This is a genomic window from Pseudomonas monteilii NBRC 103158 = DSM 14164 (assembly GCF_000730605.1).
Classification (GTDB): Bacteria; Pseudomonadota; Gammaproteobacteria; order Pseudomonadales; family Pseudomonadaceae; genus Aquipseudomonas; species Aquipseudomonas monteilii.
Genome location: NZ_BBIS01000061.1, coordinates 1 through 45,849 on the forward strand (window position 1 = coordinate 1; position 45,849 = coordinate 45,849).

Sequence of the window (45,849 nt, forward strand, 5' to 3'; positions counted from 1 at the left end):
AGAAATTATAAAGGGGCTTGCTGAAAAAAATGAACTCGAATTTTATGACTATTTTTCACGCCTGAATGATCAGGCTTTCACTTACCATGCTCGCTTGCTACTGAAGCTCGGCAATACTTCTTTCTCGAATCAAGAGGATGCTTTGGTCTATAGGGATATTTTTGTTAAAACCTTTGCGGCTCTAAAAAGGCTTTCAGAAACAACGGCTCTAAATAAGCTGCGAATGAGTAAGTTTATTTCTTATGAGCAATTATATCTCAGAGAGTTGAAGCGAATTCAGAAGGAGAAAGAGGAGGCCGCTGAAGCCGCTGCAGCCCCAAAGTCAGAATGATAAGGTCTAACTTTGCTTGGTTGGAGTATTCAAAGATTTAGAGATTTTATTCTCTGCCTCCACAAATGCAGGTGTCTTACCGGCATCTGCATAAACCTCTTCACCTTCCTCAATCCTGATGACCTGTGAACCTTTCACATAGGGAATGGCTTGCTCCGCTTCCTTTATAGCCGCTTGCAAAAGGCCCTCAGTGATGGTGGCTTCATCGAGTTCATACGCCTCTGCGAAAGCCTTAATTTTGATCAAGTCATGCTTTCTGAGGGTCAGGGTGTACTCCACTCGATCAGCGGTTTCCTGCGATTTGCTTTCCCACTGACTGAGCATTTCCTTGAAGGTGTTCATGGCCTACCTCTATATATGCTGTGATTCCAAATCTGACCGAAACAGCGGGGGCAGTTGGGGCTGGATTCAATCAACGCCCCGGAATACTTGGCCTAGACTGACTTTCGTGTTTTTCCTATCGTGTGCTCGCTTTCTTCGTACAGCGGGTCGCCTTCTTCATCGGTGGCGATGACCTGACGGCCCTGCACATAGGGGAAGCTGGCCTCCACCTCTTCAAGGGCGGCGGCTACCAGTTCGCCGAGCAATTCCTCGGCGGTACGTTTGGGGTACATGTCGATCAGCGCGGCCAGACGCGCCTCTGACTCCAGGTCAAGGTGCAGGACATGGCCCGTGCGGCTGAGGGTGCCGGCGGCATTCTGTTCCCAGTGCTGGGCGAGTTCACGGATTTTCATGATGACCTCTGGTTACGCCTGCTAAGGCTGCATGGCATGGGAGTGTTATGCCTTCACTTTAGTTTGCTTTAGCCGATCACGGCTTGCCATTGCCTCCAGCCTGGGGGCACTCTTCGGGAGAGCTGTGTACAGGAGTGCGCCAGAGCCGCGCCAAAGAGAGGGCCAATGACCGATATCGATGTGCGTTTGCGTGAAGATGTCCATGTGTTGGGTGAGCTGCTCGGCGAAACCATTCGCCAGCAGCATGGCGATGCGTTCCTGCAGAAGATCGAGGACATCCGCTACAGTGCCAAGGCCGACCGGCGCGGCCCCGGCGAGCAACTGAGCTCGACCCTGGCAGACCTGGCCGAAGAAGACCTGCTGCCCGTGGCCAGGGCCTTCAACCAGTTCCTCAACCTGGCCAATATGGCCGAGCAGTACCAGTTGATCCGCCGTCGCGACGCCGACCAGCCCGAACCCTTCGAGGCCCGTGTGCTGCCCGAGTTGCTGGCGCGCCTGAAGCAGGCCGGGCTTGGTAACGATGCTCTGGCTCGGCAACTGGCCAAGCTCGACATCCAGCTGGTACTTACCGCACACCCCACCGAAGTGGCCCGCCGCACCCTGATTCAGAAGTACGACGCCATCGCCGGCCAGCTGGCTGCCCAGGACCACCGCGACCTGACCCCGGCCGAACGCCAGCAGGTACGCGAACGCCTGCGCCGGCTGATTGCCGAGGCCTGGCACACCGAAGAAATCCGCCGCACCCGCCCGACGCCGGTAGACGAAGCCAAGTGGGGCTTTGCAGTGATTGAGCATTCGCTCTGGCACGCCATCCCCAGCCACCTGCGCAAGGTCGACAAGGCGCTGCTGGAGGCCACCGGCCTGCGTCTGCCGCTTGAAGCCGCGCCAATCCGCTTTGCCTCGTGGATGGGCGGTGACCGTGACGGCAACCCCAACGTGACTGCCGCCGTCACCCGCGAAGTGTTGCTGCTGGCCCGCTGGATGGCCGCCGACCTGTTCCTGCGTGACATCGATGCACTGGCTGCGGAGCTGTCCATGCAGCAGGCCAATGAGGCCCTGCGCGAACGGGTTGGCGACACTGTCGAGCCCTACCGGGCCGTGCTCAAGCAGTTGCGCGACCGGCTACGGGCGACGCGTGCCTGGGCGCATTCGGCATTGACCAGCAGCCAAGCGGCCAGCGCCGACGTGCTGGTGGATAACCGCGACCTGATCGCACCGCTGGAGCTGTGCTACCAGTCGCTGCACGAATGCGGCATGGGCGTGATCGCCGAAGGCCCGCTGCTGGACTGCCTGCGCCGCGCCGTCACCTTTGGCCTGTTCCTGGGCCGCCTGGATGTGCGCCAGGACGCTGCCCGCCACCGCGACGCACTGACCGAGATTACCGTCTACCTGGGCCTGGGGCGCTATGCCGACTGGGATGAAGAGCAGCGCATCGAATTCCTCCAGGCCGAGCTGAAGAACCGTCGGCCCCTGCTACCTGCGCATTTCAAGCCGCAAGCGGATACCGCCGAAGTGCTGGCCACCTGTCGCGAAGTGGCCGCCGCGCCGGCTGCCTCCCTGGGCTCCTACGTCATTTCCATGGCCGGTGCCGCTTCCGATGTGCTGGCGGTGCAACTGCTGCTCAAGGAAGCCGGCCTTACCCGCCCCATGCGCGTGGTACCGCTGTTCGAAACCCTGGCCGACTTGGACAACGCTGGCCCCGTGATGCAGCGACTGCTCGGCCTGCCAGGCTACCGCGCCGGGCTGCGAGGCCCGCAGGAAGTGATGATTGGCTACTCCGACTCAGCCAAGGATGCTGGCACTACGGCGGCGGCCTGGGCGCAGTACCGGGCCCAGGAAAACCTGGTGCGCATTTGTGCCGAACATCAGGTCGAACTGCTGCTGTTCCACGGCCGTGGCGGCACGGTAGGGCGCGGCGGTGGCCCCGCCCACGCGGCGATCCTGTCGCAACCGCCGGGATCGGTGGCGGGACGTTTCCGCACAACCGAACAGGGCGAGATGATCCGCTTCAAGTTCGGTTTGCCGGGCATTGCCGAGCAAAACCTCAACCTGTACCTGGCTGCCGTGCTCGAAGCCACGCTGTTGCCACCACCGCCCCCGCAGCCGGCCTGGCGTGAGGTGATGGACCAGCTGGCTGCCGATGGCGTCAAGGCCTACCGCAGCGTGGTGCGGGACAACCCCGATTTTGTCGAATACTTCCGTCAGTCGACACCGGAACAGGAGTTGGGGCGCCTGCCACTGGGCAGCCGCCCGGCCAAGCGCCGCGCTGGAGGCATCGAAAGCCTGCGGGCCATCCCGTGGATTTTCGGCTGGACCCAGACGCGCCTGATGCTGCCGGCCTGGCTGGGCTGGGAAACGGCCCTGAGCAACGCATTGGCCCGTGGCCAGGGCGAGCTGCTGGCGCAGATGCGCGAACAGTGGCCGTTCTTCCGCACCCGTATCGACATGCTGGAGATGGTGCTGGCCAAGGCCGATGCGCAAATTGCCGAGGCCTACGACGAACGTCTAGTGCAACCGCACTTGCTTCCTTTAGGTGCACACCTGCGCGACCTATTGTCGCAGTCTTGCCAGGTGGTACTGGGCCTGACCGGGCAGCCGGTGCTACTGGCGCACAGCCCCGAAACGCTGGAATTCATCAGCCTGCGCAACACCTACCTAGACCCGCTGCACCGCCTGCAGGCCGAGTTGCTGGCCCGCTCGCGCAGCCGCGAAGCCGCTCTGGACAGCCCGTTGGAGCAGGCCTTGCTGGTGACCGTGGCGGGTATTGCCGCCGGGCTGCGCAACACCGGCTGAGGGCGCGTGCAGGCTGCCCTGAATGTGTGCCGTGCAGACCCTGCATGGGTAAGGGGAGGGTGGTTGCGCCGGGCGCAACCACCTGCCAGGTCAGCCGCAAGTGGCGCATTCCTGCAACTTTGGGACGCTTGTCTGGCTGCCGGGCGCTGTGTATCTTGAGCAGCCTTCTGACCGATTTTGGGTCATACCCGATTTTCCGGACTTGGCCCTGGTTGCCGAATCCATTGAATTTCATAAAAAAATTTGAGGAGCACAAGATGCGCGTAATTCTGCTGGGAGCTCCCGGGGCCGGTAAAGGTACTCAGGCAAAGTTCATCACCGAAAAGTTCGGTATTCCACAGATCTCCACCGGCGACATGCTGCGTGCTGCTGTCAAGGCCGGCACCCCGCTGGGCCTGGAGCTGAAGAAAGTCATGGATGCCGGCCAGCTGGTCTCCGACGAGCTGATCATCAGCCTGGTCAAGGAGCGCATCGCTCAGCCTGATTGCGCCAACGGCTGCCTGTTCGACGGCTTCCCACGCACCATCCCGCAAGCCGAAGCCATGGTCGCTGCCGGTGTCGACATCGACGCCGTGGTCGAAATTGCCGTGGATGACGAAGAAATCGTAGGCCGTATGGCGGGCCGCCGCGTACACCTGGCCTCGGGCCGCACCTACCACATTCAGTACAACCCGCCGAAAGTGGAAGGCAAGGACGACGAGACTGGCGAAGACCTGATCCAGCGCGACGACGACAAGGAAGAAACCGTTCGCCATCGCCTGTCGGTCTACCACAGCCAGACCAAGCCGCTGGTGGACTTCTACCAGAAGCTGTCGGCCGCCAACGCCGGCAAGCCGAAGTATAGCCACATCGAAGGCGTCGGCTCGGTTGAAGCCATCACCGCCAAGGTCCTGGCAGCCCTGAGCTGATCCAGCGCCTGACGCCCATCGACAACGGCCCGCTAGCGGGCCGTTGTCGTTTATACTGCCGCTCTTTTCCCTGCTCCTGGATACCTGTTCGATGACCACCCTGCTGGCCCTGGATACCGCCACCGAAGCCTGTTCCGTTGCGCTGCTGCATGACGGCAAGGTAACCAGCCATTACGAGGTGATCCCACGTCAGCACGCGCAGAAGCTGCTGCCGATGATCAAGCAGCTGCTGGCCGAGTCGGGCGTTGCGCTGAATCAACTGGATGCCATCGCCTTTGGCCGCGGCCCGGGCGCCTTCACCGGCGTGCGCATTGCCATTGGTGTGGTCCAGGGCCTGGCCTTCGCGCTGGAGCGCCCAGTGCTGCCGGTGTCCAACCTGGCTGCGCTGGCCCAGGGTGCATTGCGCGAGCAGGGCGTGCAACAGGTGGCGGCTGCCATCGATGCGCGCATGGATGAAGTGTACTGGGGCTGCTATCAGGCCACGGCGGGCGAAATGCGCCTGGTTGGCCGCGAAGCGGTGTTGCCGCCCGAGCAGGTAGCGCTGCCGGCAGACAGCGAAGGCGAGTGGTTCGGGGCCGGCACCGGTTGGGGCTATGCCGAGCGCCTGGCGGTGCAGGTGGCTGCCAGCAATGCCAGTGCCTTGCCTAACGCTCTGGACGTGCTCAGCCTGGCCAGCTTCGCCTGGGCCCGTGGCGAAGCGATCGGCGCCGAGCAGGCGCAACCGGTTTACCTGCGCGATAATGTCGCTACGCCAAAGAAGCACTGAATGCTGTTCGTCGGTTATCGACGGTAACCCCCAAACCTTCTGCGCGATCTGTGGTCCAGTTATCACTTAAGCATTAGCGACGGGACACTGATGCTGCTAAATTGCCATCATTGGTCCTGAGTATTCATGCCATGCGTATCGACGGTTTCTCATCGCAGTCCTACCCGATCAAGCGCGCGCCGCGCAAGGCAGCGGTGCGTGACGAGGCCATCGATGACGCCGAGGTGATCGAAGAGAACACCGCGGCGCCTCAGGAAACCACCGCCCGTCGCCGCAGCGGTGGCTTGCCTGCCCGCCCGCAGGACATGATCTTCCCCCGCGCCCGTGACCGACGCACAGCCACCGCATTGGCCAGTTACCTGAATACTGCCGGTTTCACCGATTGGGACATGGAAGTACTGGGGCTCGACCTGTACATTTGATGGATGAGTCCATCACCACTGCCTTATTTTCTCGGTTGCCCGTCGTGGAGTGAAAACGCCTGGCGTGACTACCTGTACCCCGCCGACGCCAACAGCAATGAGATGCTTGGCCTCTACAGCCAGGTGTTCAACGCTGTCGAGGGCAACACCACCTTCTACGCACGCCCCGCCCCCGGCACCCTTGCCCGCTGGGCGCAGGTGATGCCTGAGCACTTTCGTTTCACTGCCAAGTTTCCCCGTGACATCAGCCACGAGGGTGACCTGCGTGATCAGCTTGAGCCTGCTTTCGATTTCACACGCCTGATGGCCCCGCTGGGGCAGCGCGTGTCGCCGTACTGGTTGCAGTTGCCGGCGCTGTTCGGCCCGGCACGGCTGGGCGAGCTTTGCCACTTCCTTGATGAAATCGGCGTGCCGGTGGCGGTGGAGGTGCGCAACCAGGCCTTTTTTGCCAAGGGTGACGAAGAGCGCCTGCTCAACCGCCTGCTGCACGAGCGCGGGGTGGAGCGCATCTGCCTCGACCCGCGTGCGTTGTTCAGTTGCACTTCACGCGATGCTGCCGTGCTGCACGCGCAGTCCAAGAAGCCCAAGGTGCCACCACGCCCTGCAGCCTTCAGCCAGCACCCGCAGGTGCGCTTCATTGGCCACCCGGAGCTGGAGGCTAATGAGGCCTTCCTTACCCCCTGGGTAGAAAAGGTCGCCGCCTGGATCGAAGAGGGCCGCAGCCCCTACATCTTCCTGCACACCTCGGACAATCGTCTGGCCGCAGCCCTGGCCCAGCGGTTCCATCAACGCCTGATGGCACGCCTGCCGGGCCTTGCTTCTTTGCCTGAATTGCCGCGCGCTCCCGAGGTCGAACAACTGGGGCTACTCTGACCTTTCCCTCACTGCCGGAGGTTGATTCATGGATGTGCAAACCCTGCGAGCCGAAGCCTTCAAGGCACTGCATGAACGTAATGGCGCGTTCGTCATCCCCAACCCGTGGGATGCCGGCTCCGCCAAGTTGTTGGCCAGCCTGGGCTTCGAGGCGCTGGCCACGACCAGTGCCGGCCTGGCCTTCAGCCTGGGCCGTCCGGATGCCGAAGGTGCCTTGAACCTGGAGGACACCCTGGACAATGCCGGGGAGATTGTCGATGCGACCCCCTTGCCAGTGGCTGCCGACCTGGAAAACGGCTTTGGCGACCTGCCCGAGGATTGCGCCAATACCATCTTGCGTGCCGCTGAAGCGGGCTTGGTGGGCGGCTCCATCGAGGATGCCAGTGGCCGCAGCGAATTGCCCATCTATGACGTGGGGCTTGCGGTGGAGCGCGTTCGCGCCGCCGTGCAGGCTGCCCGTAGCCTGCCGTTCCCGTTCACCCTGTGCGCCCGGGCAGAAAACCTGCTGCACGGGCGCATGGACCTGGACGACACCATCAAGCGCTTGCAGGCTTACGCCGAAGCCGGCGCCGATGTGCTTTACGCCCCGGGCCTGCGTACCGTCGAGGAAATTCGTGCTGTGGTGCAGGCTGTGGCGCCGCGCCCGGTGAACGTGTTGATGGGCATGGCGGGTGTGTCACTGAGCGTGAATCAGTTGCAGGACCTGGGTGTGCGCCGCATCAGTGTCGGCTCGTCGCTGGCTCGCGCCGCCTTGGGGGCGTTTCACCGGGCTGCGCTGGAAATTCGCGATGAGGGTACATTCGGCTATGGGGAGCAGGCACTGCCGTTCGCTCAGCTGAACGACCTGTTCCGACGCTGATGAAGCCTGTGCTGGCGCTGCTGGCCGGCCTGCTGTTGTTGGCTGGCCTGGCCTGGCATTACGGCTGGCGCCTGCCTGGCGCATGGAACCCCTGGGCGCCGCTGGATGTGCGTCAGCCGCCCAACCTGCTGACCCCTTACAAGCTGGCACGCCTGCGCGATGACCCGGCGCTGTGCCGCCAGGCGCTGGGAACCAGCCAGTTGCGTTACCGGGCGCAAGCCGACAGCCCGACTTCGGCCAACTGCCCGTTGCAGAATGCCTGGCGAATCGAAGGCGGCCAGGCGCGGCTCAGCAGCAGCTTCCTGGCCAGTTGCCCGCTGGCAGTGGCCTACGCGCTGTTCGAAGCACATGGCTTGCAGCCGGTGGCGCAGCGGGTGCTGGGGCAACCGGTGACGCAGGTCGACCACCTGGGCAGTTTCGCCTGCCGCAATGTCTACCACCGTAAACAGGGCCGCCTGAGCCAGCACGCAACGGCCAATGCACTGGATATCAGCGGTTTTCGCCTTCAGGACGGCCAGCGCATCGTGTTGGCGCGTGACTGGCAGGCAGGTGGGCAGAAGGCGGAATTCTTGCGCCAAGTGCAGCAGGCGGCCTGCGAGAGCTTCAGCACGGTACTGGGGCCGGGCTACAACGCCGCGCACCATAACCACTTTCATCTGGACATGGGGCGCTGGCAGGTCTGCCGTTAGCCTCAGGCGTGAACGCGCACGTTGTTCAGCACCACTGGACGCGCCCAGTGGATGTCGAACTCCAGGTCGTTCTGCTGCTTGGCCAAGGTTGCGTCATCAAACGGTTCGGGCGCCGGGTCCAGCAGGTCGGTTTCGAATTCGGCGATGGGCAGGAACAATGAGCGCGGGGTAGGGCCTGGGCCGGGTTCAGCAATCGGCTGGCCCTGGCTCATCACCACCGGGCGCATCCAGCTGTTGCTGATATCGAGCTGACGCTGCTGCTCGATCAGTTCCAGGGCACTGAATGGCTCGGGGGCAGGGGGCAGCAGCTTGGCTTCAAGCTCTGCCTTGGGCAGGAACAGCGGCTCGGGTGGTGCTACCTCGATGTCTTGCACCGGGCACGCGCGCTGGGCGTCGATCAGCGCCAGTGCGCGGGCGCCGCCGATGGGTTCGCCGCTGTCCTGGTCATACTGCACGAACGACTGGCTGACGCTGTCTACGGGCTCTTCCTGCTGCTCGGCCATGGCCCGGGCAAAGAAATCCTGCCACAGGTGGCTGACGCCCCCGAGTGCCTGGGTGTTGTGCTGACTGTAGTTGCCGACAGGCGACAAGTAGGTCAAGCCGATGGGAAGAGTATCTGACATGGCAGTCGCGCGCGTTGTGCTCTGGCAGAATAGCGGGATATTGCCTGTATCGGCCGTGGCTGCCGATTCATTAAGGCTTGGTTTGACTTTTTAGGTGTGGACGATGGAAGAGCAAGGCACGGGTATCAGGGTCGAGGCGATGTCGGCTGAGTATGCGGAGCAGGCCACGGTATGGGCCGAGCGCCTGGGTTTGCCGCTGCAGGACGATGCCGCTGGCTTCTCCGTGCAGGTCGGTGCCGAGGGTTTGCAGATTCAGCAACTGGGCCCGCAGGCACCGGGGCCGGTGCGGGTGGACTTTGTCGAAGGCCAGGCGGCGCACCGGCGCCAGTTTGGCGGTGGCAACGGGCAGATGATCGCCAAGGCCGTGGGCATTGCCCAAGGCGTGCGGCCGCAGGTGCTGGATGCCACGGCAGGTCTTGGCAAGGATGCGTTCGTTCTGGCCAGCCTGGGTTGCCAGATGACCCTGATCGAACGCCAGCCGCTGATTGCCGCGTTGCTGGAGGATGGCCTGGCGCGGGCGCGCTCGGATGACAAGGTGGGCCCGATTGTCGGGCGCATGCGCCTTTTGACCGGCAACGCCATCGAGCGCATGCGCAGTTGGGAAGGGGAGGCGCCGCAGGTGATCTACCTCGACCCGATGTTCCCGCACCGCGACAAGAGCGCCCTGGTGAAAAAGGAAATGCGCGTTTTCCGGCCCTTGGTGGGGGATGACCTGGACGCGCCGGCCCTGCTCGAAGCTGCCTTGGCGCTGGCCAGCCACCGGGTGGTGGTGAAGCGACCGCGCAAGGCGCCGATCATTGATGGGCCGAAGCCCAGCCATAGCCTGGAGGGCAAGTCGAGCCGGTACGACATTTATCCGAAGAAGGCTTTGAAACCGTGATTGAGTTAGTCCAAACCTAAATTTAAGGCCGTAGTAGCTGAATCATCCCGTAATAACATGAATCTGGCCAGTAGGCTGTCGAGTTTTTCCTCTATCAGTCTGGACTCTAGCGATTCACGCCGACTCTGGGTCTGTGTGTCGGGGGCTTGGTTTGAGGAAGGAATAATAATGTCTGGTGAGCTTTGTACTGCTCTAAGATTTTCTTCCGTGTAGGTGTAACGGTCAGTAAGGGGGTTTTTTGTTAGCTGTAGATATTCTGTATACTCATCGTTGAACTTGCTACGGTTTTCTAAGACACCTCTTCCCCATGCGGATAAATTGGACACTTTGGTTTCAGCCAGCTTTCCTATACGGTTGTTTCGTTTTATAAGCGACTTGCCCAGCGCCTTATATTCGTTGGCTGAAAATGATGGGTCTGCAAGTTTCAATCGCGGAGCCAGCGCATCATATGAATATTGGCGCGTTATCCATTTTTTGAACGATCTGCCGCTTGGGTCGGTACGGTTAATGGGGTCATTACCGCAATAGGCATAGGCATTGAGCCCCCCTTTGCCAAACGGCGACAAACGGTCCGCACTGTGAAAACGCATCAATCCCTCATTGTACAGGCGATGGCCATTACCCAGCAGGTAACCGACGGCTGAAGGTAGCCGGGTTTGCCCGGTAAAGCGGGACAGTATCGGGTGAGCGGCGGGTAAGTTGTCATTGCCATAAGGACTGTAGGCAATGGTCCTTTGGCTTTCTGCATGGGTGGTCACTGTTGACGCTTGGGCATCGCTGGCCAAAAGCTGTGCTTGCGTGGTTTGGCTGGTCGTTTCGCACAGGTTCTGTTGTTTGGCGCTGACGACTGTGAAATGAGCACTGCCTGAGTGCACTGTCGAGAGTGTTCCGCCCTTGTAAAAGAGCTGGAGTGTTTGCGTGGACATGGTGGTGCGCTCATGTGGGTGGGGTACATGAGAGCCTGTCAGGAAAGTGCCTGGTCGGATACTGGTAAAAATGTCAGGTAGTACGCCGGTGGGGATGCGGTTACTGGCAGACGCGCTCCTGGAAAGTGACCGCGTATGCCAGAAGATGCTTTCAGGGTTGGTACGCTCGCAAGAACACCCCCACTACCTCGCGCACATGCGCTTCGGCCTCTTCCCCCTCCAACGGCCCCGCACAGCCCAGCAGCAAGCGATAATCCGGCGCGCCTTTCACCAGGCAGAAGAAGTGCTCTGCCGCTCGCAGCGGGTCGTCAATGCGCAGCAGCCCGCGTTCATCCGCCCCGCGCAGCAGCGCTTCCATCCCTGCTAGCACACGCTTGGGCCCGGCCTCGTAGAAATACTCGCCAAAACTCGGGTCCAGGCTGCCCTGAGCCATGATCAGGCGGCTGAGCTTGACCGCTTCGTCACTGCTGATCAGCGCCTGGAAACCACGGGCAATGGTCAGCAGTACCTCTTCTACCGGTACACCTTCGGGGTACTCGAACAGCAAGTCAGGCAGCTGGATCTGGCAGGTAGCCATGACCGCCGAGCAGAACAAGGTCTGCTTGTCGGTGAAGTGGCTGTACACGGTGAGCTTTGAAACACCTGCCGCCGCAGCGACCGCATCCATGCTGGTGTTGGCATAGCCAAGGCTAAGGAACAGCGCCTTGGCCGCTTCGAGAATCGCTTCGCGCTTGGCCAGGTCCTTTGGCCGACCTGGGCCGATGGGTGCGTCGTTGGACATTGTGGTCTGCATCTGGTTGAAGAGTCGTTCATCTTAACGGGTCAGGCGTCATCCGGCTAAAACCAACCCGCAAAACCTGCTGTTCGCCAGTAGACAGTTGATCGACACTGGTGTCGTCACGCAGCCAACGGACATGTTGATTTTTTATAAGGTACTGATTTATAACGATTAATTTGTTGGCATGAATCGTGTTGATAGAGCCGGAAGGGCACCTTGCAAGGGTGCCGAGCCTATCGAACAGGAGTGCCATTTTGCCGCCGGCCATGCCGAATGCGTGTTCGTCGCCGCGCCGCCGAGGCCGGGCGCGAGCCGCGCAAGGTGCTGATCTTCAATATGCAGACGGCGATCGTCGACGAAACCGACGCCAGGGCCCAGTCCAAATGGCAAAGCTACGCCAGCTACGAAGGTGCCCTGGCGCTGATTTCCGGCTGGACCGGCATCGACTTCAGGGCCCACGAATCCTTCCGCGACGTGGTCGGACTGCTGGTTCCCGAGCTGCAGCAACGCGGCGCCTACAAGACCGAATAGCGCCCCGGCACTCTGCGCGAGAAGCTGTTCGGCGACGGCCCACGGCTACCGGCCAGCCACCCGGCAGCCGGATATAGCCGTCTCTTAGCGTTGCTTGGCCCCCCCACCAATCTGCCACACATACGGCGGTTCAGTACCGTTCACATGCCAGTCGCCGACGATCCGCTCCTTGTAGATCACCGGGTTGTGCGAAGCCGCGGTGCGGGCGTTGCGCCAGTGGCGGTCGAGCTGGCGGCTGGTGCTGGTGGTGGAGGCACCCAAGGCATTGAACAGGTCGCTGGTGGCGCGCAGTACCAGGTCGATGGCTGCCACCTGGGCCTGGGCCGACTCCAGTTCGGCAAGCACATTGGCCTGCTGTTCTGCGGCCGGGTCATGGGCAAAACGTGCCAGGTAAGCCTGTTGGCTGGCCTCGGCGGCGCGCAGGGTCGCGGCTTCGGCGGCATACACCTGGCCCGAGGCCTTGCCGATCACTTGCAATACCTGTGGGTCCTCACTGACTGCCGCGCCGTTGCCGTGGCTGAACACCCGGGTGCGCTTGCGGGTCTCGTGGCTGAAATCCCGCACGGCGGCACGCCCGGAACCGGTGATCACCGCCAGCAGCACCAGCTGGTAGAACGCGGTCTGGTATTTGAAGCGGGTGGCGAAGTCGATGATGTTCTCTTCCTCGACCACGGCATTTTCGAACACCGAGGTACCGCTGCCGGTGGTGCGCTGGCCGAAGCCATCCCAATCGTCGCTCTGGCGGATGCCGGGTTGTTGGGTGCGGATGGCTGCGATCACGTCGGCCCCGGTGTCGTCGCGGCGGGCGAACAGGTCGATCCAGTCGGAGAACAGGCTGCCGGTGCTGTAGTACTTGGTGCCGTTGACCACCCACTGTTCACCCTGACGTGAGACGCGGGTGATGACATCGCCAATTTTCACCGCGCCGATCTCGGTCCAGGCGCAGCCCACCAGGTCACCTGCAACGAAGCGCTTGAACCACACATTTTGTGGCGCGCTGGCATGGGCGTTGAGGCGGTCTTCGACGAAGGCGAAATGGCCGCGCAGGGCCTGAGGCACGTTGGAGTCGGCTTCGGCCAGTTCGATCAACAACTGGAACAGCTGCGGCAACGAAGCGCCGCCACCGCCGTGCTCGACCGGTACGCGCACGGCACCAAAGCCGGCCTCCTTCAGCCAGCGGATCGGTTCGTGGGGCAGGGCGCGGTTGCGTTCGCGTTCCACGCTACTTTCGGCAATGCGCGTGAAGATGGGCCTGAAGCGGGCGGCCAGCGTGGCGTAGTCGGCGCCGTTGGCGGGGACGGTCAGGTGTTGTTCGAGGGCAGTCATCGGAATACTCCAGGTACATGAAAGAGGGGGTGTACCGTTGATTGCACAGGTCGTGCCGGTTGGTGGAACGCCCGTGATACGGGGTTTGCGGCGTATATGAGGGATTTCTGGCTGTGGCGGGGTGGGGCAACTTGTTGATTGGCTGTGGGCTGTGCAACAGCTGACGGCCGTTGAAAAACCGTCTGGATTTCTTTGTAACGCCAGCTTCCCGGCACCGATTGCCTGATTTAATATACTTGCCAGTATAAATATTCGATGTGCACCTCTGCGAAAGGATTCATCATGTTGCGCCATGCCTTGTCCATCGCTCTGCCCGCCGCTGCCGTGCTGTTACTGGCGGCGTGCGGTCAGGAAGCCACACCACCTGCAGCGCCGCGCCCGGCGCTGGTGGTGCAGCCGCAGCCGGCTGAAGCCGCTGCCGACAGTTACCCCGGTGAAGTGCGTGCGCGCTTCGAGCCGGAGCTGGCTTTCCGCATTGGCGGCAAGGTCAGCAAACGCCTGGTCGAGGAGGGGCAGCGGGTCAAGGCCGACCAGCCGCTGGCTGAACTGGACCCACAGGACGTGCGCCTGCAACTGGAAGCCAACCGCGCCCAACTGGCAGCCGCCGAGGCCAACCTGGCACTGGTGCGCGCCGAGCGCGACCGCTACCAGAAACTGCTGGACCGGCAGATGGTCAGCCATTCCCAGTTCGATAACGCTGAAAACCTCTACCGTGCCGGCCTCGCCCGCTTGAAGCAGGCCAAGGCCGAATTCGATGTGGCCGGCAACCAGGCCGAATATGCCGTGCTGCGTGCTCCACAGGCCGGGGTGATCGCCAAGCGCCAGGTTGAAGTGGGCCAGGTGGTCGCCGCCGGGCAGACCGTGTTCACCCTGGCCGCCGATGGTGAACGGGAAGTGGCTATCGGCCTGCCAGAGCAGCAGTTCGCCCGCTTCGCCGTGGGCGAGCCGGTGAGCGTGGAGCTGTGGTCGTACCCAAGGGAGCGCTTCCAGGGCCGTATCCGCGAGTTGTCGCCGGCCGCCGACCCGCGTTCGCGCACCTTCGCGGCGCGCATTGCCTTTACTTCGGCCGCCGCACCGGCCGAGCTGGGTCAGAGCGCCCGGGTGTTCATTGCCCATGAGGGGCTGATCCCGCTGTCGGTGCCGCTGTCGGCGGTTACCGCAGAAAACGGTCAGGCATACGTATGGCGGGTCAACAAGGACAGCCATCTGGAGCGGGCAGTGGTGCGTCTGGGGGCGTATGGCAGCGACAGTGTGCCAGTGCTCGAAGGCCTTGCCCCAGGCGACTGGGTGGTCGCCGCCGGCGGTCATGTGCTGCGCGAGGGCCAGGAGGTTCGCCCTGTGGACCGCAGCAACCGTGTAGTGAACCTGACGGCCAAGGAGTAAGTCCCGATGGGTTTCAACCTTTCTGCCTGGGCGCTGCGCAATCGCCAGATCGTCCTGTTCCTGATGATCCTGCTGGCGGCCATTGGCGCCATGTCCTACACCAAGCTGGGCCAGAGCGAAGACCCGCCGTTCACCTTCAAGGCCATGGTCATCCGTACCTTGTGGCCCGGTGCCAGCGCCGAGGAAGTGTCGCGCCAGGTTACCGAGCGCATCGAGAAGAAGCTGATGGAAACCGGCGAGTACGAGAGGATCGTCTCGTTCTCACGCCCCGGCGAATCGCAGGTCACCTTCATGGCCCGTGACTCGCTGCATTCCAAGGACATCCCCGAGCTGTGGTACCAGATCCGCAAGAAGGTCGCGGACATCCGTCACACCTTGCCACCGGAAATCCAGGGCCCGTTCTTCAACGACGAGTTCGGCACCACCTTCGGTAATATCTATGCGCTGACCGGTGAGGGCTTCGACTACGCGTTGCTCAAGGATTACGCCGATCGCATCCAGATCCAGCTGCAGCGGGTCAAGGATGTGGGCAAGGTCGAGCTGGTCGGCCTGCAGGACGAGAAAATCTGGATCGAGCTCTCCAACCTCAAGCTGGCCACCCTTGGCGTGCCACTGCAGGCGGTGCAACAGGCCCTGCAGGAGCAGAACGCGGTGAGCACCGCCGGCTTCTTCGAAACACCCAGCGAGCGCCTGCAACTGCGGGTGAGCGGGCGCTTCGACAGCGTCGAACAGATTCGCCAGTTCCCCATCCGCGTGGGTGACCGTACCTTCCGCATCGGCGATGTCGCCGAGGTGCACCGTGGCTTCAACGACCCGCCCGCGCCGCGCATGCGCTTCATGGGTGAGGATGCCATTGGCCTGGCCGTGTCGATGAAGGACGGTGGCGACATTCTGGTGCTGGGCAAGGCCTTGGAAGGCGAATTCGAGCGCTTGGCGCGCAGCCTGCCGGCCGGCATGGAGCTGCGCAAGGTGTCGGACCAGCCAGCAGCGGTCAAGGCCGGCGTGGGTGAGTTCGTGCAGGTGCTGGTCGAGGCCCTGGTCATCGTGCTGCTGGTGAGCTTCTTCTCGCTGGGCCTGCGCACCGGCCTGGTGGTAGCGCTGGCCATCCCGCTGGTGCTGGCCATGACCTTCGCCGCCATGCATTACTTCGGCATCGGCCTGCACAAGATCTCCCTCGGCGCTTTGGTGCTGGCGCTGGGCTTGCTGGTGGACGACGCGATCATTGCGGTAGAGATGATGGCGATCAAGATGGAGCAGGGCTACGACCGCCTCAAGGCGGCCAGCTATGCCTGGAGCAGTACTGCCTTCCCGATGCTCACCGGCACCCTGATTACCGCAGCGGGCTTCCTGCCCATCGCTACGGCTGCCTCCAGCACCGGCGAATACACCCGCTCGATCTTCCAGGTGGTGACCATTGCGTTGCTGACTTCATGGGTGGCGGCGGTGGTGTTCGTGCCTTACCTGGGCGAGCGCCTGCTGCCAGATCTGGCCAAGTTGCATGCCGCACGCCACGGCAAGGACGGCCACGCGCCAGACCCTTACGCCACGCCGTTCTACCAGCGTGTACGGCGAGTGGTGGAGTGGTGTGTGCGGCGGCGCAAGACCGTGATTCTGCTGACCATCGCCGCTTTTGTCGGCAGCATCCTGCTGTTCCGTTTCGTGCCCCAGCAGTTCTTCCCGGCCTCCGGGCGCCCGGAGCTGATGGTTGACCTGAAGCTGGCTGAAGGTGCTTCGCTGGCCAATACCGCCGAGCGGGTCAAACAGTTGGAGGCGCTGCTCAAGCAGCAGGACGGTATCGACAACTACGTGGCCTATGTGGGCACTGGCTCGCCACGCTTCTACCTGCCGCTGGACCAGCAGCTGCCGGCCGCCAGCTTTGCCCAGTTCGTGGTGCTGGCCAAGTCGATGGAAGACCGCGAGCGCCTGCGTAGCTGGCTGATCAGCATCGTGGACCAGCAATTCCCCGACCTGCGCGCCCGCGTTACGCGCCTGGAAAACGGCCCGCCTGTGGGCTACCCGGTGCAGTTCCGGGTGACCGGCGAACACATCGAGAAGGCCCGCGCGCTGGCGCGTGAAGTGGCTGACAAGGTGCGGGAGAACCCGCATGTGGTCAACGTGCACCTGGACTGGGAAGAACCGAGCAAGGCGGTGTTCCTGGAAATTGACCAGGACCGCGCGCGTGCCCTGGGCGTGAGCACCTCGCACTTGTCCAGCTTCCTGCAAAGCTCGCTAACCGGTACTACGGTCAGCCAGTACCGCGAAGACAACGAGCTGATCGAGATTCTGCTGCGCGGCACCCAACAGGAACGCGGTGAACTGGGCAACCTCGGCAGCCTGGCATTGCCCACCGATAACGGCCAGAGCGTAGCGCTGTCGCAGGTAGCCACCCTGGAATACGGCTTCGAGGAGGGCATTATCTGGCACCGTAACCGCTTGCCGACCGTGACCGTGCGTGCCGATATCTACGACAAGGAGCAACCGGCCACGCTGGTGAAGCAGATCGAGCCTACCCTGCGTGACATCCGCGCCAAGCTGCCGGATGGCTACCTGCTGGAGGTCGGCGGCACGGTCGAGGACTCCGAGCGTGGTCAGAAGTCGGTCAACGCTGGCATGCCGCTGTTCGTGGTGGTGGTGCTGAGTTTGCTGATGATCCAGCTGCGCAGCTTCTCGCGCACGGTGATGGTGTTCCTCACCGCGCCGCTTGGGCTGATTGGCGTCACCCTGTTCCTGCTGGTGTTCCGCCAGCCGTTCGGCTTTGTCGCCATGCTCGGCACCATTGCCCTGGCGGGGATGATCATGCGCAACTCGGTGATTCTGGTGGACCAGATCGAGCAGGACATCGCGGCGGGCATGGAGCGCTGGCAGGCAATCATCGAAGCCACGGTGCGGCGCTTCCGCCCGATTGTGCTGACCGCGCTGGCGGCGGTGCTGGCGATGATTCCGTTGTCACGTAGCGTGTTCTACGGGCCGATGGCGGTGGCGATCATGGGCGGGTTGATCGTGGCTACGGTGTTGACCCTGTTGTTCCTGCCGGCGTTGTATGCGGCGTGGTTCAGGGTCAGGAAGGACTGAAGACCGCAGGGGGCTGCAAAGCAGCCCCCTAGGGGCATCAGAGGGCGCCGAAGACTTTTTTGGCCAGGCTGGTAGCCGCTTCAGCCGGGTTCTGGCGAATGCTTTGCTCCTGCTTGCCGATCATTTCGAACAGACCGTCCAGCGCCTTTTCGGTCACGTAGTTCTCGATGCTGGCGCTCTTGGCATCCACCACACCGAGCGCCACGGCCTGCCCGGCAAAGTTGTTGTACTGCTGGGCCAGGCCAACCTTGTCGGTAGCCTGCTTAACGATCGGCAGGAACTTGGCGCGGATCTGCTCACGGCTGCTCTTGTTCAGGTACTGGGTGGCCGAGTCGTCACCGCCGCTGAGGATGCCTTTGGCATCGGTCACGCTCATGTTCTTCACGGCATCCACCAGAATTGCCTGGGCCTGCGGCACGGCAGCTTCGGCAGCCTTGTTCATGCTGGTTTCCAGCGCTTCGACCTGTTCACCTTTGCCGAACATTTTCATTGCCTTGGCGGCTTTGCCCAGGTTGCCCGGCAATTCGATGCGCACGTCCGGGTTGTTGCTGAAGCCGCCTGGGGTGCTCAGTTGCTTGACGGCCAGCTGCGCGCCTTGGGTCAGGGCATCTTTCAGGCCGCCGGTGGCGTCTTTCTGGGTCAGGTCACCCAGCGACAGGGCCAGCGCACTGGCCGACAGCAGCAGGCCGGCGCACAGGGTGGTGAAACGCAGGGAGGTGCGGATCATGAAGCTTTCCTTCTGGAGAGGTAGTGTTGCGGATTTTCCCGGCTGGTGAGGGGTTGTCAATCGTTGGCTGCAGGTGTTCGCCGTTGGTCTTGCAGCGCCTGTGAGATCAAGCGCCGCCCGCGCGGCGCTCGATCTCACAGGCGCAACAACTGTCACGCCGGTCACATCAGGGGGGCGAAGTTTCCAGGCCATCGTCACGGTGCAGGGCCACTTGGCGGATCGACAGGCGTAGCTCCGCAGACAACACACGCTTGGCCACGCCCTCGGCCAGTTCGCCGAGTTTGTCGTGGTAACCCAGCTTGCCTTGAGCGTCGGCATGCAGCACGCCTTGCTCAAGCAGGGTCTGGATGAAGTGGCGGAACAGCGTTTTGTCGAAGAACTCCGGGGCATTCAGGCCATGCAGGATCGACAGGCGTTGGGCCATCATCACGCACAGGTCTTCCAGCGCCTCGGCGCTGAGGCTGTTCTGCCCGTTGTTGAGCAGCAGCGAAGTGGCCATGTAGAAGCGCTGCAGGGTCTGGGTGATGGTGCGGGCGAGCAGGGTCAGCAACACGAACTGCCGCGAGCTGGGCGCCGGGCGCACATACACCTCGCCGTCCATGCGCAGCAGGCCTTGCTCCACCAGCGCGGCCAGCCACTGGTCGATCACTTCCTCCAGTTGCTCTGGCGTCCAGCGCAAGAACAGTTCGGCCTGCAGGTACGGGTACAGCGCCTGTACATACTGGCCCAGCAATTCGCGGCTCATGCGCGAGCTGCTGAGGAAGAAGCTGGCCAGCAGCGCCGGCAGGGCGAAGATGTGCAGCACGTTGTTGCGGTAGTAGGTCATCAGGACCGCATTGCCTTCATCCAGGTACAGGATGCGGCCCAGGGCGTCCTTCTGTTCGGCCACCAGGTTCATGCTGCGTACATGTTCGATCAGCGCCTGGCCGTCGCCGTCGGGCAGGGTGGTATGGGGCGAGTAGGGCACTTGGCGCAGCAGCGCCAGGTACAGGTCCAGCACGCGGGTCAGGGCGCGTTCGTCCAGGGCCAGGCGGCTGGTGGACAGCAGCGCCAGGGCCACCAGGTTGACCGGGTTGATGGCAGCCGCCTCGTTCAGGTGACGGGCCACGGTTTCACCCAGGCGGGTGGTGGTAGCGTTGAGCCATTCCGGGCGGTACTGCGGGCCATGGTCTTGCTCACGCCAGCCGGGCTGTTGTTCGTCGAGGAAGCCGGCCAGGCGGATCGGCTCGCCGAAGTTGACGTAGACCTGGCCAAAGCGCTGCTTGAGCGCGCCAAACACCTTAAAGATGTCGAACACCGACTCCTTCTTCTTGCTGGCACCGCGCAGTTCGCCCAGGTAGGTACGGCCTTCGAGTACGCGCTCGTAGCCGATGTACACCGGCACGAACACGATCGGCGTGCGTGACGAGCGCAGGAAACTGCGCAGGGTGATGGCCAGCATCCCGGTACGTGGTTGCAGCATGCGCCCGGTACGCGAGCGGCCGCCTTCAACGAAGTACTCGACCGGGAAGCCCTTGGTGTACAGGGTGTGCAGGTACTCGTTGAACACGGCGGTGTACAACGGGTTGCCCTTGAACGTGCGGCGCATGAAGAACGCACCGCCACGGCGCAGCAGGTTGCCCACTACCGGCATGTTGAGGTTGATGCCCGCAGCCACGTGCGGCGGGGTGAGGCCGTTGCGGAACAGCAGGTACGAAAGCAGCAGGTAGTCGATGTGGCTGCGGTGGCACGGCACGTAGATCACTTCGTGGCCGGGGGCGATGCCCTGCACGTGCTCGATGTGGTTGACCTTGATGCCGTCGTAAATCTTGTTCCAGAACCAGCTCAGCACCACTTCAAGGAAGCGGATGGCGGTGTAGGTGTAGTCCGAGGCAATCTCGTTGCCATAGCGCAGTGCCTGGGCTTCGGCTTTGGCCAGCGGCAGGTTCTCGCGCTGTGCCTCGTCGACGATGGCCTGGCGCACTTGCGGGGCGTGCACCAGGCCTTTGACCAGGTTGCGCCGGTGCGAGATGTCCGGGCCGATGACCGCTGTCTTGAGGTTGCGAAAATGCACGCGCATCAGGCGTTGGGCCATGCGCACGGTGCGCTCGTGCCCTTTGTTGTGCTGCACCAGTTCGCGCAGGTGGATAGGCGCGGAGAACTGCACCCGGGTCTTGCGCCCCAGAATCAACACGGTCAGCAGCCGGCGCAGGCGCCCGGTAACCGCCCAGCTGTCGGCGAACAGCAGCTTCCACGGGCTGGATTCACTGGCCGGGGTCTGGCCCCAGAACACGCTGACGGGAATGATCTGCGCATCTTCCTCGGCATGCTGGGTGACGGCAGCGACCAGGCGTTCAAGCGTCGGTGGCGCGCCGCTTTTGTCCTGCCGGCCCAGCCAGTCCGGGTCGGGGGTCAGGTAGAAGAACCCGGCCGGCTCCTGCAGTGGGCCCACGGCTACCGGCAATACCGGGCGCGGCAGCCCCGCTTTGGTGCATTCGTGGTCGAGCACGGCCAGGTCGGTGAGCGCGGGCGACGGCAGTGCGTAGAACACCGGCCTGCTGCGGTCGAGGTTGAGGGACATGGACGACTGGTTGATGGTCTCGGAGCGCACCCACAGGTACAACAGGCGACGCAGGCCGCCGAAGATCAGGCGGTGCAGGGGGGAACGGGTCATGGGGTGTGTGCCCTGGGTGTGATGTTCAGGTGAGTATCCAGCTAATTAGTCTGCCGTATCGGCGTAAGTTCAGCAAAAATCGGCCAACTGCGGGGGCCGTCATCAATTTTTTTTGTTCTGTGTCATATACTCGGCCTGCCACTTGCAGGATATTTCGGCAAGCGGCGTTGGCACGGGGCAGGTGACCCTATGCCTGCACGGCGATCTTCACAATAAAAATCCGGAGTAGTTCAGATGTCGTCTCGTGAGACTGGGAACGTAAAGTGGTTCAACGATGCCAAGGGTTATGGCTTCATTCAGCGCGAAGGTGGTGCGGATGTATTCGTCCACTATCGGGCGATCCGCGGTGAGGGGCATCGTACCCTGGTCGAAGGGCAGCGCGTGGAATACGCCTGCGTGCAGGGCCAGAAAGGCCTGCAAGCCGAAGACGTAGTGGGCCTCTGAGCCTTTTGCGGTAGGCCTCAAGCTGCAAGTTGACCGTGTAACTTGCAGCCTGAAGCAACCTGTTTCAGCTGGTGCGCCAGGTGATTTCCTCTTCACCGTCGGCGCTGATGCGGACCCAGCGGTCGGCATCTTCTTCCCCGTCTTCCTCTACCCAGCCACCCGGCGCGCAGCGCACTTCCACACCCAGTGCGGCGAAGGCGGCGCGGGCGCAGGCGACATCATCAGCCCATGGCGTCTGGTCGCTTTCCAGGTACAGGCTGTTCCATTTCCCTACAGCCTTGGGTAACCAGGTGACCGGAATGTTACCGGCCTGGCATTTGAAGGTGTGGCCTTTCTGCTTCCATTCGCTGCACGGGCCGATTGCCTGGGCGAGCCACTCGGCAATCTGCTTGTGGTCGACGTCGGCGTCCTTCAGGTAGATCTCGATATCAGGTTGGCGCATAAGGGCTCCGGGTGTGCTCAGTCTTGGCGCACGAAATAGTCATAACGCATGGAAACCGTCACCTCGAACGGCTCGGCCTGGTCGATGACCAGCGCGCGTTTTTCGGCGCTGGCGCGCCAGCCGTGCGGGGTCATGGCCAGCAGGTCGGCGCGGGCCTTGGGTTCGGCCAGGCTCAGGCGGAACTCAAGGGTTTCGCTGTGGGCATGGGCCATGCCTTCGGGGACCAGGGCCAGGTGTTTGTCGTCGGCGTAAGGGCGTACTTCATCGTAGAGCACTTCGCGCAGCTCCATCAGGTGGCCGCTGGTAGGGCCGACCCGCATCAGGCCGCCGCCGGGGCTGAGCAGGCGCTTGGCCTCGGCCCAGTCCAGCGGGCTGAATACGCTGGCGATGAACTGGCAACTGGCGTCGGCCAAAGGCACGCGGGCCATGCTGGCAACCATCCAGGTGACTTCCGGTGCGCGACGGCAGGCACGCTTTACCGCCTCGCGGGAAATGTCCAGCGCGTAACCGTCGGCGGCCGGCAGGGCCTGGGCGATCTGTGCGGTGTAGTAACCCTCGCCGCAGCCGATGTCGAGCCAGGCGCCGGGCTGGCGCTCGGCGGCAAGCTCGGCCAGGCGGCTGGCCACCGGGGCATAGTGCCCGGCATCGAGGAAATCGCGACGGGCTTCGACCATGGCCTGGTTGTCACCCGGGTCGCGGCTGTTCTTGTGCTGTACCGGCAGCAGGTTCAGGTAACCTTGGCGGGCGCGGTCGAAGCGGTGGCCGGCCGGGCACACCACACCGTTGTCGAGCCGGCTCAGCGGCGCCTGGCAAAGGGGGCAGGCGAGCATCAGGCGAGCAACCGTACCAGGGTCTGGTAGTAGATTTCGGTCAGCAGGTCGAGGTCGCTGGCCAGAATCCGCTCGTCCACCTGGTGGATGGTGGCGTTGACCGGGCCCAGCTCGACCACCTGCGTACCCATGGTGGCGATGAAGCGGCCATCGGAGGTGCCGCCGCTGGTGGACGGCTGGGTATCGCGGCCGGTGACGCCCTTGATGCTGGCCGCCACAGCGTCCAGCAGTTCGCCCGGTTCGGTGAGGAATGGCAGGCCAGACAGCGCCCAGTCGATCGACCAGTCCAGTTCATGCTTGTCGAGAATCGCCGAGACGCGCGCCTGCAGGCCTTCGACGGTGGACTCGGTAGAGAAGCGGAAGTTGAACAGTGCAGTCAGCTCGCCCGGGACCACGTTGGTGGCGCCGGTGCCGGAATTGAGGTTCGAGATCTGGAAGCTGGTCGGCGGGAAGAACGCGTTGCCTTCGTCCCAGTGCTCGGCTGCCAGTTCCGCCAGGGCCGGGGCGGCCAGGTGGATCGGGTTGCGCGCCAGGTGCGGGTAGGCCACGTGGCCTTGCTTGCCGCGCACGGTCAGTTTGGCACCCAGCGAACCGCGACGGCCGTTCTTGACCACGTCACCCAGCAGGGTGGTGCTTGAGGGTTCGCCGACGATGCACCAGTCCAGGCGTTCGTTGCGCGCTTTCAGGCGTTCGACCACCGCCTTGGTGCCGTGGTGAGCCGGGCCTTCCTCGTCGCTGGTGATCAGGAAGGCGACCTTGCCACGGTGGTTAGGGTAGTCGTGCACGAACCGCTCGCTGGCGATCACCATGGAGGCCAGGCTGCCCTTCATGTCGGCAGCGCCACGGCCGCAGAGCATGCCGTCGGCGTCGATCAGCGCTTCGAACGGTTCATGCTGCCATTGCTGCACCGGGCCGGTGGGCACCACGTCGGTGTGGCCGGCAAAGCACAGCACCGGGCCCTCCTGGGTGCCGTGGGTGGCCCAGAAATTGTCGACGTCTTCAATGCGCATCGGCTCCAGCTGGAAGCCCACGGCGCCCAGGCGGTTCATCATCTGCGCCTGGCAATCGGCGTCGACGGGGGTGACCGAGGGGCGACGGATCAGGTCGCAGGCCAGTTGAAGGGTAGGCGAGAGCTCGGCAGGGGCCGTCATGGGGGACTCCGGGGCAAGGCAAGGCGGGGAAATCTGAGGGGCGTTATCTTATATCAAACTGAGGGGGCGGTGGGGCCGCGTTGCGGCCCCACAAGTCTCAAGCCTGTTGCGGTTCTGCAGCCTTTTCTACCGGCTTGGGCAGCGAAGACAGCAAGGCCATCACCAACGCCGCTACATATGGCAACGACTGCACCAGCAACATCGCCACCCAGAAGCGCATGTCCGAACTCGGCAGCCCTTGCACCAGGTAGATGCCGAGCGCCGCGCCCCACAGCAGCAACATGATGAACAGCTCTTCGCGTGCTTCGGAAAGTGCCACCAGCAACCCATGGCTGTCGGCATTCTTCGGTGTGCGGAAGAACGGCATGCTGCTGGTGAAGAACCCGTACAGCACCGCCTTGGCGATGGTGTGCGACAGCGCCAGGCCGGCCAGCGCTGCGGCGAAGGCGTCTTTCAAGTTCACGCCTACTGCACGGCGATACAGGAAGATGATCTTGCCCACCTTGAAGAAGAACAGCGCCAGCGGCGGGATGGCGAAGATCATCAGCGGCGGGTCCACGCGGTGCGGGACGATGATCATCGCCGCCGACCACAGCAGCGCGCCGATGGTGAAGAAGATGTTCATGCCATCGGCGATCCATGGTAACCAGCCGGCCAGGAAGTGATAACGCTGGCCGCGGGTCAGCTCGCTGCCCTTGCCGCGCAGCAGGGCGCTGGCGTGGTGCTTGATGATCTGGATGGCGCCATAGGCCCAGCGGAAGCGCTGCTTCTTGAAGTCGATGAAGGTGTCGGGCATCAGGCCCTTGCCGTAGCTGTTGTGGGCGTAGGCCGCCGACAGGCCTTTTTCGAACACGCGCAGGCCCAGTTCGGCGTCTTCGCAAATGCACCATTCGGCCCAGCCCAGCTCTTCCAGCACCGTGCGCCGGGTCATGGTCATGGTGCCGTGCTGGATGATCGCGTCACGGTCGTTGCGGGTGACCATGCCAATGTGGAAAAAGCCCTTGTACTCGCTGTAGCACAGCTTCTTGAACGCGCTTTCGTGCTGGTCGCGGTAGTCTTGCGGCGACTGCACCACGGCAATTTTCGGGTCGGCGAAGTGCGGCACCATGTGCTTGAGCCAGTTGCGGTCGACGCAGTAGTCCGAGTCGATCACCGCGATCACTTCGGCGTCCTTGGCGGTGTGCGGGATCAGGTAGTTCAGCGCGCCACCCTTGAAACCGGCCAGTGGCGCGACGTGGAAGAACTTGAAACGCTCGCCGAGCTTCTCGCAGTGGGCCTTTAGCGGCTCCCACACGGCCGGGTCCTTGGTGTTGTTGTCGATCACCAGCACTTCGTAGTCGGGGTAGTCCAGTGCGGCCAGGGCGTCGAGGGTCTGCTTCACCATCTCGGGCGGCTCGTTGTAGCACGGCACATGCACCGACACCTTGGGCCGGTAAGCGCTGTCGGCCTGCACCGGCAGGAACTCGCGGCGGCGCTTGTGTATCCATACCGCCTCGGCCAGTTCGTGGGCTTCGGTCAGTAGCACGATGAACACGCCCAGCGCGCCAAGGGCCAGCAGCACGCCCACGGTCAGGCTGAACCAGGTGCTGTATTGCTGGCTGTAGTCGTAGGCGATCCACACCAGCACCGACCCGCACAGGAAGGTGATGAAGGTAAGGAAGGTGCGGCCGCGCTGGCGCAGGGCCGAGCCGTCGATGAACAGCACCATCAAGGCGATCATGGCCAGCACGACCGACGCCACGGCCAACGCACGCCACTGCGGGATCGCCACCACCGGGCCGTCGAAGTTAAACTTTTGCTGGCGCTCGGCGTTGTACACGCCCCAGTAGGCGCCTACCGAGCCTTCATCGCTGGCCTTCCACGGCTGGTCATAGGCTTCGATGACGAAGTAGTTGTAGCCACGGCGGTTGAGGGTGTTGACCAGCGTTCGCAGATAGATGGCCTGGTCGGCCTGGGTGGCATCGGCACCCCCGCGCATGCGGCCGTTGCTCGGCCAGCCGACCTCTGACAGCAGCAGGGGTTTACGCGGGAACTGGTGCCGCAGTTCACGGGCACGGTCGAGCACGAACTCGACCGAATCCTTCATTGGCACGAACTCCCAGTAGGGCAGGATGTGCGCAGCAATCAGGTCGACGTGCTTGGCAATTTCCGGGTTTTCCTTCCAGATGTGCCATTGCTCACTGGTGGTCACGGGCACCTTCACAGCTGCACGCACGCGGTCCAGGTACTTGATCAGGTTTTCCGGGGTAACCTCTTCACGGAATAGCGCCTCGTTGCCGACCACGACCCGCACGACACTGCGCGAGGTGTTAGCCAACTGGATGGCGGTGGCGATTTCGCGCTCGTTGCGCTCCAGGTCCGGGCTGATCCAGATGCCCAGCGTTACCCGCAGGCCGAATTCCTCGGCCAGGCGCGGGATGTCGGCCTGGGTGCCCTCCACGGTGTAGATGCGGATGCTGTCGGTCAGTTTGCTCAACTGCTCCAGGTCCTGGCGCATCTCGTCGTCACTGGGGTACTGGCCTTTTTGCGGGCTTTCACCCAGGCGGAACGGCGAATACGAAAAGCCAGAGATCTGCTCTGGCCAGGCGGGGGCGGAAACCGGGCGGTTGATCAGGGCCCAGAACCCGGTGAACAACGCGGCGATGGCCAGGACCACGACCAGGTTCAGGCCGAATTTACGTGAAGACATTGTCGTCCATTTGTGTCGAAGTGATAGGACATTAAAGCAGGGTTGGCAGTGTCTTTCCTAACGATGCAGGCCATGGGCCGGCTGGCATATAATGCGCGCCGGTTTTTTGGGGTATGAAGATGAGCACAGAAGATCCACGCTTCGCCGGCGTTGCCCGGTTATACGGCGACCAAGGGCTGCAGCGCCTGGGCCAGGCCCATGTGGCTGTGGTCGGGATTGGCGGGGTAGGCTCGTGGGTGGCTGAAGCGCTGGCCCGGAGCGGCGTAGGGGAAATCACCCTGTTCGACCTGGACGATGTGTGCGTCAGCAACACCAACCGCCAGGCCCATGCCCTGGAAGGCCAGGTAGGTCGGCCCAAGGTCGAGGTCATGGCCGAGCGCCTGCGGGCGATCAACCCGGCGTGCACGGTGCATGCGGTGGCTGACTTCGTTACCCGCGAGACCATGGTCGAGTACATTATCGAAAACCTCGACTGCGTGATCGACTGCATCGACAGCGTCATGGCCAAGGCGGCGCTGATTGCCTGGTGCCGTCGGCGCAAGATCGCCATCGTCACCACCGGTGGTGCCGGTGGGCAGATCGACCCCACGCAAATCCAGATTGCCGACCTGAACAAGACCTTCAACGACCCGCTGGCTTCGCGGGTGCGTTCCACCTTGCGTCGCGATTACAATTTCTCGCGCAATGTCAGCCGCAACTATGGCGTGCCATGCGTGTTCTCCAGCGAGCAGCTGCGCTACCCCAAGGGCGATGGCAGCGTTTGTCTGCAGAAGAGTTTCGTGGGTGAGGGGGTGCGGCTGGACTGCTCGGGTGGCTTTGGCGCGGTGATGATGGTGACCGCGACCTTTGGTATGGTGGCGGCGAGCAAGGCTATCGAAAAGTTGGTGGCAGGTGCGCGGCGGCCCTCGGAACGGGTCAAACCTGATTAAATTGCGTGGGCCACTTCGCGGGTAAACCCGCGATGAAGCCCACGCCGATTTAGCGGTTGGACGCCAGCTCCGCCATCCGCTGCAACACCGCATGCAGCCCATTACTGCGCGATGGCGACAGCTGACGCTCCAGCCCCAGCTGTGTAAACCACTCACGCAGGTCCAGACCGGCCAATTCTTCACTGGCCAAGCCTTGAACCCTTACCAGCAACAAGGCCAGCAGCCCACGCAACAAGCGTGCATCGCTGGTGGCCTTGAACCGCCAAAGCTCTTCAACGTGCTCGGCCACCAGCCAAACCAGGCTTTCGCAGCCATGCACCCGGTTGGCGTCGGTCTTCTCGGTATCATCCAGCGGTTCCAGCCGCTCTCCCCACTGCATCAGCAGCCGCGCCCGCTGTTCCCAACCCTTGCCCTGTTCAAAAGCCTCCAGCGCCTGACGTGCTTGCTCCGGCATGCTCATCGCAGCAGCTCCAGGCCCTGATCCAGCGCAGTGAAGAAGCGCTGAAGGTCATCGCTGTCGTTGTACAAGCCCAACGAAACTCGAATTGCGCCTTCAAGGCCCAAGCCTTTCAGCAGTGGCATGGCGCAATGGTGCCCGGCTCGTACGGCAATGCCTTGCTCGGTGAGCAGGTGGGCGATATCGGCATTGTGCACCCCCTCGATGACGAAGCTGGCCAAGGCCGCCTGTGGCGCACCGAGCACCCGCACGCCTTCGCGGTCGGCCAGCCCACGGAGCAGGTGCTGGTGCAGGCTGGTTTCATGGGCTTCGAGCGCCTGGGCGTCGAGGCTGGCCAGGTAGTCCAGGGTTGCGCCCAGACCAATCACCCCGGCGATTGGCGGCGTACCCGCCTCGAACCCCAGCGGTGCCGGACGGAAGCTGGCGCTCTGGTACTCGGCCAGTTGCACCATCTCGCCCCCGAACTGCCAGTGGCGCAACAGTTCCAGCGCCTGAGGGCGGCCATACAGTACGCCAACTCCGTCCGGGCCATACAGCTTGTGGCTGGAGAACACATAGAAGTCGCAACCCAGGTGCTGCACATCATGGCGACCATGCACCACGCCCTGGGCGCCGTCGACCACGGTCAATGTGCCCTGGGCGCGGGCATGGGCCAGTAGCGCCGGCAGCGGCTGCCAGGTGCCCAGCACGTTGGACAGCTGGCTGACCGCCAGCACCCGGGTGCGGGGGCCGATCAGTTGCAGCGCCTGGTCCAGGTCGATGCGGCCGTGGGCATCCAGCGGCAGGACCACCAGGCGCAGGTTGCGCCGACGCGCCAGCTGTTGCCAGGGCAGCAGGTTGGCATGGTGCTCCAGCGCGCTGACGGCGATTTCGTCACCGGCTTCGAAGCGGTGTTCCAGGCCATAGGCCAGAAGGTTCAGCGCCGAGGTTGCGCCGTGGGTGAACACGATCTGCCGGGAGTCTGCGGCATTCAGCCAGGCGGCGACCTTGTCGCGGCTGGTCTCGAACGCCTGGGTTGCCATTGCGCCGGGCAAGTGCTGGGCACGGTGCACGTTGGCCGCGCCATGGCCGTAATAATGGCTCAGGGCGTCAAGCAGGGCTTGCGGCTTCTGGGTGGTGGCGGCACTGTCCAGGTAGGTCTGGTGCTGCCGTTGCAGGGCGGCGATGGCGGGGAAGTCGGCACGCCAGGGGGAGGGCTGGAACATGTTCACGGGGCCTGGAATGAAAATCGGGTCTGGCGCGGTGGCGCCAGACCCGATCTTAACACCTCAAACCCGGGAAGGTTCTCAGTTGTGGGCGTGCAGCGCTTCGTTCAGCTCGATGGCCGACTTGTGGGTCTTGCACTCCACGGCGCCGTTCAGCGAGTTGCGGCGGAACAGCAGGTCGGTCTGGCCAGCCAGGTCGCGGGCCTTGACCACTTTGACCAGCTCGTTGTTCTCGTCCAGCAGGTTCACCTTGGTGCCCGCAGTGATGTACAGGCCGGCTTCGACGGTGTTGCGGTCGCCCAGCGGAATGCCGATACCGGCGTTGGCGCCGATCAGGCAGCCTTCACCCACCTTGATGACGATGTTGCCGCCACCGGACAGGGTACCCATGGTCGAGCAGCCGCCGCCCAGGTCCGAGCCCTTGCCAACGAATACGCCAGCGGACACGCGGCCTTCGATCATGCCTGGGCCTTCGGTGCCAGCGTTAAAGTTGACGAAGCCTTCGTGCATGATGGTGGTGCCTTCGCCGATGTAGGCACCCAGGCGCACACGGGCGGTGTCGGCGATACGCACGCCGGCAGGGACCACGTAGTCGGTCATTTTCGGGAACTTGTCCACCGAGAACACTTCCAGCAGCTCGCCCTTCAGGCGCGCTTCCAGTTGCAGCTCGGCCAGTTCGGCCAGATCGACCGCGCCCTGGTTGGTCCAGGCCACGTTCGGCAGCAGCGGGAAGATACCGGCCAGGCTAACACCGTGCGGCTTGACCAGGCGGTGCGACAGCAGGTGCAGCTTCAGGTAGGCCTCTGGGGTGGAAGTCAGGGCAACGTCTTCGGCCAGCAAGGTGGCGACCAGCGGCTTGTGGCTCTCGGCCAGGCGGGTCAGCAGGGCGGCCTGGGCCGCGTCAACGCCTTTCAGGGCTTCGGCCAGTTGCGCGGCCTGGGCGTTGCTGAAAGCGATGGCCTGGTTGCCACTTTCATAGCCCAGCACTGGGGCTACAGCAGCGACCAGTTCGGCGCTCGGGTTGAGCAGGGGTTGTGCGTAGAACACTTCAAGCCAGGCGCCCTGGCGGTTCTGGGAGCCGACACCGAAGGCCAGGCTGAACAGGGTATTGGACATGTGATTACCTCGTGCGAAATAGGGTAGGGGCTCAGGCCAGGGCTGCGGCGTACAGGTCGGGCTTGAAACCGACCAGGGTGCGCGCGCCAAGGTCCAGCACCGGGCGTTTGATCATCGACGGCTGGGCCAGCATCAGCTCGACGGCCTTGGCCTGGTCGAGGTCGGCCTTGCTGGTGTCGTCCAGCTTGCGGAAGGTGGTGCCAGCACGGTTGAGGATGACTTCCCAGCCGTGTTCGTCGCACCAGCGGTTCAGGCTGTCACGGTCGATGCCTTGGGTCTTGTAGTCGTGGAATTCGTAGGCGATGGCCTTGTCTTCGAGCCAGGTACGCGCCTTTTTCATGGTGTCACAAGCTTTGATGCCGTAGAGCGTGTAGGTCATTGTGTGCATTGGGGTCACAGGTTGCCCCAATCTCTCCGTTTTCCGAATGTCAGTCGCGGGATTATGCGGGAACGATCCTGTGAGCGCCACGGGTGTGCTTGTCTTGAGCCGTGCAGTGTGTCGGAGATCGAGCGAGGTATCATCATGTTACATATTCCCCGGCCACCTGCGACTATCGTGCAGCGGCCCCAAATCGCCGCTCGCCGCTAACATATTGTTTCAATGGCGATGTTTCGCCCTGCTATCGTTTCTGGTTCACAAAGGAAGCTTTCCCGGATGCAGTCCGCCTACACCGTCCTGATCCTGCTGACGCTGGTCAGCCTGTCGAAGCTGGTTGGCCGCATGGTGCCGCTGCCCTTGCCGTTGGTGCAGATTGCCGCCGGTGCCTTGCTGGCCTGGCCGACATTGGGCTTGCATGTGGCCCTGGACCCCGAATTGTTCCTGTTCCTGTTCTTGCCGCCGCTGCTGTTCGCCGACGGCTGGCGCATCCCCAAGCGTGAGTTGTGGCGAATCCGTGGGCCGGTGGTGGCATTGGCCGTAGGGTTGGTGCTGTTCACCGTGGTCGGAGCCGGTTACTTCATTCACTGGTTGTTGCCGAGCATCCCGCTGCCGGTGGCCTTTGCCCTGGCGGCGGTACTGTCACCCACCGATGCTGTGGCAGTGTCGGCCATCACCCAGGACCGCCTGCCCACTCCGCTGATGCACATGTTGCAAGGCGAGGCGCTGATGAACGATGCGTCTGGCCTGGTGACCTTCAAGTTTGCCCTGGTGGCGGCAATCACCGGGGTGTTTTCGCTGGCTGATGCGAGCTTCACCTTTGTTCTGGTGGCGTTGGGCGGCCTGGCGGTGGGTGTCGCCTTGAGCTGGCTGATCGGCCGCCTGCGTGCATGGATGATCGCCCGCGGCTGGGATGACCCGGCCACCCACGTCGTGTTCATGTTGCTGCTGCCGTTCGCCGCCTATGTATTGGCAGAGCGCCTGGGTGTATCGGGCATCCTTTCGGCTGTGGCGGCCGGCATGATGCAAAGCTGGCTCGACCTGTTGCCACGGCAGACCAGCACGCGGCTGCTCAACCGCAGTGTGTGGTCACTGCTGGAGTTTGCTTTCAATGGGCTGATCTTCCTGCTGCTGGGCCTGCAATTGCCGGACATCATCAAGGCCGTGGTCAGCCACGAACCCACTGTTTGGCCAACCCTAGCCTACCGTTGCCTGGATGTAGTGGCGATCTTTGCTGCGCTGATCTTGCTGCGGTTTATCTGGGTACAGAGCATCTGGCGGTCGATCGGCGTGGTCCGCCGCTGGCGCGGCAAGCCCGCGCTGGTGCTGATGCCCACGGCGCGCTCCTGCTGGTTGCTGACGCTGGGTGGCGTTCGCGGTGCCGTTACCTTGGCCGGTGTGATGTCTATTCCGTTGTTGATTGGGGCAGGCAAGGCTTTCCCGGAACGTGATTTGCTGATCTTCATTGCCGCAGGGGTGATCCTTTTGTCGCTGATAAGCGCCTGTATCGCGCTGCCGTTCTTGTTGCGCGGGGTAACCAAAAGCGCGGACGAGCGCTTGCACCAAGAGGTGCAGGAGGCCTGGCGGCGTACGGCCGAGGCGGCGATCCACGCCCTGGAGGCTGAGGAGGTCATTGACAGCAATGCCCCGCAGGACGCCGCGCAGGCGACCCTGGCGACCGAGCTGAAGGCGCGGTTGATGGCGGAATACCGGGATGAGCTGGACAGCTATAACGACAGTGCCGAGGCCAAGGCACTGGCCGAACAGATGGACTTGCTGGAGCGGCGTTTGCGCTTGCGTGCGCTGCGGGCGCAGCGGCTGGAGCTGTATAACCTGCATCGCCAGCACGAGGTAGGGGATGAAGTGGTGCGGCAGGTGCTGGGGGAGCTGGATATGAGCGAGGCGAACCTGGGGCCGGTCAAGTAGGCCCTATCAAGGCCATTCGCGGGCACGCCCGCTCCCACAGGTCATGCGCTGCAGTTGAAATCAGTGCAGCATCTGTGGGAGCGGGCATGCCCGCGAATGGGGCTGTCAGCGATTCTGCAGGAAAGCGCGAATCCGTTCCGCCGCCTCGATGCATTCAGCCAGCGGTGCAACCAGCGCCATGCGCACGCGCCCGGCACCCGGATTCACGCTGTCTACTTCACGCGACAGGTACGACCCCGGCACCACCGTCACATGTTGGGCTTCGAACAGGTCACGGGTGAATTCGGCATCGTCACCCGGCACCTTGGCCCACAGGTAGAAGCTGCCGTCCGGGCGTTGCACGTCCAGCACCGGCTGCAGAATGTCCAGCACGGCATCGTACTTGGCGCGGTACTGGTCGCGGTTCTCGCGCACATGCGCCTCGTCCTGCCAGGCGGCAATGCTGGCCAGCTGGGTTTGCACCGGCATGGCGCAACCGTGGTAGGTGCGGTACAGCAGGAACGGCTTGATGATCTCGGCGTCGCCCGCCACGAAGCCCGAACGCAGGCCCGGCAGGTTGGAACGCTTGGACAGGCTGTGGAACACCACGCAACGTTTGAAATCATTGCGGCCCAGTTCGGCGCAGGCTGTCAGCAGGCCTGGAGGCGGCGCGTCTTCGTCGAAGTACAGCTCGCTGTAGCATTCGTCGGCAGCGATCACGAAGTCGTGCTCGTCAGCCAGGGCGATCAGCTTCTTCAGGGTATCCATCGGCACCAGCGCGCCAGTGGGGTTGCCTGGCGAGCACAGGAACAGGATCTGGCAACGTTGCCACACTTCGGCCGGCACCGCGTCGAAGTCGGGGTTGAAACCATTGCTTTCCAGGCACGGCAGGTAGTGCGGGGTGGCCCCGGCCAACAGCGCTGCGCCTTCGTAGATCTGGTAGAACGGGTTGGGGCTGACCACCAAGCCATCATCGGCGCGGTTGACCACAGCCTGGGTGAAGGCGAACAGCGCTTCGCGGGTACCGTTGACCGGCAGGATGTGGCGGTCGGCGTCCAGCCAGCCGGCGGGCACGCCAAAGCGCCGTTCGCACCATTGGCCAATCGCCTGACGCAGGGCCGGCAGGCCGATGGTGCTGGGGTATACCGCCAGCTTGTCAAGGTTGTCGGCCATGGCCTGGGCGACGAACGCCGGCGATTCGTGCTTCGGCTCACCGATCGACAGGGCGATGGCGCGTTTGTCCGCCGCAGGCTTCACGCTGCCCAGCAGGGCGCGGAGCTTTTCGAAGGGGTAGGGCTGAAGCTGGGTCAAGGCATGGTTCATCGGCGCAAAGTCTCGTCAATCGTCTAATCGTTAAAAGGTCACGCGGGTCGGGCTGGCGTCGCCTTGGCCGGCCTGCAGTTGCTGCACGATGGCTTCCTGCAGGCGGCTGCACAGCTGCGGGTCGGACAGCGGCTGGTTGTCGGCATCGGTGATGAAGAACACGTCTTCCACCCGTTCGCCGAGGGTGGCGATCTTGGCGTTTTGCAGCGACAGGTCGAACTCCAGGAAGATCCGCCCAAGCCGGGCCAGCAGCCCCGGGCGATCGGGCGCAGTGATTTCGAGGATGGTCACCGGGCGCTGGGCATCGTTGAGGATGGTCACCTGTGGCGGGAAGTCGAAGTGCTTGAGCTGGCGCGGTACCCGGCGCTGGATGATGGTCGGGTAGTCCTCGGGGTTGCGCAGCGCTTCGGTCAGGCCGTCGCGAATCTGTTTGACCCGCTGCGGGTTGTCGCCGATCGAGCCGCCGTCGTTATCCAGCACGATGTAGGTGTCGAGGGTGAACTGGCTGCTCGACGTGATGATCCGCGCGTCATGAATGTTCAGGTTCAGCTGCGACATGGCGGCCACCGTCACGGCGAAGAAATCGTGCTGGTCGGGGGCATAGATGAAGATCTGCGTGCCGCCTTCGAATTCGCGCTGGGTGGTTTCCTTGATCAGCACCAGCGGCCCGCCATCGGCGGGTTGCTGCAGAATCGCGTCACTGTGCCAGGCCACGTCGGCGGCGTTGTGCTTGAGGAAGTAGTCATCGCCCAGTTGCGACCACAGTTGCTCGACGTCGTCCGGGTCGGTGCCTTCGCGCACCAGGATGTCCAGCGCTGCGGATTGTGTCTGGCGAATTTGCTCTTCGCGGTCCAGCGGGTTTTCCAGGCCCCGGCGCAGGGCACGCTTGGTCTCGGTATACAGCTGACGCAGCAGACTGGCCCGCCAGGAGTTCCACAGGCTGGGGTTGGTGGCGTTGATGTCGGCCACGGTCAGCACATAGAGGTAGTCCAGGCGTGTCTCATCACCCACGTGCAGGGCAAAGTCGTTGATCACCTGTGGGTCGGACAGGTCCTTGCGCTGGGCGGTGGTCGACATCACCAGGTGGTTCTGCACCAGCCAGACGATCAGGCGGCTGTCCCAGGCCGGCAACTGGTGGCGCTCGCAGAACTTCTTCGCATCCACTGCGCCGAGGTCGGAGTGGTCGCCCTGGCGGCCTTTGCCGATGTCGTGGTACAGGCCAGCCAGGTAGATCAGCTCGGGTTTGGGCAGGCGGCCCATGAGCTTGCTGGCCAGCGGGAATTTCTCGGACACCGGCGTATATTGCAGCTTGCGCAGGTGCTTGATGAGGTTGAGGGTGTGCGCATCGACCGTATAGATATGGAACAGGTCATGCTGCATCTGCCCGACAATCAGCCCGAACTCCGGCAGGTAGCGGCCAAGGATGCCGTAGCGGTTCATCCGCCGCAGGTTGCGGTGGATGCCGATTTCGCACTTGAACAGCTCGATGAACAGGCTGGTGTTGCGGATGTCGGTGCGGAACGTGTCATCGATCAGGTGCCGGTGCTCGCGCAGCAGGCGCACGGTATCGGCACGCACGCCTTTGATTTCCGGGTGCTGGGCCATCAGCACGAAGATTTCCAGCATGGCGAACGGCGTGCGCTTGAACACGTTCGCGTTGGTGGCCTCGATATAGCCATCATGCAGGCGGAAACGCGCATTCAGCGGCTGGGTGGTGCCGCTGTCCTCGTCGGCGAGGATCACTTCCTCGAAATGCTGGATGATCAGGTCGCACAGCTGGCTGATGCTCATCACCACCCGGTAGTACTGCTGCATGAACTGCTCGATTGCCCGCTTGGGGTTTTCGTCGCTGTATCCCAGCAGTGCGGCCAGGCTGCGCTGATGATCGAACAGCAGCCGGTCCTCGGCGCGCCCGGCCAGCATGTGCAGGGCGTAGCGCACCTTCCACAGAAAGTCCTGGGAGGAGGCCAGCAGCTCGTTCTCGCTTTCCAGCAAAAAGCCTTCGCCAGCCAGTGCATGCAGGTTCAGGGTGCCGTACTGGCGGCGCGCCACCCACAGTACCGTCTGGATATCGCGCAGGCCGCCTGGTGAGCCCTTGACGTTGGGTTCGAGGTTGTACTCGGTGTCGTTGTACTTGTGGTGGCGGGCCTTGAGTTCGGCGCGCTTGGCCAGGAAAAATTCCTTGCTCGGCCACATGTGCGTGGTGCTGGTTACCTCCAGCATGCGTTGGCGCAGGGCCTCGGGGCCGGCAATGGTGCGGCTTTCCATCAGGTTGGTGATGACCGTCAGGTCGGCGCGGGCCTGCTCGGCACACTCGTCGACGGTGCGCACGCTCTGGCCCACTTCCAGGCCGATGTCCCACAGCAAGGTGAGAAAACGTTCGATGGCATCGCGGTACTGCTCGTGCTCGGCGGCGCCCAGCAAGATCAGCAGGTCGATGTCCGAATGCGGGTGCAGTTCACCGCGCCCGTAGCCGCCCACCGCAACCAGGGCGATGCCGCTGTGGTCGCCCCAGTCGAACTGGTTCCACGCCTGTTGCAGGATATTGTCCACGAGCCAGGCGCGGGCTTCGATCAGTGGGCGGATTTCGCCGCCCGCGCGAAAACGCTTGTCGAGCACCTCGCCGGCCAGGCGGATGGCTTTCTTGAAGGCGGCGATAGGGCTCGCCTTGAGGGCCAGTTCCGCCTGGAACTGACCGCGGTCGAACAGCTCGGGATCCACCTGGGGCATCGCGTCACGTTCCTGTCGTGGGGTGGCCTGTCGGAGTACGGTCAGGCCGAGGTGCGCGGGATGGTGTCGTCCTTGCGCAGGGTGAAGATCTCGTAGCCGGTCGCGGTCACCACCAGTGTGTGTTCCCATTGGGCCGAGAGCTTGCGGTCCTTGGTGATGGCGGTCCAGCCATCGCCCAGTACCTTGGTGTCGGCCTTGCCCTGGTTGATCATCGGCTCGATGGTGAAGGTCATGCCTTCTTTCAATTCCATACCGGTGCCCGCACGGCCGTAGTGCAGGATCTGCGGCTCTTCGTGGAACACCTTGCCGATGCCGTGGCCGCAAAACTCGCGCACCACCGAGAAGCCGTTCTTTTCCGCGTGCTTCTGGATCACTTCACCGATGTCGCCCAGGCGGCAGCCTGGCTTGACCAGCTCGATGGCCTTGTACATGCACTCCTGGGTCACCTTGGACAGGCGTTCGGCCCATACCGGTACGGTACCGACGTGGAACATGCGGCTGGTGTCGCCGTGGTAGCCGTCCTTGATCACGGTGACGTCGATGTTGAGCGTGTCACCGTCCTTGAGCGGCTTGTCGTTGGGGATGCCATGACAGACCACATGGTTGATCGAGGTGCAGATCGACTTCGGGTAGCCCTTGTAGTTGAGCGGTGCCGGGATGGCCTGCTGGACGTTGACGATATAGTCGTGGCACAGGCGGTCGAGCGCTTCGGTGGTGACACCGGGCTTGACGTGTTCTTCGATCATTTCCAGCACCTCGGCGGCCAGGCGGCCAGCGATGCGCATCTTTTCGATGTCTTCTGCGGTCTTGATGGTGACGGTCATTACAGGCTCTCTACGGCGCCGTATACGGCGCGAACAAACGGGAAAGGCCGGATTCTAGCAGAGCAAGGCGCCGATCGGTCGGGATAAAGGCGGCCAGGCTGCTGTCTATAGCTGGCATTCTGGCGCGAAAGCGCAGGTGCTGCAAAAGCCGCTGACGGACGCAACAGTATCCGGGTTCCGTTCGGCCGCGGTGTGTGGTATAAAATGCGCCGCTTTCGGGGACGACCCCGTCAGTACTTAAACCCACACACGTGTCGACACGATGACCTGGGTGCCCCGAGTTGCGAAATTCGCGGGTTGGTCATTGGGATACGTGGAGGCCCAACCCGACTTATCAAGGAACTATCATGTCCCAAGTCAACATGCGCGATATGCTGAAGGCCGGTGTGCACTTCGGCCACCAGACCCGTTACTGGAACCCGAAAATGGGCAAGTACATTTTCGGCGCGCGCAACAAGATCCACATCGTCAACCTGGAAAAAACCCTGCCAATGTTCAACGACGCTCTGTCGTTCGTTGAGCGCCTGGCCCAGGGCAAGAACAAGATCCTGTTCGTCGGCACCAAGCGTTCCGCCGGCAAGATCGTCGCCGAGCAAGCTGCTCGTTGCGGTTCGCCATACGTTGACCACCGTTGGTTGGGCGGCATGCTGACCAACTACAAGACCATCCGCGCTTCGATCAAGCGTCTGCGCGACCTGGAAACTCAGGCCGAAGACGGCACTTTCGCCAAGCTGACCAAGAAAGAAGCCCTGATGCGCTCCCGCGACCTGGAAAAACTGGATCGCAGCCTGGGCGGCATCAAGGATATGGGCGGTCTGCCAGACGCTCTGTTCGTTATCGACGTTGATCATGAGCGCATCGCGATCACCGAAGCCAACAAGCTGGGCATCCCGGTTATCGGCGTTGTCGATACCAACAGCAGCCCTGAAGGTGTTGACTACATCATCCCGGGTAACGATGACGCCATCCGCGCTATCGAGCTGTACATGACTTCGATGGCTGACGCAGTCATCCGCGGCCGCAACAACGTTGCCGGCGGCACCGAAGTTTACGCTGAAGAAGCGGCTGCACCTGCTGCTGAGTAATAGGCGCTAGCGTCTACTTGGCACGCAAAAAGGGGGCTCTGCCCCCTTTTTGCCACCTTGAAATCCTGCTGTCAGCATCGGCCCCGCATCATGGGCTCGCTGAAATGAAAACAGCGGATTAGCAGAATTGAACGCCCGTGACGAACGGGTGGAATGGTTGAAAAACTTTCCAAGAGGATTTTGAAATGGCAGCAATTACTGCAGCGCTGGTAAAAGAACTGCGCGAGCGTACCGGCGAAGGCATGATGGATTGCAAAAAGGCCCTGGAAAAGGCCGGCGGCGACATCGAGAAAGCCATTGACGACATGCGTGCCTCGGGCGCCATCAAGGCCGCCAAAAAGGCTGGCAACGTCGCTGCTGAAGGCGCTATCGCCGTCAAGACCGACGGTAAATCCGCCGTCCTGCTGGAAGTGAACTCGCAGACCGACTTCCTGGCCCTGCAAGACGACTTCAAGAACTTCGTAGCCGAAAGCCTCGAGCAAGCCTTCGCCGAGAAGCTGACCGACGCTGCTCCGCTGATCGCTTCGCGTGAAGCGGCTCGTGAAGCCCTGGTTGCCAAGTGCGGCGAGAACGTCAACATCCGTCGCCTGGTGCGCGTTGAGGGTGACGTTGTCGGTGCCTACCTGCACGGCAACAAGATCGGCGCTGCCGTTGTCCTGAAAGGTGGTGACGTCGAGCTGGCCAAGAACATCGCCATGCACGTTGCAGCTTCGAACCCAGAGTTCCTGGATTCGTCGGAAATCTCCGCCGAGGCCATCGAGCGCGAGAAGGGTGTCTTCCTGCAGCTGAACGCCGACAAGATCGCCGGCAAGCCGGAAAACATCGTTGAGAACATGATCAACGGCCGTATCACCAAGTTCAAAGCCGAAGCCTCGCTGAAAGAGCAAGCTTTCGTTATGAACCCGGAAGTCAAAGTTGGCGAACTGGCCAAGAAAGCCGGCGCTGAAATCGTTTCCTTCACCTACTTCAAAGTAGGCGAAGGCATCGAGAAGCCAGTCGACGACTTCGCTGCTGAAGTTGCCGCTCAGGTAGCTGCTGCCAAGCAGTAAGACAGCCCCGTCTGTCGCCCAAAAGAGGCTGCCCGCTCACGCGCGCAGCCTCTTTGTCAAAACGGCGAAGGGTTTATAAAACTCGCCGCCGCTGGCACCAAAACGGTGCCACGCTACAGTTAGCAGGCTGCAAACAGCCCGCACGAATTTTCTAAAAGTACGCCGCAGGAGAGACTCGCAATGGCTCAGCAGGTGAGTGGTCGCCAACCTCGCTATAAACGCATTTTGCTCAAACTTAGCGGCGAGGCCCTGATGGGCTCGGAAGACTTCGGGATCGACCCGAAAGTGCTGGATCGCATGGCCCTTGAAGTTGGCCAGCTGGTAGGGATCGGTGTCCAGGTCGGTCTGGTGATCGGTGGTGGCAACCTGTTCCGCGGCGCCGCGCTCAGCGCAGCCGGCATGGACCGCGTCACCGGTGACCACATGGGCATGCTGGCCACCGTGATGAACGGCCTGGCCATGCGCGATGCGCTGGAGCGCTCGAACATCCCGGCCCTGGTCATGTCGGCCATTTCCATGGTCGGTGTCACCGATCATTACGATCGTCGCAAAGCTATTCGCCACCTCAACTCCGGGGATGTGGTAATTTTCTCCGCCGGTACCGGCAACCCGTTCTTCACCACCGACTCCGCGGCCTGCCTGCGCGCCATCGAAATCGATGCCGACGTGGTGCTGAAGGCGACCAAGGTCGATGGTGTGTACACTGCCGATCCATTCAAGGACCCACACGCCGAGAAGTTCGATCACCTGACCTACGATGAGGTCCTGGATCGCAAGCTGGGTGTGATGGACTTGACCGCAATCTGCCTGTGCCGTGACCACAAGATGCCATTGCGGGTATTCAACATGAACAAGCCTGGCGCCCTGCTGAACATCGTGGTGGGTGGCGCTGAAGGTACTCTGATCGAGGAAGGCCAAGCATGATCAACGACATCAAGAAAGACGCGCAGGAGCGCATGGGCAAGTCCATCGAAGCCCTGGCTCGCAACCTCGCGGCAATCCGCACCGGTCGCGCGCACCCAAGCATCCTGGACAGCGTCAAGGTCACAGCCTGGGGTAGCGAGATGCCGCTGAACCAGGTGGCCGCGATCACCGTCGAAGACGCTCGCACCCTGAAGATTGTCGCGCACGACAAAAACCTCAGTGCTGCCATCGAAAAGGCCATCCTCACCTCCGACCTGGGCCTGAACCCGTCCAGCGCCGGTACCACCATTCGCGTGCCGATGCCGGCCCTGACCGAGGAAACCCGCAAGGGTTACACCAAGCAGGCCAGCGGTGTGGCCGAGGATGCCAAGGTCGCTGTGCGCAATGTGCGCCGCGATGCCCTGGGCGACCTGAAGAAGCTGACCAAGGACAAGGAAATCAGCGAAGACGAAGAACGTCGCGCGGCGGACGAGATCCAGAAGCTGACCGACAAGTTCATTGCTGAAGTCGATGCTGCGTACAAAGCCAAGGAAAAGGACCTGATGGCCGTCTAAGGCCGGGGTTTTTTAATGGAAAAGTCCAAGTTGGCGGCACCGTCCTCGGTGCCGCGTCATGTCGCGATCATCATGGATGGCAACAACCGCTGGGCGAAAAAGCGCCTGCTGCCCGGCGTTGCCGGGCACAAGGCGGGTGTCGACGCCGTTCGCGCGGTCATCGAAGTCTGTGCCAAGTCCGGGGTCGAGGTACTGACCCTGTTCGCCTTCTCCAGTGAAAACTGGCAGCGCCCGGCCGAAGAGGTTGGCGCGTTGATGGAACTGTTCTTCTCGGCCCTGCGCCGCGAGGCCAAGCGCCTCAACGAGAACAACATCAGCCTGCGCATCATCGGTGACCGTTCGCGTTTCCACCCTGAATTGCAGGCCGCCATGCGCGAAGCCGAGGCGCTGACCGCCGGCAACAATCGCTTCATCCTGCAGATCGCAGCCAACTATGGTGGCCAGTGGGATATCGCCCAGGCCGCCCAGCGGCTGGCGCGGGAAGTGCAAGCCGGTCACCTGCGCCCGGAAGATATCACCCCGGGTCTGCTGCAGACGTGCCTGGCAACCGGCGAGCTGCCGCTGCCGGACCTGTGCATCCGCACCGGTGGCGAGCACCGCATCAGCAATTTCCTGTTGTGGCAACTGGCCTACGCCGAGTTGTACTTCTCCGACCTGTACTGGCCGGACTTCAAACACGAGGCCATGCGCAATGCCCTGGCCGATTTCGCTTCGCGCCAGCGCCGCTTCGGTAAGACCAGCGAGCAGGTCGAGGCTGGAGCTCGTGCTTAATGCTTAAACAACGCATCATTACCGCGCTGATCCTGCTGCCGATCGCGCTGGGCGGTTTCTTCCTGCTCAACGGTGGGGACTTTGCCCTGTTCATCGGCTTCGTGGTGACCCTTGGCGCCTGGGAGTGGGCGCGCCTGGCCGGGCTCATGGCCCAGCCGCTGCGCATTGCCTATGCCTTGGTGGTCGCCGGGGCGCTGATGCTGCTGTACATCCTCCCGGAGCTGGCACCCTGGGTGTTGGGCGCTGCGGTGATATGGTGGGGCCTGGCCACCTGGCTGGTGCTTACCTATCCGCGCAGCAGCGAGCTGTGGGCCAGTGCCGCCTGTCGGTTGCTGATTGGCCTGCTGGTGTTGCTGCCAGCCTGGCAGGGGTTGGTACTGCTCAAACACTGGCCGCTGGGCAACTGGCTGATCCTCTCGGTCATGGTGCTGGTCTGGGCTGCCGACATCGGCGCGTACTTCTCTGGTCGGGCGTTTGGCAAGCGCAAGCTCGCCCCGCAGGTCAGCCCTGGCAAGAGCTGGGAAGGTGTATATGGCGGCCTGGCCGTCAGCCTGTTGATTACCCTGGGTGTCGGCATCAGCCGCGACTGGGGCTTTGGCCAGCTCTTGCTGGGCCTGCTGGGCGCCGCGTTGCTGGTGATGTCCTCGGTGGTCGGTGACCTGACCGAGAGCATGTTCAAGCGCCGCTCCGGCATCAAGGACAGCAGCAACCTGCTGCCTGGCCATGGTGGTGTGCTGGACCGCATCGACAGCCTGACCGCAGCGATCCCGATCTTCGCCGTGCTGCTATGGGCTGCCGAATGGGGTGTGATGTGAGTCGCCCGCAGCGTATTACCGTGCTTGGGGCCACTGGCTCCATCGGCCTGAGCACGCTGGATGTGGTTGCGCGGCACCCCGACCGCTACCAGGTGTTTGCCCTCAGCGGCTATTCGCGTATCGATGAATTGCTGGCCCTGTGCGTGCGCCATCGTCCGGCGTTTGCCGTGGTGCCAAGCGCCGAGGCGGCCCAGCGGCTGCGCGAAAGCCTGGCTGCGGTCGGTTGCGCTACCGAAGTGCTGGAGGGTGAGGCCGGGCTTTGTCAGGTGGCCTCGGCAGCGGAAGTGGACGCCGTAATGGCAGCCATTGTCGGTGCGGCCGGCCTGCGTCCTACCTTGGCGGCCGTCGAGGCGGGCAAGAAGGTGTTGCTGGCCAACAAGGAAGCCCTGGTGATGTCTGGCGCGCTGTTCATGGAGGCGGTACGGCGCAGTGGTGCCGTGCTGTTGCCAATCGACAGCGAGCACAACGCGATTTTCCAGTGCATGCCCGGCGATTATGCGCGCGGCCTGAGCGCGGTCGGCGTACGCCGGATCCTGCTCACGGCTTCCGGCGGCCCGTTCCGTGAAACGCCGGTCGAGGCACTGCTGGACGTGACCCCTGAGCAAGCCTGCGCGCACCCTAACTGGTCGATGGGGCGCAAGATTTCCGTCGACTCGGCCAGCATGATGAACAAGGGGCTTGAGCTGATCGAAGCCTGCTGGCTGTTCGATGCCGCGCCGGCCAAGGTCGAGGTGGTGGTTCACCCGCAGAGCGTGATCCACTCTCTGGTCGACTATGTGGATGGTTCGGTGCTGGCACAGCTGGGTAATCCGGACATGCGCACGCCGATCGCCAATGCCTTGGCGTGGCCCGAGCGGATCGACTCCGGGGTGGCACCGCTGGACCTGTTCGCCATCGCCCGTCTGGATTTTCAGGCGCCCGACGAACAGCGCTTCCCTTGCCTGCGCCTGGCGCGGCAGGCTGCCGAGGCCGGCAACAGTGCACCCGCTGTGCTCAACGCAGCCAACGAGGTGGCGGTCGAGGCATTTCTTGGGCGGCGTATCCGCTTCCCGGAGATCGCGGGTATGATCGAACAGGTGCTCGACCAAGAGCCCGTCGTGCCGCTGCCATCGCTGGATGCGGTGTTTGCCGCCGACCAGCGTGCCCGGGAGCTTTCCCGTGAGTGGCTGAGGCGTCACGGTCGCTGAAGCCGGCCTGCTGAACATCATTCGGAGATGGACATGACAGCGCTCTACATGATTATCGGCACCCTCGTGGCCTTGGGTGTGCTGGTCACCTTCCACGAATTCGGCCATTTCTGGGTGGCGCGTCGCTGCGGTGTCAAGGTGCTGCGCTTCTCGGTGGGCTTCGGCACGCCGCTGCTGCGCTGGCATGACCGCCACGGTACCGAGTTCGTGGTCGCAGCGATTCCGCTGGGTGGCTACGTCAAGATGCTCGACGAGCGCGAGGGCGATGTGCCGCCTGCGCTGGCCGGGCAGTCGTTCAACCGCAAGTCGGTTCGCCAGCGTATCGCGATCGTCGCGGCAGGCCCGATTGCCAACTTCCTGCTGGCCATCCTGTTCTTCTGGGTGCTGGCAATGCTGGGTACCCAGCAGGTCCGTCCGGTGATCGGTGCGGTCGACAGTGGCAGCCTGGCTGCGTCGGCTGGCCTGACCGCAGGTCAGGAAATCGTCTCCATTGACGGCAAGCCGACCAACGGTTGGTCAGCGGTCAATCTACAGCTGGTTCGCCGCCTGGGCGAGAGCGGCACTTTGCAGGTTGGCGTGCTCGACGAAGGCGCCACTGCCGAGCGCCAATTGCAGGTCAAACTGGACAGCTGGCTCAAGGGCGCCGACGAGCCGGACCCGATCCAGTCGCTTGGTCTGCGCCCTTGGCGCCCGGCGATCGTGCCCGTACTGGCCGAGATCGATCCGAAGGGGCCGGCTGCCGCTGCTGGCCTGAAAACCGGTGACAAACTGCTGGCAGTCGATGGCGTGGCCGTGACCGAATGGCAACAGGTTGTCGACAGCGTGCGTGCGCGCCCGGATGCAAAGGTCGTCGTGCGCGTTGAGCGTGATGGCGCGGCCCTGGACGTTCCGGTGACCCTGGCCCGCAAAGGCGAGGGCCAAGCAGTCGGTGGCTATCTGGGTGCCGGGGTAAAAGGTGGCGAATGGCCTGCCAGCATGCTCCGCGAAGTCAGCTACGGCCCGCTGGACGCGGTGGGTGAGGGCTTGTCGCGCACCTGGAACATGAGCGTCCTGACCCTTGAGTCGCTGAAGAAAATGCTGTTCGGAGAGCTCTCGGTAAAAAACTTGAGTGGACCGATAACCATTGCTAAAGTGGCGGGCGCTTCGGCCCAGTCCGGCGTGGGGGATTTCCTGAATTTCCTGGCCTACCTGAGCATAAGCCTGGGGGTTCTTAACCTGCTGCCCATCCCGGTACTGGATGGGGGGCATTTGCTGTTTTACCTGGTCGAGTGGGCGCGCGGTCGTCCGCTGTCGGATCGGGTGCAAGGTTGGGGGGTCCAGATCGGTATCAGTTTGGTCATAGGGGTGATGTTGCTCGCCCTGATCAACGATCTGGGTCGACTATAAAGCTTCGCTCAATTGCGAACCTGCCGTGTTGTCGCGGCGGGTTGTTTATTGCCAGTTGGAATAAAAGGACTTCATGAAACGTCTGCTGCTAACTGCGGTCATGTCCGCACTGATGATCGCTGAAGTTCACGCCGAGTCCTTCACCATCTCCGATATTCGCGTCAACGGCCTGCAGCGGGTTTCCGCCGGCAGTGTGTTCGGTGCCCTGCCGCTGAACGTCGGCGACCAGGCGGATGACCGCCGCCTGGTAGACTCGACCCGTTCCCTGTTCAAGACTGGGTTCTTCCAGGACATTCAGCTGAACCGCGATGGCAATGTGCTGATCATCAACGTGGTCGAGCGCCCGTCGGTGTCGAGCATCGAGATCGAAGGCAACAAGGCGA

The 45,849-nt window shown here is 62.8% G+C and carries 43 protein-coding genes and 1 pseudogene; 24 read left to right on the forward strand and 20 right to left on the reverse strand.

From position 1 onward, the window contains the following. Nucleotides 1-331: hypothetical protein (locus tag PM2_RS31015; RefSeq protein WP_042132606.1), on the forward strand; the 331-nt coding region annotated here is incomplete at its 5' end. 6 nt (nt 332-337) lie between these two features. On the opposite strand, the gene PM2_RS26240 is transcribed toward PM2_RS31015, so the two are convergent. Further along, entirely contained in the window at nt 338-673 is a 336-nt protein-coding gene (locus PM2_RS26240) for a hypothetical protein (RefSeq protein WP_028699969.1), read from the reverse strand. 92 nt (nt 674-765) lie between these two features. Next, nucleotides 766-1,065: a hypothetical protein gene (locus tag PM2_RS26245; protein ID WP_033740990.1), complete on the reverse strand. Its 300-nt coding sequence runs from the start codon at nt 1,063-1,065 to the stop codon at nt 766-768. A 165-nt stretch (nt 1,066-1,230) separates the two neighbouring features. Between PM2_RS26245 and ppc the strand changes: the two genes are divergently transcribed. The 7 genes from ppc to PM2_RS26280 all read left to right on the forward strand — a co-directional run bounded on the left by ppc (nt 1,231) and on the right by PM2_RS26280 (nt 8,375). Then, a complete protein-coding gene (ppc, locus tag PM2_RS26250; RefSeq protein WP_028699970.1) occupies nt 1,231-3,858 on the forward strand; it encodes a phosphoenolpyruvate carboxylase in 2,628 nt (875 codons plus the stop codon). Between the two features lie 257 nt (nt 3,859-4,115). Continuing rightward, nucleotides 4,116-4,766, forward strand: a complete 651-nt coding sequence (gene adk, locus PM2_RS26255; RefSeq protein ID WP_016712963.1) for an adenylate kinase — start codon at nt 4,116-4,118, stop codon at nt 4,764-4,766. A 91-nt stretch (nt 4,767-4,857) separates the two neighbouring features. Then, nucleotides 4,858-5,532 carry a tRNA (adenosine(37)-N6)-threonylcarbamoyltransferase complex dimerization subunit type 1 TsaB gene (tsaB, locus tag PM2_RS26260; RefSeq protein WP_016712962.1) on the forward strand — a complete coding sequence of 225 codons (675 nt, stop codon included), beginning with the start codon at nt 4,858-4,860 and terminating at the stop codon, nt 5,530-5,532. Between the two features lie 131 nt (nt 5,533-5,663). Continuing rightward, a complete protein-coding gene (locus tag PM2_RS26265) occupies nt 5,664-5,954 on the forward strand; it encodes a hypothetical protein (protein WP_016712961.1) in 291 nt (96 codons plus the stop codon). Nucleotides 5,955-5,957: 3 nt separating this feature from the next. Next, the gene (locus tag PM2_RS26270; protein ID WP_016712960.1) at nt 5,958-6,827 is read left to right on the forward strand and encodes a DUF72 domain-containing protein; all 870 of its coding nucleotides are present in this window, start codon (nt 5,958-5,960) and stop codon (nt 6,825-6,827) included. A 28-nt stretch (nt 6,828-6,855) separates the two neighbouring features. After that, nucleotides 6,856-7,686, forward strand: a complete 831-nt coding sequence (locus PM2_RS26275; RefSeq protein ID WP_016712959.1) for an isocitrate lyase/PEP mutase family protein — start codon at nt 6,856-6,858, stop codon at nt 7,684-7,686. Then, nucleotides 7,686-8,375: an extensin-like domain-containing protein gene (locus PM2_RS26280; RefSeq protein ID WP_016712958.1), complete on the forward strand. Its 690-nt coding sequence runs from the start codon at nt 7,686-7,688 to the stop codon at nt 8,373-8,375. Before PM2_RS26275 ends, PM2_RS26280 begins: the two co-directional genes overlap by 1 nt. A 2-nt stretch (nt 8,376-8,377) precedes the next feature. Here PM2_RS26280 and PM2_RS26285 read toward each other — a convergent pair whose 3' ends face one another. Next, the gene (locus PM2_RS26285) at nt 8,378-8,998 is read right to left on the reverse strand and encodes a hypothetical protein (protein WP_016712957.1); all 621 of its coding nucleotides are present in this window, start codon (nt 8,996-8,998) and stop codon (nt 8,378-8,380) included. 103 nt (nt 8,999-9,101) lie between these two features. Between PM2_RS26285 and PM2_RS26290 the strand changes: the two genes are divergently transcribed. Further along, on the forward strand, nt 9,102-9,878 hold the full coding sequence (locus PM2_RS26290; RefSeq protein ID WP_028699971.1) for a class I SAM-dependent methyltransferase: 777 nt from the start codon (nt 9,102-9,104) through the stop codon (nt 9,876-9,878). 5 nt (nt 9,879-9,883) lie between these two features. On the opposite strand, the gene PM2_RS30390 is transcribed toward PM2_RS26290, so the two are convergent. The 3 genes from PM2_RS30390 to PM2_RS31020 form a co-directional block, all read right to left on the reverse strand. Further along, the gene (locus PM2_RS30390) at nt 9,884-10,804 is read right to left on the reverse strand and encodes an RHS repeat-associated core domain-containing protein (RefSeq protein WP_080694031.1); all 921 of its coding nucleotides are present in this window, start codon (nt 10,802-10,804) and stop codon (nt 9,884-9,886) included. Nucleotides 10,805-10,955: 151 nt separating this feature from the next. Next, a complete protein-coding gene (locus PM2_RS26295; protein WP_028699972.1) occupies nt 10,956-11,597 on the reverse strand; it encodes a TetR/AcrR family transcriptional regulator in 642 nt (213 codons plus the stop codon). A gap of 16 nt (nt 11,598-11,613) precedes the next feature. After that, nucleotides 11,614-11,835, reverse strand: a complete 222-nt coding sequence (locus PM2_RS31020) for a hypothetical protein (RefSeq protein ID WP_162181831.1) — start codon at nt 11,833-11,835, stop codon at nt 11,614-11,616. Between the two features lie 26 nt (nt 11,836-11,861). Between PM2_RS31020 and PM2_RS26300 the strand changes: the two are divergent. Continuing rightward, nucleotides 11,862-12,206 (forward strand): annotated as a pseudogene (locus tag PM2_RS26300) (5,10-methylene tetrahydromethanopterin reductase); the annotation flags it as partial. On the opposite strand, the gene PM2_RS26305 reads toward PM2_RS26300, so the two are convergent. Beyond that, nucleotides 12,198-13,439, reverse strand: a complete 1,242-nt coding sequence (locus tag PM2_RS26305) for an acyl-CoA dehydrogenase family protein (RefSeq protein ID WP_028699973.1) — start codon at nt 13,437-13,439, stop codon at nt 12,198-12,200. The pseudogene PM2_RS26300 and the gene PM2_RS26305 overlap by 9 nt on opposite strands. Nucleotides 13,440-13,721: 282 nt before the next feature. Here PM2_RS26305 and PM2_RS26310 point away from each other — a divergent pair, with 282 nt between their 5' ends. Next, nucleotides 13,722-14,822 (forward strand): efflux RND transporter periplasmic adaptor subunit, encoded by a 1,101-nt coding sequence (locus PM2_RS26310; protein WP_028699974.1) that lies wholly within the window; start codon nt 13,722-13,724, stop codon nt 14,820-14,822. Nucleotides 14,823-14,828: 6 nt separating this feature from the next. After that, nucleotides 14,829-17,894, forward strand: coding sequence for an efflux RND transporter permease subunit (locus PM2_RS26315; RefSeq protein ID WP_016712951.1), 3,066 nt, complete (start codon nt 14,829-14,831; stop codon nt 17,892-17,894). Between the two features lie 37 nt (nt 17,895-17,931). On the opposite strand, the gene PM2_RS26320 is transcribed toward PM2_RS26315, so the two are convergent. Together PM2_RS26320 and plsB are read right to left on the reverse strand one after the other, a co-directional pair. After that, nucleotides 17,932-18,621, reverse strand: coding sequence for a DUF4197 domain-containing protein (locus PM2_RS26320; RefSeq protein WP_028699975.1), 690 nt, complete (start codon nt 18,619-18,621; stop codon nt 17,932-17,934). A 166-nt stretch (nt 18,622-18,787) separates the two neighbouring features. Continuing rightward, on the reverse strand, nt 18,788-21,274 hold the full coding sequence (gene plsB, locus PM2_RS26325) for a glycerol-3-phosphate 1-O-acyltransferase PlsB (protein ID WP_016712949.1): 2,487 nt from the start codon (nt 21,272-21,274) through the stop codon (nt 18,788-18,790). 234 nt (nt 21,275-21,508) lie between these two features. Between plsB and PM2_RS26330 the strand changes: the two genes are divergently transcribed. After that, nucleotides 21,509-21,718, forward strand: coding sequence for a cold-shock protein (locus PM2_RS26330; RefSeq protein WP_003252255.1), 210 nt, complete (start codon nt 21,509-21,511; stop codon nt 21,716-21,718). Between the two features lie 64 nt (nt 21,719-21,782). Here PM2_RS26330 and PM2_RS26335 read toward each other — a convergent pair whose 3' ends face one another. From PM2_RS26335 to PM2_RS26350, 4 genes are all read right to left on the reverse strand, one after another. Next, complete coding sequence (locus PM2_RS26335; protein ID WP_016712948.1) at nt 21,783-22,160, reverse strand: hypothetical protein; 378 nt, start codon at nt 22,158-22,160, stop codon at nt 21,783-21,785. Nucleotides 22,161-22,177: 17 nt separating this feature from the next. Continuing rightward, on the reverse strand, nt 22,178-22,990 hold the full coding sequence (locus tag PM2_RS26340; RefSeq protein WP_016712947.1) for a putative RNA methyltransferase: 813 nt from the start codon (nt 22,988-22,990) through the stop codon (nt 22,178-22,180). Further along, nucleotides 22,990-24,141, reverse strand: a complete 1,152-nt coding sequence (dapE, locus tag PM2_RS26345) for a succinyl-diaminopimelate desuccinylase (RefSeq protein WP_016712946.1) — start codon at nt 24,139-24,141, stop codon at nt 22,990-22,992. The genes PM2_RS26340 and dapE overlap by 1 nt, the downstream gene beginning before the upstream one ends. 97 nt (nt 24,142-24,238) lie before the next feature. Then, nucleotides 24,239-26,830 (reverse strand): glycosyltransferase, encoded by a 2,592-nt coding sequence (locus PM2_RS26350; protein WP_028699976.1) that lies wholly within the window; start codon nt 26,828-26,830, stop codon nt 24,239-24,241. Nucleotides 26,831-26,949: 119 nt separating this feature from the next. Between PM2_RS26350 and tcdA the strand changes: the two genes are divergently transcribed. Further along, a complete protein-coding gene (tcdA, locus tag PM2_RS26355) occupies nt 26,950-27,759 on the forward strand; it encodes a tRNA cyclic N6-threonylcarbamoyladenosine(37) synthase TcdA (RefSeq protein WP_161775532.1) in 810 nt (269 codons plus the stop codon). Nucleotides 27,760-27,808: 49 nt separating this feature from the next. Here tcdA and PM2_RS26360 read toward each other — a convergent pair whose 3' ends face one another. The 4 genes from PM2_RS26360 to PM2_RS26375 all read right to left on the reverse strand — a co-directional run bounded on the left by PM2_RS26360 (nt 27,809) and on the right by PM2_RS26375 (nt 30,916). After that, nucleotides 27,809-28,219 carry a SufE family protein gene (locus PM2_RS26360; protein WP_028699978.1) on the reverse strand — a complete coding sequence of 137 codons (411 nt, stop codon included), beginning with the start codon at nt 28,217-28,219 and terminating at the stop codon, nt 27,809-27,811. Beyond that, a complete protein-coding gene (locus PM2_RS26365; RefSeq protein WP_016712942.1) occupies nt 28,216-29,421 on the reverse strand; it encodes a cysteine desulfurase in 1,206 nt (401 codons plus the stop codon). The genes PM2_RS26360 and PM2_RS26365 overlap by 4 nt, the downstream gene beginning before the upstream one ends. Nucleotides 29,422-29,502: 81 nt before the next feature. Continuing rightward, complete coding sequence (gene dapD, locus PM2_RS26370; protein WP_016712941.1) at nt 29,503-30,537, reverse strand: 2,3,4,5-tetrahydropyridine-2,6-dicarboxylate N-succinyltransferase; 1,035 nt, start codon at nt 30,535-30,537, stop codon at nt 29,503-29,505. Nucleotides 30,538-30,568: 31 nt separating this feature from the next. Further along, nucleotides 30,569-30,916, reverse strand: coding sequence for an ArsC family reductase (locus PM2_RS26375; RefSeq protein ID WP_028699979.1), 348 nt, complete (start codon nt 30,914-30,916; stop codon nt 30,569-30,571). 276 nt (nt 30,917-31,192) lie between these two features. Here PM2_RS26375 and PM2_RS26380 point away from each other — a divergent pair, with 276 nt between their 5' ends. Next, nucleotides 31,193-32,839: a Na+/H+ antiporter gene (locus PM2_RS26380; RefSeq protein ID WP_016712939.1), complete on the forward strand. Its 1,647-nt coding sequence runs from the start codon at nt 31,193-31,195 to the stop codon at nt 32,837-32,839. Between the two features lie 105 nt (nt 32,840-32,944). Here the strand turns inward: PM2_RS26380 and dapC are convergent, their stop codons facing one another. From dapC to map, 3 genes are read right to left on the reverse strand one after another with little or no spacing between them, the layout of a single operon-like run. Further along, complete coding sequence (dapC, locus tag PM2_RS26385) at nt 32,945-34,141, reverse strand: succinyldiaminopimelate transaminase (protein WP_016712938.1); 1,197 nt, start codon at nt 34,139-34,141, stop codon at nt 32,945-32,947. A gap of 30 nt (nt 34,142-34,171) precedes the next feature. Beyond that, nucleotides 34,172-36,871: a [protein-PII] uridylyltransferase gene (locus PM2_RS26390; protein WP_016712937.1), complete on the reverse strand. Its 2,700-nt coding sequence runs from the start codon at nt 36,869-36,871 to the stop codon at nt 34,172-34,174. Between the two features lie 41 nt (nt 36,872-36,912). Next, nucleotides 36,913-37,695, reverse strand: coding sequence for a type I methionyl aminopeptidase (gene map / locus PM2_RS26395; RefSeq protein ID WP_016712936.1), 783 nt, complete (start codon nt 37,693-37,695; stop codon nt 36,913-36,915). Between the two features lie 347 nt (nt 37,696-38,042). Between map and rpsB the strand changes: the two genes are divergently transcribed. The 9 genes from rpsB to PM2_RS26440 form a co-directional block, all read left to right on the forward strand. Then, a complete protein-coding gene (rpsB, locus tag PM2_RS26400) occupies nt 38,043-38,780 on the forward strand; it encodes a 30S ribosomal protein S2 (protein WP_003252287.1) in 738 nt (245 codons plus the stop codon). A 185-nt stretch (nt 38,781-38,965) separates the two neighbouring features. Further along, nucleotides 38,966-39,829 carry a translation elongation factor Ts gene (gene tsf / locus PM2_RS26405; RefSeq protein WP_016712935.1) on the forward strand — a complete coding sequence of 288 codons (864 nt, stop codon included), beginning with the start codon at nt 38,966-38,968 and terminating at the stop codon, nt 39,827-39,829. Nucleotides 39,830-40,009: 180 nt separating this feature from the next. Further along, the gene (pyrH, locus tag PM2_RS26410; protein ID WP_003252294.1) at nt 40,010-40,753 is read left to right on the forward strand and encodes a UMP kinase; all 744 of its coding nucleotides are present in this window, start codon (nt 40,010-40,012) and stop codon (nt 40,751-40,753) included. Next, the gene (gene frr / locus PM2_RS26415; RefSeq protein ID WP_016712934.1) at nt 40,750-41,307 is read left to right on the forward strand and encodes a ribosome recycling factor; all 558 of its coding nucleotides are present in this window, start codon (nt 40,750-40,752) and stop codon (nt 41,305-41,307) included. The genes pyrH and frr overlap by 4 nt, the downstream gene beginning before the upstream one ends. Nucleotides 41,308-41,322: 15 nt before the next feature. Next, a complete protein-coding gene (gene uppS / locus PM2_RS26420) occupies nt 41,323-42,078 on the forward strand; it encodes a polyprenyl diphosphate synthase (protein WP_016712933.1) in 756 nt (251 codons plus the stop codon). Next, nucleotides 42,078-42,893 (forward strand): phosphatidate cytidylyltransferase, encoded by an 816-nt coding sequence (locus PM2_RS26425; protein ID WP_016712932.1) that lies wholly within the window; start codon nt 42,078-42,080, stop codon nt 42,891-42,893. Before uppS ends, PM2_RS26425 begins: the two co-directional genes overlap by 1 nt. Continuing rightward, nucleotides 42,890-44,080 (forward strand): 1-deoxy-D-xylulose-5-phosphate reductoisomerase, encoded by a 1,191-nt coding sequence (gene ispC, locus PM2_RS26430; protein WP_028699980.1) that lies wholly within the window; start codon nt 42,890-42,892, stop codon nt 44,078-44,080. The genes PM2_RS26425 and ispC overlap by 4 nt, the downstream gene beginning before the upstream one ends. A 33-nt stretch (nt 44,081-44,113) precedes the next feature. Then, nucleotides 44,114-45,466: an RIP metalloprotease RseP gene (rseP, locus tag PM2_RS26435; RefSeq protein WP_016712930.1), complete on the forward strand. Its 1,353-nt coding sequence runs from the start codon at nt 44,114-44,116 to the stop codon at nt 45,464-45,466. Between the two features lie 73 nt (nt 45,467-45,539). After that, a partial coding sequence (locus PM2_RS26440; RefSeq protein WP_042132607.1) for a POTRA domain-containing protein occupies nt 45,540-45,849 on the forward strand: 310 nt, incomplete at its 3' end.

Excerpts from the sequence above, each read along its gene's own strand:
- PM2_RS26240 (WP_028699969.1), bottom strand. The coding sequence starts at position 673 with ATGAACACCTTCAAGGAAATGCTCAGTCAGTGGGAAAGCAAATCGCAG.
- PM2_RS26245 (WP_033740990.1), bottom strand. The coding sequence starts at position 1,065 with ATGAAAATCCGTGAACTCGCCCAGCACTGGGAACAGAATGCCGCCGGC.
- ppc (WP_028699970.1), top strand. The coding sequence starts at position 1,231 with ATGACCGATATCGATGTGCGTTTGCGTGAAGATGTCCATGTGTTGGGT.
- adk (WP_016712963.1), top strand. The coding sequence starts at position 4,116 with ATGCGCGTAATTCTGCTGGGAGCTCCCGGGGCCGGTAAAGGTACTCAG.
- tsaB (WP_016712962.1), top strand. The coding sequence starts at position 4,858 with ATGACCACCCTGCTGGCCCTGGATACCGCCACCGAAGCCTGTTCCGTT.
- PM2_RS26265 (WP_016712961.1), top strand. The coding sequence starts at position 5,664 with ATGCGTATCGACGGTTTCTCATCGCAGTCCTACCCGATCAAGCGCGCG.
- PM2_RS26270 (WP_016712960.1), top strand. The coding sequence starts at position 5,958 with ATGAGTCCATCACCACTGCCTTATTTTCTCGGTTGCCCGTCGTGGAGT.
- PM2_RS26275 (WP_016712959.1), top strand. The coding sequence starts at position 6,856 with ATGGATGTGCAAACCCTGCGAGCCGAAGCCTTCAAGGCACTGCATGAA.
- PM2_RS26280 (WP_016712958.1), top strand. The coding sequence starts at position 7,686 with ATGAAGCCTGTGCTGGCGCTGCTGGCCGGCCTGCTGTTGTTGGCTGGC.
- PM2_RS26285 (WP_016712957.1), bottom strand. The coding sequence starts at position 8,998 with ATGTCAGATACTCTTCCCATCGGCTTGACCTACTTGTCGCCTGTCGGC.
- PM2_RS26290 (WP_028699971.1), top strand. The coding sequence starts at position 9,102 with ATGGAAGAGCAAGGCACGGGTATCAGGGTCGAGGCGATGTCGGCTGAG.
- PM2_RS30390 (WP_080694031.1), bottom strand. The coding sequence starts at position 10,804 with ATGTCCACGCAAACACTCCAGCTCTTTTACAAGGGCGGAACACTCTCG.
- PM2_RS26295 (WP_028699972.1), bottom strand. The coding sequence starts at position 11,597 with ATGCAGACCACAATGTCCAACGACGCACCCATCGGCCCAGGTCGGCCA.
- PM2_RS31020 (WP_162181831.1), bottom strand. The coding sequence starts at position 11,835 with ATGGCACTCCTGTTCGATAGGCTCGGCACCCTTGCAAGGTGCCCTTCC.
- PM2_RS26305 (WP_028699973.1), bottom strand. The coding sequence starts at position 13,439 with ATGACTGCCCTCGAACAACACCTGACCGTCCCCGCCAACGGCGCCGAC.
- PM2_RS26310 (WP_028699974.1), top strand. The coding sequence starts at position 13,722 with ATGTTGCGCCATGCCTTGTCCATCGCTCTGCCCGCCGCTGCCGTGCTG.
- PM2_RS26315 (WP_016712951.1), top strand. The coding sequence starts at position 14,829 with ATGGGTTTCAACCTTTCTGCCTGGGCGCTGCGCAATCGCCAGATCGTC.
- PM2_RS26320 (WP_028699975.1), bottom strand. The coding sequence starts at position 18,621 with ATGATCCGCACCTCCCTGCGTTTCACCACCCTGTGCGCCGGCCTGCTG.
- plsB (WP_016712949.1), bottom strand. The coding sequence starts at position 21,274 with ATGACCCGTTCCCCCCTGCACCGCCTGATCTTCGGCGGCCTGCGTCGC.
- PM2_RS26330 (WP_003252255.1), top strand. The coding sequence starts at position 21,509 with ATGTCGTCTCGTGAGACTGGGAACGTAAAGTGGTTCAACGATGCCAAG.
- PM2_RS26335 (WP_016712948.1), bottom strand. The coding sequence starts at position 22,160 with ATGCGCCAACCTGATATCGAGATCTACCTGAAGGACGCCGACGTCGAC.
- PM2_RS26340 (WP_016712947.1), bottom strand. The coding sequence starts at position 22,990 with ATGCTCGCCTGCCCCCTTTGCCAGGCGCCGCTGAGCCGGCTCGACAAC.
- dapE (WP_016712946.1), bottom strand. The coding sequence starts at position 24,141 with ATGACGGCCCCTGCCGAGCTCTCGCCTACCCTTCAACTGGCCTGCGAC.
- PM2_RS26350 (WP_028699976.1), bottom strand. The coding sequence starts at position 26,830 with ATGTCTTCACGTAAATTCGGCCTGAACCTGGTCGTGGTCCTGGCCATC.
- tcdA (WP_161775532.1), top strand. The coding sequence starts at position 26,950 with ATGAGCACAGAAGATCCACGCTTCGCCGGCGTTGCCCGGTTATACGGC.
- PM2_RS26360 (WP_028699978.1), bottom strand. The coding sequence starts at position 28,219 with ATGAGCATGCCGGAGCAAGCACGTCAGGCGCTGGAGGCTTTTGAACAG.
- PM2_RS26365 (WP_016712942.1), bottom strand. The coding sequence starts at position 29,421 with ATGTTCCAGCCCTCCCCCTGGCGTGCCGACTTCCCCGCCATCGCCGCC.
- dapD (WP_016712941.1), bottom strand. The coding sequence starts at position 30,537 with ATGTCCAATACCCTGTTCAGCCTGGCCTTCGGTGTCGGCTCCCAGAAC.
- PM2_RS26375 (WP_028699979.1), bottom strand. The coding sequence starts at position 30,916 with ATGACCTACACGCTCTACGGCATCAAAGCTTGTGACACCATGAAAAAG.
- PM2_RS26380 (WP_016712939.1), top strand. The coding sequence starts at position 31,193 with ATGCAGTCCGCCTACACCGTCCTGATCCTGCTGACGCTGGTCAGCCTG.
- dapC (WP_016712938.1), bottom strand. The coding sequence starts at position 34,141 with ATGAACCATGCCTTGACCCAGCTTCAGCCCTACCCCTTCGAAAAGCTC.
- PM2_RS26390 (WP_016712937.1), bottom strand. The coding sequence starts at position 36,871 with ATGCCCCAGGTGGATCCCGAGCTGTTCGACCGCGGTCAGTTCCAGGCG.
- map (WP_016712936.1), bottom strand. The coding sequence starts at position 37,695 with ATGACCGTCACCATCAAGACCGCAGAAGACATCGAAAAGATGCGCATC.
- rpsB (WP_003252287.1), top strand. The coding sequence starts at position 38,043 with ATGTCCCAAGTCAACATGCGCGATATGCTGAAGGCCGGTGTGCACTTC.
- tsf (WP_016712935.1), top strand. The coding sequence starts at position 38,966 with ATGGCAGCAATTACTGCAGCGCTGGTAAAAGAACTGCGCGAGCGTACC.
- pyrH (WP_003252294.1), top strand. The coding sequence starts at position 40,010 with ATGGCTCAGCAGGTGAGTGGTCGCCAACCTCGCTATAAACGCATTTTG.
- frr (WP_016712934.1), top strand. The coding sequence starts at position 40,750 with ATGATCAACGACATCAAGAAAGACGCGCAGGAGCGCATGGGCAAGTCC.
- uppS (WP_016712933.1), top strand. The coding sequence starts at position 41,323 with ATGGAAAAGTCCAAGTTGGCGGCACCGTCCTCGGTGCCGCGTCATGTC.
- PM2_RS26425 (WP_016712932.1), top strand. The coding sequence starts at position 42,078 with ATGCTTAAACAACGCATCATTACCGCGCTGATCCTGCTGCCGATCGCG.
- rseP (WP_016712930.1), top strand. The coding sequence starts at position 44,114 with ATGACAGCGCTCTACATGATTATCGGCACCCTCGTGGCCTTGGGTGTG.